This window comes from Micromonospora sp. NBC_00858 (genome assembly GCF_045207365.1).
Classification (GTDB): Bacteria; Actinomycetota; Actinomycetes; order Mycobacteriales; family Micromonosporaceae; genus Micromonospora.
Map to the genome: position 1 here is coordinate 7488558 of NZ_CP108828.1, position 57671 is coordinate 7546228.

Here is a 57671-nt window from a genome sequence, read left to right on the forward strand (position 1 = left end):
CTCGGCCACCCTGCTCACCCAGTTGGAGTACGCCCGGCGGCGCAGCGGCGACTACGGCCGGTGGACCCGGCTCACCGTCTCGACCTGGCCGGAGTTCGGCTGGCGGCTGGCCGGACGGGTACCGCGTACCGCGTTCCGGCCGGTGCCGGCGGTGGACGCCGGGATCCTGCGCATCGAGCGTCGGGCGGAGCCGCTGCTACCCCGGGCGGCCCTGCCGGCGTACCAGCGGCTGGTGGCGGTGGGCTTCGAGGGAGTCGGCGGCTCCCTCGCCGCGAGCCTGCGCCGGCATCACCCGCCGTCCCGGGTGGCGGCGGCGCTGCGGGCCACCCGGATCGCATCGGACACGCCGGTCGGCTACGTCTGGCCCGAACAGTGGCTGGTGCTGTTCCGGCTGCTGCACGCCCGATGACCCCACCGCCCCGGTCAGGTGCGGGTGGTCAGCGCGGCGCTCAACTCGTCCGGCGACTCGAACTGCTCCACCGGCAACGCCTGGAACATCTGCAACATCGCCGTGCTGGCCCCGTTCTCCTGCCCCCAGCGGACCAGATCCTCGCGCGAGACCGGGTAGTCGAGCCCGGCCAGGTACTCCTGCAACTGAACCCCGGTGACGGTCATGTCGGCCGGCTACCCGCTCGCTCTACCCGTACACCGGTCGGCCGGACGGCCGGTGTACGGCGTGTCGCCCGCGGCGCGCCGACGGTTTGTCGCAGCGGCCGCCGGGTAGCCGCTGACATGCTGGTTCAGCGGCTCGGCGCGCCGAGCGACTTCGACCCGTTGCTGGAGCGCGTCCGGGACGCCCGGGTGGTGATGATCGGCGAATCCACCCACGGCAGCTACGACTACTACCGGCTGCGCGAGCAGCTCACCCGCCGGCTGATCGCGGAGTGCGGCTTCTCGTTCGTGGCCGTGGAGGGCGACTGGCCGGACTGCGACCGGGTGCACCGCTCGGTCACCGCCGCGCCGGGCGGGGCGCTCGATCCACAGATCGCGCTCGATCGGTTCGAGCGGTGGCCGACCTGGATGTGGGCGAATGCCGAGGTGGCCCGGTTCTGCCGGTGGCTGCGGGCGTGGAACGTGGAACGGCCGGAGGAGCAACGGGCCGGATTCCACGGGCTCGACGTGTACAGCCTCTGGGAGTCGATGCAGGCCATCTTCGACTACCTGGGGGAGGAGGATCCGACCTCGCTGGAGGCGGCGCAGGACGCGTACCGGTGCTTCGAGCCGTACGGCAAGCGGGTCGAGGAGTACGGCGCGGCCAGCCGGTTCGTCTCCGCCCGCTGCGAGGAGGAGGTGGTCCGGCTGTTGGCCCGGACCCGGGAACATGCCCTCTCCGACGGTCCGGACCGCTTCTCGGCCTGGCAGAACGCGGAGGTGGTGGCCGGCGCGGAGCGCTACTACCGGGCGATGGTGGCCGGTGGGCCGGATTCGTGGAACATCCGCGACACCCACATGCAGGACACCCTGGACCGGCTGCTGGACCGGTACGGCCCGGACGCCCGAGGGATCGTCTGGGCGCACAACACGCACGTCGGGGACGCTCGGGCCACCGACATGGCCGCGGACGGGATGATCAACATTGGTCAGCTGGCCCGGGAGCGGCACGGCGACGACGCGGTGACGCTGATCGGCTTCGGCAGCTATCGCGGGACGGTGATCGCCGCCCCCCGGTGGGGCTCGACGCCCGAGCCGATGGTGGTGCCGCCGGCCCGGGAGGGATCGGTCGAGCGGCGGATGCACGAGTTGATGCCGGATCGGGCGGTCCTGGTCTTCGGCGGGGAGGACCAGCCCGGCTGGGTCACCGACACCGTGGACCACCGGGCGATCGGCGTCGTCTACGACCCGTCCTTCGAGTCCTGGGGCAACTACGTGCCGACCCGGCTCGGCGAACGCTACGACGCCTTCATCTGGTGTGACGAGACCACCGCCCTGCACCCGCTGCCCGTCCCGGCCGCCCCCGGTGAGATGGAGACCTACCCAGCCGGCGTCTGACCAGGCCCGCACCGCGGAGGCGTGGTGTCCGAAATGCCACCACGCCTCCGCGGTCCAGCGGGTCAGACCCGGGTCGGCGTGCGCTCGGTGAGGTGGTTCCGCAGGCCCTCGCCCTCGATGTCGACGTTCGGCAGGACGCGGGACAGCCAGCGGGGCAGCCACCAGGCCCGGTCGCCGAGCAGCGACATCACCGCGGGAACGATGGTCATCCGGACCACGAAGGCGTCGATGGCCACACCCACGGCGAGCGCGAAGCCCATCGACTTGATCACCGGGTCCTCCAGGAAGACGAAGCCTCCGAAGACCGAAATCATGATCAGTGCGGCGGCGGTGACCACCCGGGCACCGTGCCCCATGCCGCTGATGGTGGCCTGCCGGGCGGACTCGCCGTGCACGAAGTCCTCCCGCATCCGGGACACCAGGAACACCTCGTAGTCCATCGCGAGCCCGAACAGGATGCCGATGAGCAGGATCGGCAGGAAGCTGATCAGCGGGGCCGGGGTGTCCAGGCCGACCAGGTCGGCGAGGTGCCCCTGTTGGAAGACCGCCACCGTGATGCCGAACGTGGCGGCGACGGTGAGCAGGAAGCCCAGCGCGGCCTTGATCGGCACCAGCAGCGAGCGGAAGACCAGCATCAGCAGCAGTACGGAGAGCCCGACCACCAGCAGCAGGTAGGTCGGCAGCGCGTCGGAGAGCTTCTCGGAGACGTCGATGCCGACTGCGGTGGCCCCGGTGAGCAGTACGTCCGCGTCGCGGATCCCGCCCACCGAGCCACGGATCTCGTGCACCATCGTCTCGGTGGCCTCGTCGGTCGGGCCGGTCTTCGGCACCACCCCGAGCAGCGCGGTCCGGCCGTCCGGGCTGACCTGCGCCGGCGCCACCGCGAGCACGTTCTCGGTGCGCTGGAGCAGAGCGGTGACCTGCGGCACGGCGGCCGAGGTGGCCTGCGGCGTGTCGCCGGCGACCACCACCGCGAGCCGGCCGGTGAAGCCCGGTCCGAAGCCCTCGGTGGTCAGGTCACTCGACACCCGGGCGGGCGAGCCGACGGCCGCCGTCGAGGGGTCCGGCAGGGCCAGCCGCATGTCCGGTGTGGGCAGCGCGAGCAGCCCCAGGCCGAGCAGGCTGAGCAGGATGACCGGTACCCGGAACCGGGTGACCAGCCGCGCCCAGCGGAAGCCGAACGAGGACCGGTCCTCGTTCGGCGCGTTCCCGACGGACGGCCGGTCGTTGACGTCCGGACCGTCGACCGGTGCGACGTCACCGGCACTCGCGGAGTCGGCGGCGACCGATCGCAGCCGGCGGGGGAGCACCCGGAGGCCGGCGAAGCCGAGCAGCGCGGGCTGGAGGGTGATCGCGACGAGCACCGCGACGGTGACCGTGCCGGCGGCGGCAAAACCCATCACGGTGAGGAACGGGATGTTCACCACGGCCAGCCCGGCCAGGGCGATGACCACGGTGGCGCCCGCGAAGACCACGGCGGAGCCAGCGGTGCCCACGGCCCGGCCGACCGCCTCCTCCGGGGACAGGCCGTCGAGCAGGTTCTGCCGATGCCGGGAGGTGATGAACAGCGAGTAGTCGATGCCGACCGCGAGGCCGAGCATCAGTGCCAGGATCGGCGCGGTGCTGGTCAACTCGATGACGCCGCTCAGCGCGAACAGACCGGCCATGCCGACGCCCACGCCGATCAGGGCGTTGAGCATGGTCATCCCGGCGGCCACCAGTGAGCCGAAGGTGATGATCAGAACGATCGCGGCGACCAGTACGCCGAGCGCCTCGGTGGAGCCGATCTCCGGCTCACCACCCAGCACCTCGCCACCCGGGGCGATCTGCCAACCCTTGGCCTCGGCGGCGGCACCGACCTCCTCGTACGCGGTGCGCTGCTCATCGCTCACCCCGTCGGCGCCGGTCGCGAACTGGACCTGGACCAGTGCGTACCGGCCGTCGGGCGAGACCGCGCCGACCTGGAACGGGTCGACCGCACCGACCACGCCGGGCAGCGTGGAGGCCTGCTGGACCAGCTCCTGCACCACGGCCTGGCCCTCGGGGCTGGCCAGTTGGCCGTCCCCCGGCGCCTTGACCGCGATGGTGCCGGTGGCGCCGCTCGCCGCGGGGAACTGCTCGGCGAGCAGGTCGAGCGCGCGCTGGCTCTCGGTGCCGGGCATGGTGAAGTTGCTCGCCGTCGGGCCGCGCAGGGTCGCTGCGGCAAGGCCGGCGACGACGAGTACGACGAGCCAGAGCGCGACGACGAGCCGTCGCCGGCGCAGCGCGCCCCGGCCGAGCCGGTAGAGCAGGGTGGCCATCAGGATTCCTTGTCCTCGGTCGTGGGTGGTTGGGGCAGGCGTGCGTCGTCGACGGGTTCGAGGGCCTGCCGGACGAGGGAGAGCAGGGCGACGCGCAGTTCGTCGTCGGGAATGTCGACGAACTCGGCGCACGCCTCGGGGATGCCGGCCAGCAGCACCAGCGCCGTGATCCGGGCTACCGGCCGGTCGGAGTGCCCGGCCAACGCGTCTCGCAGCCGTTCGGAGATCTGCTGGATGTGGGCGAAGGCCGGCTGGCAGAGCAGCTCCGAGAACTCACCGCGGAGCAGCGCGATCTCCCCCCGGAACCGGACCGCGAGGTCGACGAAGCCCACGCCGGCGGCCTGCTGGGCGGCCGCGCCGGTCAGCCCGGTGAGCTGGTCGTCGAGGTCCCGCAGGACGGCGATCGCCGGGGACATCAGCTCGGCGAGCAGGGCTTCCTTGTTGGCGAAGTGGTACAGCACGGTGGCCTTGGAACAGCCGACCTCGCGGGCGATGTCCTGGAGCGAGGTGCCCCGGTAGCCGGTCACCGCGAACCGCCGCGCCGCCGCGGCAAGGATCTCGCCGTGCGTGTCGAAAACCGCCTTGGCCATCACTGGTCCACCTCCGCAGACCAGCATGCCTGACCGATCGGTCAGACCCTGACCGATCGGTCAGATTGCCGGGGTGGCGTTCCCCACACCTCCGCCCGGTTTAACCGGCGTGCTCGGTGTCGTACCTGGTCCGGGCCTCGGCGATGGCCCGGCGGTGCCGCTCCGCCCAGCTGGTCAGCGCCACCAGCGACTCGTAGAGCTCCAGCGCCATCGGGGTGGCCGTGTACTCGACCTTGGGTGGGACGGTCGGATAGACCGTCCGGTGCAGCAGGCCGTCCCGTTCCAGGTTGCGCAGGGTCAGCGTGAGCATCCGTCGACTGATCCCCTCGATGTGCCGCTCCAGTTCGGTGAAGCGCACCGGCCCGTTCGAGGCCGCCACCAGGATGCCGATGCTCCACTTGCCGCCGACCCGGTCGAGCACCTCGCGGACGGTGCACGCCCGGGCCTGCCCGGGGGTGAACGGCACGTTCCCGGCCGCGCAGGTCAGCTCGGCCTGGACCAGCGCGGACACATCGCTGTTCCTCTGGGACATAACAGTGCCTCCTTCCGCTCAGGCTCATGGTCACAGACGATGGCGTCGGTAACAAACCGTGCACCAAGGAGGGGTCCCCATGGACCGTGTCGTCCCGTCCCGCTGGCCAGCGCTGCTCGTGCTCTGCGCCGGCAGCCTGATGATCATCCTGGACGGCAGCGTGGTCGCCGTGGCACTGCCCGCCGTGCAACGCGACCTGGGATTCACCGCCGCCGGCCTGGCGTGGGTGGTCAACGCCTACCTGGTCGCGTTCGGCGGGCTGCTGCTGCTCGCCGGCCGCCTCGGCGACCTGCTCGGCCGCCGGCGGGTCTTCCTGGCCGGCGTCGCGCTGTTCACCCTGGCCTCGCTGGCCTGCGCGGTCGCCTCCGGGCCGGCCCTGCTGGTCGCCGCGCGCTTCGGTCAGGGCGTCGGCGGCGCGCTGGCCATGGCGGTCAGTCTCGGCATGATCGTCCGGCTCTACCCCGAGCCGGCCGAGCGGGCCCGCGCGATCGCCGTGTTCAGCTTCACCGGGGCGGCCGGAGCGTCGGTCGGCACGGTGGCCGGTGGAGTGCTCACCGACCTGGCCGGCTGGCGGTCGATCTTCCTGATCAACCTCCCGATCGGGGCGGTGATCCTGCTCGCCGCCGTCCGCCGGCTCCCCGCCGAGCGGGGGATCGGCCTGCGGGCGGGCTTGGACCTGCCCGGCGCGCTGCTCGCCACCGCCGGCCTGATGGCCGCCGTGCTGAGCATCGTGGGGACCGGCGAGCATGGCTGGACGAGCCCACGGACCCTCGGTGCGGCGGCGCTCGCGGCGCTGCTGCTCGGCGGGTTCGCCATGCGCCAACGGGTGGCGGCCACTCCGCTGCTGCCGGCCCGGGTGCTGCGCGTTCCGGGCCTGGTCGCGGCGAACGCCGTGCAGTTCCTCATGGTCTCCGCGTACTTCGGCTTCCAGTTCCTGCTCGCCGTGGAGTTGCAACTGGTGCTCGGGCTGGATGCGGCCGCCACCGGCTGGGCCTTCCTGCCCACCCCGGTGGTGATCGCGGTGGTGTCGCTCGGCCTGGCCGGTCGGCTGATCGCCCGGTGGGGTGCCCGGACCGTGCTGCTCGCCGGGCTCGGTCTGGCGACCGTCGGCTTCCTGCTGCTCGCCCGGCTGCCCGCCGACGGCGGCTATCTCGCCGACGTACTCCCCTCGATGGTGGTCTTCGGGATGGCCGGCGGCCTGACCCTGCCGGCGGTCACCACGCTGGCCATGGCCGGCGCGACCGACGCGGACGCCGGGCTCGCCTCCGGGCTGGCCAACACCACCCAGCAAGTTGGCGGTGCGGTCGGACTGGCCGCGCTGGCCACCCTGGCCGCCACGCGCGCCGACGGCCTGCGGGCCGCCGGCTGGGCCGAGACGGCCGCGCTGGCCGGCGGCTACCGGATGGCGTTCGCCGTCGCCGCCGCCCTGGTGATCGCCGCGCTGCTGGTCGCGTTGACCACGCTGTCCGGAGACCGGCCCGCTGCGCCGCGCGTCGAAACCGATCGGCAGCGAAGCGCCGCGTCCAGTTGACCGACGGCACCGGTGCCGGGAGGGTGAGCGGGTGAGCGAGGCTGAGGAAACCCGGGACGGGGTGGCCCTGACCAACCTGGACCAGCCGCTGTCCGACCGCGACGACGCGACCAAGCGCGACCTGGTCGACTACCTCGACGCGGTCCGGGACCGGATCCTGCCGCAGCTGCGAGACCGGCCGCTGTCGGTGATCCGGGTCCGCCCCGGCCAACCGCCGTTCATGCAGAAGAACCTGCCCCGGTACACCCCGGACTGGGTCCGCCGGGTGCCGGTCTGGGCGGAGGCGTCGCACCGGGAGATCTCGTACGCCCTCTGCGACGACCGGCGCACCCTGCTCTGGTTCGCCAACCAGCGGGCCGTGGAGTTCCACCCGACGCTGGCCACCGCGGCGGACCTGCACCGCCCGACCCACCTGGTGCTCGACCTCGACCCGCCGGAGGGGGACGGGTTCGGCGCAGCGGTCGCCACGGCGCTGCTGGTCCGCCAGGCGCTCGCCGACGTCGGCCTGGCCGGGGCGGTCAAGACCAGCGGCGCCAAGGGCGTGCACGTCTTCGTCCCGGTGGCCGACGAGCCCACGGCGGAGGAGTTGGCCGCAGCCACCCGGGCGCTCGCCGTCCGCGCCGAGCGGCTCGACCCGGCGCTGGCCACCACGGCCTACATCAAGGAGGACCGGGGCGGCCGGGTCTTCGTGGACGCCACCCGGGCCGGCGGGGCGACCGTGGCGGCCACGTACAGCCCGCGGCTGCGCCCTGGGCTGCCGGTCTCCTTCCCGGTCGACTGGGCCGACCTGCCCCAGGTGACCCCGGCCGACTTCACCATCCGGACCGTGCCGTCGCTGGTGGCCGGGGCCGACCCGTGGGTGGCGCTGATGCCGGCGCCGCAGCCGCTCCCCGCCGACCTGGTGGCCGAGGGGCGAGCCATCCCGGTGGCCCGCGTGCAGGCCATGCACGAGGGCAAGCGCCGGGCCCGCGCCCGCCGACAGGCCGGCTGACGGCACGCGCTGGGGTACGGTCCGGGCGCTCGCTCTCGCGGCGCGGCTCCCCCTCCCACTCGGGCCGGGGGAGCCGCGACCCTTCAGCGCCCCTGCAAGCGCTTCACGTTGTCGCCGAACGTCCAGCCCTTTGACCCGTCCCAGTTCGCCGACCAGGTCATCAGGCCCTTGAGGCCGGGTATGGCGTTCCACGACTGCGTGACCAGCGACGTCGACATGTAGCCGCCACCGGCGCCGTTCTGCGCGGGCAGGCCCGGAACCTGCTTGTCGTACGGCACGCGGATGGTGGTGCCCTGGATGGTCAGGCCGTTGTTCAGGCACTGCGTCTGCACCGTGAAGCCCTGCACCGTGCCAGCGGGGTAGGAGTCGCCGGCGCAGCCGTACATGCTGCCGTTGTAGTACTGCATGTTCAGCCACCAGAGCCGGCCGTTGTCCACGTACTTCTTGATGATCGGCAGGTACGAGCCCCAGATCGAGCCGTAGACCACGCTGCCGCCGGTGACGTAGGCCGTCTCCGGTGCCATGGTCAGGCCGAAGTTCGACGGCATCCGGGCCAGGACTCCGTCGATGATCCGGATCAGGTTGGCCTGCGACGTGGAGAGGGTGTTGATGTTCCCGCTACCGGTCAGGCCAGTCTCGATGTCGATGTCGATGCCGTCGAAGTGGTAGGCCGTGAGGATCGGCACGATCGTCGCGATGAACCGGTCGGCGACCGCGCTGGAGCTCAGGTCGATGCCCGCCGCGGCCCCGCCGATCGACATCAGGATCGTTGCGCCGGCCGCTTTGGCCTGGCACATCTCGGCTGGGGTGGCCACCTTGACGCCAGCGTCCATGCCGTTCTCCCAGAGCACCGTGCCGTCTGAGCGGATCACCGGGAAAGCCGCGTTGATCACGTTGTAGCCGTGCTGGCTGAGCCGGCTGTCGGTGATCGGGATCCAGCCGAGGCCGGGGTGTACGCCGTTGGAGGCGCCATCCCAGTTCTCCCAGTAGCCCTGCAGCACCTTGCCGGCGGGCCGCGACTTCACCCCGCAGGTCCCATCGGTCGGCGGCGGCGTGGTCGGTGGCGGCGTGGTGGGCGGCGGCGTGGTCGGTGGCGGCGTGGTGGGCGGCGGTGTGGTCGGGGGCGGTGTGGTGGGCGGCGGCGTGGTCGGTGGCGGGGTGCCTCCCGAGCACGCGCCCAGGTCACGCCACAGCGACGGGGTCGCGGCCGGGTTCCAGCCGGCACCGGGGTGTGCGGTGTGGGTGACCAGAGCCTGGTAGAGCCGGCCGCCGTAGGTGACCTGGGCACCCGCCGGGTAGGTGTTGCCCTCGGCCCAGGCCGGTGCGGTACAGGCGACCAGCAGGGCGGCGTCCGCCGAGGACACGGCGGCCATGCTGCTGGGGACGAAGGCGACGGCGGCCGCGACGATCATCGCCGCCCCGGCTACCACTGCGAAAATCCGACGGCTTCTCATGGCTCACTCCCCAGGCTTCGACGACCCGCGACCTCCACATATTGACGTCCGTGATGTTTAATATCAAGGGTTGTTAACAGATTCGGCTGGCGTCGCCTCGGACGGGGACATCGGCCCCACACGCCCATGATCCGGTAGATGTCTCCGGCCATGGTCGCGTTGCCCCCCGGCCTCGCGGGGGTAGGGCCTGCCCCACCGGCGAACTTCCCGCTCACCGGCTGTCATCTGGACAGACCGCTTCGTAGCGTCGCAGGAAAGTCATCGAAGACGATTCCTGTCCGTTCCGGAGGTGGTCACGTGAATTTCTCCATCGGAGACCCGCCCGTCGAGAATCGAGCGTCGTCCGGGACGCTCTCCCGGATCGTCGACGTCGACGCGTTGCGCGCCGTGGCGCTGCTCCTCATCCTGGTCGTCAACATCGCCTTCTTCGCCTCCGGCTATTCCTTCCAGCTGGTTCCGGATCCCGCGCACGACTCGTGGGGCGACCAGGCGGTCCGGTGGCTGGTCGAGCTGCTCCTCACCATGAAGGCGTACCTGCTCTTCTCCTTTCTGTTCGGCTACAGCTTCACCCTCCAGCTCGATTCCGCCGCGCGGCGCGGCGTCGACTTCGCCCCACGGTTCCGGCGACGGCTGGCCGGGCTCTTCGTGCTCGGCATCCTGCACGCGGTGCTGCTGTTCCAGGGCGACATCCTGACCACGTACGCATTGCTCGGTCTGGTCCTGCTCGGCATGCGGCGAGTCGGCGCCGGGACCGCGCTGCGCGCCGCCGTACTGCTGACCGGCGGGATCGGCTTCGTCCTCGCGCTCGCCGCCACGGGCGGGACCCAGCTGGTCACCGATCCGGCGACGGCACTCGCGGCGGGGCAGCGGTCCACCGAGGCACTACAGGGCGGGATCGGCTCGGTGATCACCGAGCACGTACGCCAGCTGCCGGCGATGTTCGGCACGCTCCTCGTGCAGGGGCCGCTCGCCCTCTCGGCCTTCCTCTTCGGTTACGCGGCCGGGCGGCGCCGGCTACTCACCGACGTCGTCGGGAACCAGCAGCTCCTGCGCCGGGTGCAGCAGCTGGGCTATCCGGTCGGCCTGGCCGGTGCGGTGATCTTCGCATCGGGCGGGGGCACCGCCAACCTGACCGGGCTGACGGCGGGCGTGCTCACCGCGCCGCTGCTCGCGGCCGCGTACGCCGCCACCCTGCTCCAGTTCTTCCAGACCGACCGGGGGCGGCGGGTCGTCGCCGTACTCGCGCCGGCCGGCCGGATGTCCCTGTCGAACTACCTGGGTCAGTCGCTGCTCTGCGTGCTGGTCTTCACCGGCGTCGGGCTGGGCCTCGCCGGTGCCGTCGCACCCCCGGTCGTCGTACTCATCGCGGTCGCGATCTACTGCGTGCAGCTCGCCGCCAGCGCGGCATGGATGGCCCGGTTCCGGTACGGACCGATGGAGTGGCTGTTGCGGGCCTGGACCGAGCAGCGGTGGCCACGGCTGCGGGCCGCGGACCCGGCATGACGGGTCCCGGTGCCGGCGCCGCCCGGCTGGGAGATCGTGCAGTGCCTATGCCAGCTCTTGCAGCCGGTCCAGGCTGGTTTGTTGGGCTGGAGTCAGGTGAAGGCTCTCTGCAGCGAGATTCTCTTCCAAATGGTCCACCCGGGCGGTGCCAGGGATCGGGAGCATCACCGGCGAGCGACTCAGGAGCCAGGCGAGCGCAATCTGGGTGGGGGTGGCGCCGACCTCGGATGCTACGGCGGCGATCCCCGCCTTCGCCCCCGACGTTCCTGCCGCGACCGGCCGCCACGGCAGAAACGCGATGCCTGCCCGCTCACAGGCCATGAGGACGGGCTCATGCTCGCGGTCGAGCACGTTGTACCGGTTCTGCACGCTCGCCACATCAACGATCTGACGCGCCTGGTCCAGCTCGGCGACGGTGACCTCGGACAGCCCGATTCGGCCGATCTTGCCTTCAGCCTTCAGCTCCCGCAACGTACCGAGTTGCTCGGCCAGCGGCGTCTCTGGATCGATCCGGTGCAGCTGGAGCAGCTCGATTCGCTCGACGCGCAGCCGGCGCAGAGCCTGCTCGACTTGCGCGCGCAGGACGGCCGGCCGCCCGTCCAGTTTCCACTCCCCTTGCGGGCCTGATCGCGCAACGCCGACCTTGGTCGTGATGAGCAGCCCGTCCGGATAGGGGTAGAGGGCCTCGGCGAGAAGCTCCTCGTTTGCTCCTCCGCCATACAGGTGGGCGGTATCGATCAGCGTGACGCCCAGCGCGACGGCCCGCCGGATCACCGCCAGAGATGCCTCGCGGGCAGCGCCCGCCTCGGTCGGCAGGCGCATGGCACCGAACCCGAGCCGGCGTACCTCCAGATCTCCTCCGATACGGAACGTTGTCGATGTCATTCTGTCTCCCCTGTTGAGGGGGCAACGCTAACAGCACGCTCTCGCGCTGATGGTCAGCGTTCAGGCGACGCGGATGTCATGCTGCTCGCGATTGGCGAGCACCTCGTCCATGTGCGCCTCGGCCCAATCCTTGACGGCGCGCATCAGGTGGTGGAGCGAGAGACCCAGGTCGGTCAGCTCGTACGTGACGGTGACCGGCACGGTTGCCGTCACGGTGCGGGTGACCAGGCCGTCGCGTTCGAGGGAGCGCAGGGTCTGGGTGAGCATCTTCTGGCTGACGCCGGCCAGCCGGCGGGCCAACTCCGAGTAGCGCATCGCTCGCGGCTCGCCGACACGGTTGCTGCCGGGGGCATGCGGGCCGTCGCTGCCGAGTGCCGCCAGGATCAGCGTCACCCACTTGTCGGAGATCCGGTCGAGTAGCTGGCGGCTGGGGCAGCGTGCGAGGAACGCGTCGTAGTCCGCCTGCGCCTGTGCCCGCCTCTGGGCTGCCGTCCGTGTTGGCATCGACTGCTCCTTCCTACCGGGCGGTGCCCTACGCACTCTGAGGTGCGTACTTCCTAGTGGAGAGTTACCCCTCAATAGTGATGTGGGAAGACCGCCGAACACAAGCCATGAGGAGCGAACCCATGAGCATGTCCACCTACCGCACCGCCGTCGTGCGCACCCCGGGCGCACCCGGCTCGATCGAGATCATTGACGTTCCCGTAACTGAGCCCCGGCCCGGCGAGGTCCGGGTCGAGATCGCCGCTGCGCCGGTCAACCCCGTCGACCTCGGGGTCGCGGGTGGCTTCTTCCACGCCATGGGACTGATCAATCAGGCGGAGCGTACCGGCCTGGGTTGGGACTTCGCCGGCATCGTGGTAGCCGCCGGCCGCGGCGTGGACCTGACCGTAGGTACCCGGGTCGCCGGTCTGGTGGCTGGGTTCGACCGCGACTTCGGCACCTACGCCGAACAGCTCGTCGTGCCGGCCGCCGACCTCGCCGTCGTGCCTGACGGGCTGGACCTGGTCGCGGCGTCGACGGTGCCGCTCAATGGGCTGGCTGCGGCGCAGATCGTCGACCTGCTCGGCGACGCGCCCACCGGCGGTAACCGGCTGCTGGTGACCGGGGCGGCCGGCGCGGTCGGGGGGTACGTCGCCTCGCTCGCGCAGGACCGCGGCTGGCGCGTGACCGGCCTGGCCCGAGCCGAGGACGAGGAGTTCGTCCGCAGCCTCGGCGCCGACTTCACCGCCCGAGCCGAGTCGGGCTGGGACGCGGTCGCCGACGGTGCTGCCCTGCAGGAGCAGGGTCTCGCCCTGGTCCGCGACGGCGGGGCCTTCGTCGGCGTCCGGCCGAACGCCGTGCCGGCCATGGAGCGCGGGGTCACCGTAGCCGCCGTGGTAGCGCACCCCGACGGCCCTCGATTGGGTGACCTGCTCGCCCGCACCGCGTCCGGCGAACTGCCGGCCCGAGTGCACACGGTCATGCCGCTGGACCTGGTCGACGACGCCCACCGGGCCATGGCGAAGGGTGGGGTGCGCGGTCGCTACGTGCTCCAGCCCTGGGCACACGACTAAGGCCCCTGACCGGGGTTTACCCTGTCAGAGGCCTTATGTGCGATTTAACGATGGTGCCCCCGGCAGGATTCGAACCTGCGCCCCCGCCTCCGGAGGGCGGTGCTCTATCCCCTGAGCTACGGGGGCTCAGCGACTGGAGAAGACTAGCAAACCTCCTCCGTGAACGCCGAATCGGTATCCGGTGACCCGATCGTGTCGCCAACCGCCCGATCGCCCTGGTGGTCAGCCGCCCGACCGCCCGGGGCGGTCAGGCGGCGAGGGCCCGTAGCCGTCAGGCGGCGGCGATCACCCGACCGCAGCTGGGCAGCGGGTGCAGCACGATCCGCCGGGGGAGTCGCCGGGGCCACTCGTTGCGTGGCCAGGAGCCGTCCACGATCAGGTGCACGGTGCGCTGCTCCTCCCCACTGAGTCGCAGCACGAAGTCGCGGGGCAGCGGCGGGTCCACCGTCGGCGTAGTGATCATGAAGCGCACCCGACCGCGGGACGAGACGGCGGAGATCACGTCGGCCGCCGGCATGGTGCCGCGCAGCCGGACCCGCCCCAGCCAGTAGACCTCGGCGAGGTGCTCCTGGGCGGCCCGGGTGATCGCCGGGTACTCGCTGCGTACCCAGCGCTCGACCGCGCTGACGCAGAGCCCGCAGGCCCGCTCGCGCGGCTCCCGCGGACCCAACCCCCAGGCCCGCAGGTACGCCCCGACCGCGCCCGCGTCCAGCGGCAGGTCGAACCGGCGCTGGATGAGCGTGGTGAGGCTCTGCCGCGTCCACAGCTCCTCGTCCAGGCCGAACTCGTCGGGGTGGACGCCCCGGAGCGCGTCGATCAGTTCGAGTTCCTGTTCGCGGCTGAGCATTCCCGGCTCGCCCTGCCGCTGTCCGCGACGGGCGGCTGCCACCGCCCCGTCACCGCCGATGGTGTGGCGCCGGCACCAGCTGGTGACCGAACGCCGTGCGTCTCTGAGTGCAACCCCCACGTCCTGCGCAACGAGCCCGAATCGCAACTGGTCACGATATGTGCGGAGAAAACTCTCTAAGCAACGTAATCGGTTGCACCGCTCAAAACCCCCATACAGGACTTCAGGGACAAGAGCGGGTCGTTCCGACCACATGACGCGGGCCCGCGCCCCCGCCGGTCCACGGCGGTGACGCGGGCCCGATGCGCCCGTCCGGTAGGTCAGCCCTTGGCCTGCGCCTGGAGCTGCCGGAGATTGTTCAGCTCGCTCTGCTGGGTGGACTTCATGGTCCGCGCCACCCGCAGCACCTCGGCGTTGTCGGTCTCGCCGAGCACCGCGTCGATCATGTGGATGCCGCCCAGGTGATGATTGATCATCAGGTCCAGGAACTGCCGGTCGACCTCGATGCCCTGGGCGTCGCGCAGGGCGGCCATCTCCTGCGGGGTGGCCATCCCCGGCATCAGCCCGTCCTTGACGGTGGCCCCGTCGGACATCCACGACATCGGCGGCTGCGACCCGGTCGGGCTCAGCTCCCACTGCCGCAGCCAGGTCTGCATGGCGCCGATCTCGCCCTGCTGCCCGCTGGCGATGTCGACTGCCATCTGCCGCACCCCGGGCAGCGTCGCCGACCGGTACGCGGTCAGGCTCATCTCCACCGCCTGGGTGTGGTGCGTGGTCATGTCCCGCGCGAAGCCCGCCTCCACCGAGGTGTCACCCGGTCGGGTGAGCCCCGGGGTGAGCAGGCCGCCGCCGAACCCGAGCAGCAGGCCCACCACGAGCATGGCGGTCAGCGCCAGCACGCCGTAGCGCCGCGCCGGGGCCCGGCCGCCCTGGTCCGGGGCGGCCGGAGCCTCGTCGTGCTCGCTGTCAGTGGTGGCGGGAGCAGTCATCGCCGTCCTTACTGGGTGGGCATCTGGGAGTCGAGGTCACGCGGCGTGGTGCCGGTGGCGGTGACGCCGGTGTTGCACAGCGCGGTCGGGCCCTCGATGGAGGCGTTCACCCGCAGGTCCTTGATGAACTCGTCGATCCGCGCGTCGTCGGCGTTGTCGACCTTGAGCTGGAAGCCCCACGCCTGAAGCGAGATCGGCTTGTCCAGGCCCTCGTACGGGCTCATCATCATCTTCTCGACGCCGCGGACCTTGCCGGCGAGCTTGTCGATCTGGTCCTGCGGCAGGCCCGGCCGGTAGGTGATCCAGACGGCGCCGTGCTCCAGGCTGTGCACCGCGTGCTCGCTGGCGATCGGGGCGTCGTACACGTCACCCATGCAGTTCTGCCAGGTGGCGTTGTGCACCCCGCCCACCGGCGGTGAGTACTTGTAGGTCAGCGGGCCGGACTTGTGTGCCTCGTACTTGAGGCTCTCCGGGTCCGACTTGCGGTAGTTGACGATGCCGTCGATGGCATTCGCCCGCTTGTCCCACGGCTTGGCACCCTGGAACGACGCCCAGGCGCCGTACCCGATGATGCCGGCGGCGAGCACGCCCACGGCGACGAAGAGCGCGATCGGGCCCCACGCGCGGCCCTGGCTCACCTTGACCGGGGTGACCGGCTTGCGGGGGCCCTTGCCACCTGCCCGCGGAGTGCCCGCAGGCTTGCCCGCCGGCTTGCCGGAACCGGCCTTGGCGCCGGACGCCGGCCGGCCTGCGGCCGGCTTCTTGCCGGTGCTGACCACGGTCGGGCGGCGCTCAGGGCCACCGGGGGTGCTGATGCTCATCGTGCCTCGTCAAGTCGGTCGGTCAGGGATGTTGGCGGGCCGGATGACGCGGTGGGTAGCCGCCGAGTGCCCGAGTCTACCCCCGATAACATGGCTGGGTGACTCCTGCAGAACTCGCCTCGGTCGTCCTCACCGCTGCCCGCGCCGTCTTCAGCGAGCGTGGCCTGGACCAGGCCGCGCTGCCGGAGCGTACGGCGGTGGAGCGACCCCGCAACCCCGAGCACGGCGACTACGCCTCCACGCTCGCCCTGCAGTTGAGCAAGAAGGTGGGCGTTCCGCCGCGCGAGCTGGCCGCCGCGCTGGCCGACGAGCTGGGCCGGGCACCTGGGGTCAAGTCGGTGGAAATCGCCGGCCCAGGCTTCCTGAACATCCGGCTGGACGCGGCCGCCGCCGGCCAGCTCGCCCGGGTGATCGTCGAGGCCGGCGCGGAGTACGGCCGCAGCGACCGGCTCGCCGGCGAAAAGATCAACCTGGAGTTCGTGTCGGCCAACCCGACCGGCCCGGTGCACATCGGCGGGGTCCGCTGGGCGGCCGTCGGTGACGCGCTCAGCCGGCTGCTGCGGGCCACCGGCGCCGAGGTGGGCACGGAGTACTACTTCAACGACGCCGGGTCGCAGATCGACCGGTTCGCCCGCTCGCTGCTCGCCGCCGCCAACGGCCAGTCCGCGCCCGAGGACGGCTACGGCGGGGCGTACATCGGGGAGATCGCCGCCGAGGTGCAGGCCCGCCGGCCGGACGTGCTGACCCTGGACGACGCCGCCGCCCAGGAGGTGTTCCGGGTCGAGGGCGTCGCGCTGATGTTCGACGAGATCCGCTCCTCGCTGCGCGACTTCGGGGTGGAGTTCGACACCTACTTCAACGAGAAGGACCTGCACGACCGGGGTGAGCTGGACCTCGCCCTGGCCCGGCTGCGCGAGCAGGGCCAGGTCTACGAGTCCGAGGGCGCCACCTGGTTGCGGACCACCGACTTCGGCGACGACAAGGACCGGGTGCTACGCAAGTCCAACGGCGAGTGGACGTACTTCGCCGCGGACTGCGCCTACTACCTGGACAAGCGGGAGCGCGGCTTCGAGCGGGTCGTGATCATGCTGGGCGCCGACCACCACGGCTACATCGGGCGGATGAAGGCGATGGCCGCCTGCTTCGGCGACGACCCGGAGCGCAACCTGGAGATCCTGATCGGGCAGCTGGTCAACCTGCTGCGCGACGGCGCCCCGGTGCGGATGAGCAAGCGGGCCGGCACCGTGATCACCCTGGAGGACCTGGTCGAGGCGATCGGGGTGGACGCGTCCCGGTACGCGCTGGCCCGCTACTCCAGCGACTCCCCGATCGACATCGACATCGAGCTGTGGACCCGGGCCACCCGTGACAACCCGGTCTACTACGTGCAGTACGTCGCCGCCCGGACGGCGGGCGTGGCCCGCAACGCCGCCGAGGTGGGGCTGCTCCAGGGCGGCGCCGACGACTTCCGCCCCGAGCTGCTCGGGCACGAGAAGGAGAACGAGCTGCTCAAGGCGCTCGCCGAGTTCCCGGCGGTGGTCGCCACCGCCGCCGAGCTGCGCGAGCCGCACCGGGTGGCCCGCTACCTGGAGGAGAGCGTCGCAGCCTCCTTCCACCGGTTCTACGACAACTGCCGGGTGCTGCCGTTGGGCGACGAGGAGGTCACCGACCTGCACCGGGCCCGGCTCTGGCTCAACAACGCCACCCGCACGGTGATCGCCAACGGTCTACACCTGCTCGGCGTCTCCGCACCCGAGAGGATGTGACATGAGGGCTCATGAGGCTGGTGCGCTGCACGCGGACATCAGCAACCAGGGGCCGGCCTGGCTGCGTACCCCACAGGACGTCAACGCCCTCGTGCCGGCGCTGTGGCCACGCACGGTGACGCGCGGCGCCGACGGCGCGGTCGCCGTCGCGGGCCTGAGCGTCCGCGACATCGCGGCCGAGTTCGGCACCCCGGTGTACGTCCTCGACGAGGACGACCTGCGGTCACGCTGCCGGGACTTTCGGGCGGCCTTCCCGACCGAGGACGTCTACTACGCCGGCAAGGCGTTCCTCTGCCGGGCCGTGGTCCGGATGATCGCCGAGGAGGGGTTGCACCTCGACGTCTGCACCGGCGGCGAGCTGGCCACCGCGCTGGCGGCCGGGATGCCGCCGGAGCGGATCGGCTTCCACGGCAACAACAAGTCGGTGGCCGAGCTGAGCCGGGCACTGGACGCCAGGGTGGGGCGGATCATCGTCGACTCGTTCACCGAGATCGACCGGCTGACCGCGCTGGCCCGCGAGCGGGGGGTCCGCCCCCGGGTGCTGGTCCGGGTCACCGTCGGCGTCGAGGCGCACACCCACGAGTTCATCGCCACCGCCCACGAGGACCAGAAGTTCGGCTTCTCGCTGGCCGGCGGGGCGGCCGCGTCGGCCGCCTTCAAGATCCTCGACGAGGACGTACTGGAGTTGCGCGGGCTGCACTCGCACATCGGCTCGCAGATCTTCGACGCCAGCGGCTTCGAGGTCTCCGCCCGCCGGGTGCTCGCCCTCCAGGCGCAGATCCGCGACGCGCGCGGGGTCGAGCTGCCCGAGCTGGACCTGGGCGGCGGCTTCGGCATCGCCTACACCACCCAGGACGACCCGGCCGCTCCGCAGGATCTGGCCAAGCGGCTGCGCAAGATCGTCGACTCGGAGTGCGCGGCGGAGAATCTGGCCGTGCCGCGGCTCTCCATCGAGCCGGGGCGGGCCATTGTCGGGCCGTCCGTGTTCACCCTCTACGAGGTCGGCACGGTCAAGGACCTCGACGGCATCCGCACGTACGTCAGCGTCGACGGCGGGATGAGCGACAACATCCGGACGGCGCTCTATGACGCGTCCTACTCGGCGACGCTGGCCTCCCGTGCCTCCACCGCCGAGCCGATGCTCGCCCGCGTGGTGGGAAAGCACTGTGAGTCCGGGGACATCGTGGTGAAGGATGAATTCCTGCCCGCCGACGTGCAGGCCGGAGATCTTGTCGCGGTGCCCGGCACCGGTGCCTACTGCCGCAGCATGGCCAGCAACTACAACCACGTACCCCGGCCACCGGTGGTCGCGGTGCGCGACGGCCAGGCGCGTCTGATCGTCCGGCGGGAAACCGAAGAGGATCTGCTGGCTTTGGATGTGGGATGACGTCACCTGTGCGCTTGGCACTGCTCGGCTGCGGCACGGTCGGTCAGGAGGTGGTCCGGCTGCTGCACGAGCAGGGGACCGACCTGGCCGCCCGGATCGGCGCTCCGCTGGAGATCGCCGGCATCGCCGTCCGCCGACTCGGCCGTGACCGCGGTGACCTGCCGGTCGACCCCACCCTGTTCACGACCGACGCGCTCGGCCTGATCAAGCGCGACGACGTGGACGTGGTGATCGAGGTGGTCGGCGGCATCGAGCCGGCCCGGACCTGGCTGGTCGAGGCGCTGCGCGCCGGCAAGAGCGTGGTCACCGCCAACAAGGCGCTGCTCGCCGAGGACGGCGTGGCGCTGCACGACGCGGCGGCCGAGGGCGGCGGCGACCTCTACTACGAGGCGTCCGTGGCCGGGGCCATCCCGCTGCTGCGCCCGCTGCGCGAGTCGCTGCACGGCGACCGGATCAACCGGGTCACCGGCATCGTCAACGGCACCACCAACTTCATCCTCTCCGCCATGGACGCCACCGGCGCCGGCTTCGCCGAGGCATTGGAGGAGGCCACCGAACTGGGGTACGCGGAGGCCGACCCGACCGCCGACGTGGAGGGCTTCGACGCGGCGGCCAAGGCGGCGATCCTCGCCTCGCTGGCGTTCCACACCCGGGTCGGTGCCGCCGACGTGCACCGGGAGGGCATCACCGAGGTCACCGCCGCGGACGTGGCCAGCGCCCAGGCGATGGGCTGCACGATCAAGCTGCTCTGCATCGCGGCCCGCGGCGTCGACCCGGCCGGCCGGGACACGGTCAGCGTCCGGGTGCACCCGGCGATGATCCCACGCAGCCACCCGCTGGCCAGCGTCGGCGACGCGTTCAACGCGGTCTTCGTGGAGGCGGACGCGGCCGGGGAGCTGATGTTCTACGGCCGGGGCGCGGGTGGCGCGCCGACGGCCAGCGCCGTCCTCGGCGACGTGGTGGCGGTGGCCCGAAACCGGCTCGCCGGGGTGCGCGCGGCCAGCGAGAGCGCGTACGCCGACCTGGCGGTGCGGCCGATGGGCGAGGCGCTGACCCGCTACCACGTCAGCCTGGACGTGGCCGACCGTCCGGGTGTGCTGGCCGCGGTGGCTGGCGTGTTCGCCCGGCACGACGTGTCGATCGCGACCGTGCGGCAGGGCTCGGCGGGCGGGGTGCCCGGCCGGGACGGCGACGCCGAGTTGGTCATCGTCACCCACGTGGCACCGGACGCCGCGCTCGCCGCCACCGTGGGCGAGCTTCGTGGTCTGGACATCGTCCGGTCGGTGACCAGCGTGCTGCGGGTCGAGGGCGGCGCGTGAGTCGTTGACCCGGTGGTGGGGCAGGCCGTGTGCGGCCCTCGTGTCCCGCCAGGTGGGTAACCCGGGGTGCGCCACCGGTCGCTCCGGCAGGCTGGTCCAGGGTGGCCTGGAAATGCTCAGGTCGGCACGGCGGTAGAGGCGAGGAGAGCGACATGTGGCGGGGTCTGATCGAGGCGTACCGGGATCGGCTGCCGGTCACCGCGGCCACGCCCGTCGTCACGCTGCACGAGGGGAACACCCCACTGCTGCCCGCGCCGGTGCTCTCCGCCCGGCTCGGTTGCGACGTGCACCTCAAGGTGGAGGGCGCCAACCCGACCGGCTCGTTCAAGGACCGCGGGATGACCCTCGCGGTCTCCAAGGCGGTCGAGGCCGGCAACAAGGCCATCATCTGCGCCTCCACCGGCAACACCAGCGCCTCCGCCGCGGCGTACGCGGCCCGGGCCGGGCTGACCTGCGCGGTGCTGGTGCCACAGGGCAAGATCGCGCTGGGCAAGCTGGCCCAGGCGCTGGTGCACGGCGCGAAGCTGCTCCAGGTGAGCGGCAACTTCGACGACTGTCTCGCGACGGCCGCCAAGCTCGCCCAGGACTACCCGGTCGCCTTGGTCAACTCGGTCAACATCGACCGGCTGCACGGGCAGAAGACCGCCGCCTTCGAGATCGTCGAGGCGCTCGGTGACGCGCCCGACATCCACTGCCTGCCGGTCGGCAACGCCGGCAACATCGCCGCCTACTGGATGGGGTACGCGGAGGAGCACGCCGCCGGCGCCACCACCCGGGCCCCGAAGATGTACGGCTTCCAGGCCGCCGGCGCGGCCCCGATCGTGACCGGCCAGGTGGTGCCGGAGCCGTCGACCATCGCCACCGCGATTCGGATCGGCAACCCGGCGAGCTGGACCAAGGCGCTGGACGCCCGCGACGCCTCGGGTGGCCTGATCGCGGCGGTGACGGACCGGGAGATCCTGTCCGCGTACCGGCTGCTCGCCCGCGAGGTGGGGGTCTTCGTCGAGCTGGGCAGCGCGGCCAGCGTGGCCGGCCTGCTCCAGCAGGCCGCGGCGGGTGCGGTGCCGCCGGGCTCGACGGTGGTCTGCACGGTGACCGGCCATGGTCTGAAGGACCCGGAGTGGGCGATCTCCACGGCGCCCGCTCCGCTGACCATCGCGAACGACCCGCTGGCCGCGGCCCGCGCCCTCGACCTGGCCTGAGCGGCCAGCGCCCCCGCATCGCCGCCGGTCTCGGCGGCGGCCGGCTCCGGAAACGTGGCCGGCGTGGGGTCGGCGAGGGTCGGGGTGATCGAGTCCGGCACACTTTCGGGTATCCCCACCCGCATTCTCTTTCAGGAGTGAGCCAGGCCGATGTCGCTGCTCGCCAGATTCAGCCTCGCCAACCGAGGGCTGGTTGCCCTCATCGCGGTGGTGATCACGGCGTTCGGAGCGTTCGCCGTACCGTCGCTGAAGCAGCAACTGCTGCCGTCGCTCGAATTCCCGGCCGCGTTCATCGTGGCCCCCTACCCCGGCGCCGGACCCGAGATCGTCGAGTCGCAGGTGACCGAGCCGATCGAGAACGCCCTCCAGAGCATCCCCGGTCTGGACAAGGTCACCTCCACCTCCCGCGAGGGGTCGGCCACCGTCCAGGTGCAGTACGAGTTCGGCACCGACCTGGACGACATGGTCAACAAGATGCAGACCGCGCTGAGCCGCATCGACGCCCAGCTGCCGGAGGGCGTCGATCCGCAGGTCATCGCGGGCAGCACCGACGACCTGCCGGCGGTGGTGCTGGCTGCGGCCGGCGGGGCGGACCAGCGGGCGCTCGCCGAGAAGCTGCGCGACACGGTGGTGCCGGAGCTGGAGGGGATCGAGGGGGTCCGCACGGTCGATGTGACCGGGACCCGCGACGACGTCGTGGTGGTCACCCCGGACCCGGCCAAGCTCGCCGCGGCGAAGCTCCAGCCCACGGCGATCGGCGCCGCGCTGAAGACCAACGGCGTGACGATCCCGGCCGGCGCGGTGAACGACGGCAGCCTGGCCCTCCCGGTGCAGGTCGGCACGCCGGTCGCCACCCTGGACGACCTGCGCGGCATCGTGGTCGCCCCCGGCGCGCGCCCGGTCCGTCTCGGTGACGTGGCGGCCGTCGAGCAGCAGGTCGCCCCGGCCACCGCGATCACCCGGACCAACGGCCAGGACAGTCTCGGCATCGCGGTCACCGCGGCGCCGGACGGCAACGCCGTGGAGATCTCGCACGAGATCCGGGACAAGCTGGCCGACCTGAAGGACGCCTCCGGCGCCGAGCTGACCGTGGTCTTCGACCAGGCGCCGTTCGTCGAGAAGTCGATCGAGTCGCTGACCACCGAGGGCCTGCTGGGCCTGCTGATGGCGGTCATCGTCATCCTGGTCTTCCTGCTGTCGGTGCGCTCGACCGTGGTCACCGCGGTCTCCATCCCGCTCTCCGTGCTGGTGGCACTGATCGCTCTCTGGATCGGCGACTACTCGCTCAACCTGCTCACCCTCGGCGCGCTGACCATCGCGGTGGGCCGGGTGGTGGACGACTCCATCGTGGTGCTGGAAAACATCAAACGGCACCTCGAGTACGGCGAGGAGAAGCAGCACGCGATCATCACCGGCGTCCGTGAGGTGGCTGGCGCGGTGACCGCGTCCACCCTCACCACGGTCGCGGTGTTCGCGCCGATCGCGCTGGTCGGCGGGTTCGTCGGGCAGCTCTTCGCGCCGTTCGCGATCACCGTGACGGTGGCGCTGCTCGCCTCGCTGCTGGTGTCGCTGACCGTGATCCCGGTGCTGGCGTACTGGTTCCTCAAGCCGCGCGGCGGCACCGTGGACGACGAGGCGGTGCGGCGCGGCGCGGAGGAGAAGGAACTGCGCAGCCCGTTGCAGCGGGCGTACCTGCCGGTGGTCGGGTTCGCCACCCGCAAGCGGTCCACCCGCTGGATCACCGTCGGTCTCGGCCTGCTGGTGCTCTTCGGCACCTTCGGTCTGTCCCAGAAGCTGGAGACCAACTTCCTGGACGACTCCGGCCAGGACACGCTCAGCTTCCAGCAGGAGTTGCCGGCGGGTAGCGGCCTGGCCGCCACCGACGCGGCGGCCAAGCAGGTCGAGACGGTGCTCGGGCGTACCGACGGGGTCGAGACCTACCAGGTGACCGCCGGCGGCGGGGACAACCCGTTCGCGGGCGGCGGCAACAACATCGCGACGTGGTCGGTGGCGCTCGACGGGGACACCGACGCGAAGCAGATGCGCGAGGTGCTGCGCAAGGAGTTCGACACGCTCGGCACCGGACTGGGCGAGGTCACCTTCGGCGGCGGGCAGGACGCCTCGACCAGCCAGCTTGAGGTGGTCGTCCAGGCCAGCGACCCGGAGGTGCTGACCCGGGCCGCTGAGGCGGCCCGGACGGCGATGGCCGGGGTGCCGGACGTCGCGGACGTCACCACCAGCCTTGCCGCGCAGGTGCCGCGGGTCGACGTGACCGTCGACCGGGTCGCCGCCGGTCGGGTCGGGCTCACCGAGGCCGCGGTGGGTCAGTACGTGTCGCAGGCGTTCCGTGGGGCGCCGCTGGGCCAGGTCACGCTCGACGGACAGCAGCAGAACGTGGTGCTGCGGTTGGGCGTACAGCCGCCGGTGTCGGTGGAGCAGCTGAACGCCCTGCCGATCGGTCCGGTCAAGCTGGGCGACGTCGCGAAGGTCACCCGGACCGAGGGGCCGCAGCAGGTCAGCCGGATCGACGGTGAGCGCAGCGTCTCGGTGACCGGCACGGCGACCGGCTCGAACCTGGGCGCGACCAGCCAGGAGCTGCAGAAGCGGCTGGACGGCATCGACGTGCCCGGGGCGACCTTCACCATCGGTGGGGTCAGCGCGGACCAGGCGGACGCGTTCGGCGACCTGGGCCTGGCTGTGCTGGCCGCGATCGCGATCGTGTTCCTGATCATGGTGGCGACGTTCCGCAGCCTCACCCAGGCGCTGATCCTGCTGATCTCCATCCCGTTCGCGGCTACCGGCGCGATCGGCCTGCTGCTGGTGACCGGGACGCCGCTCGGCGTGCCGGCGCTGATCGGCGTGCTGATGCTGGTCGGCATCGTGGTGACCAACGCGATCGTGCTGCTGGATCTGATCAACCAGTACCGGGCCCGGGGCATGGGAGTCGGGGAGGCGGTGGTCGAGGGTGGCCGGCGCCGGCTGCGCCCGATCCTGATGACCGCGGTCGCGACCATCTTCGCGCTGCTGCCGATGGCGCTCGGGTTGACCGGCGAGGGCGGCTTCATCTCCCAGCCGCTGGCGGTCGTGGTGATCGGTGGCCTGCTCAGCTCGACGCTGCTCACCCTGATCCTGGTGCCGACGCTGTACACGATGGTGGAGCGCACCAAGGAGTCGCTGCGGGAGCGGCGCCGCCAGCGGCGCTCCGGCCAGCCGGCGGTGACCGGGTCGACCGGACCGGAGACCGACGAGCCGGCCGGCCCGAACCAGGTCGCGGTGCCCTCCGGTGCGCCGGCAGCGGCGCAGACCGAGGGATCGCAGCCGGCGGCGGGGCGACCCGCCCCGTCGGGTGCGCTGGTGGACGGCACGGACCAGTTCGAGGTGCTGCGGCTGCCGCGCAGCCGTACCTCGCCGCTGCCTCCGTCGGAGCCGACCGAGTAGTCGGACCGGCACGGTGAAACGCCCCCGGCGGGTTCCGACCCGCCGGGGGCGTTCCGGCTTCCGAGGCCGGCCGGCTCCGGGTGGATCCCGGGACCGGTCGTGGCTGGTCGCGCCGAAATAGAGCCCTGTCATCCGGGTAGGGTCCTGCTCCGTGGCGTCCACCCTCTCGGTTCTCACCGGCAACCGGAGCTTCCGTAACCTGTTCCTCGCCGAGCTGGTGGTCTTCGGTGCCGACTGGTTCGTCATGGTGCCGCTGCTGGTGTTGCTGCCCCAGCTGACCGGCAGCGGGGTCTGGGGCGCGCTGGTGCTGGCGGTGGACACCGGCATCGTGGCGCTGCTGCTGCCGTACACCGGCACGGTGGCCGACCGGTTCGACCGGCGGAAGATCATGATCGCCGCGAACGTGGCGGCGCTGGTGGGCGTGCTGCTGCTGCTCGGCGTCCGGGACGGAACGGCCTGGCTGGCGCTGGTGGCGATCGGGGTGGTGGCGGTCGCCAAGGCGTTCTACTCGCCGGCCGCCCAGGCCGCGCTGCCCAACGTGCTGGAGCCGGGCGAGCTGGCGGCCGGTAACGCGGTGGCCGGCTCAGCCTGGGGCACCATGACGGTGGTCGGCGCTTCGCTCGGCGGCGTACTCAGCTCGGCTGCCGGCCCGTACGTCTGCTTCTGGGTTGCGGCGGTGGGCCTGGCGCTGGCCGCGGGTCTCGCCACACGGATCCGCCGGCCCCTGCAGGCGCCCCGGGACGCCGACCGGCCGGCCCAGCGGACCTGGCCGGCGGTCCGCGAGGCACTCGGCTACATCGGGCACCGGCCGCGGGTGCTGGCGCTGGTCACGGTGAAGTCGGCGGTCGGCCTGGGCAACGGGGTGCTGACCGTGTTCCCGCTGCTCGCCGGCGTGTACGGGGTCGGCTCGCTGGGCGCTGGCCTGCTCTTCGCGGTGCGCGGGGCGGGGGCTCTGGTGGGGCCGATCCTGATGCGTCGGGTGCTGACCAACCGGTCCTGGCTGCTGCCTGGGCTGGCGCTGTCCATGTCGCTCTACGGCCTGTCCTACCTGGGCGCGTCGGTGGTCCGCTGGTTCCCCTTGGTGCTGCTGCTTGTCTTCGTGGCGCACTTCGCGGGCGGGAGCAACTGGGTGATGTCGAACTTCGCCCTGCAGGGCGAAGTGCCGGACCGGTTGCGGGGGCGAGTCTTCGCCACCGACATGATGCTCGCGACGCTGGCCATCTCGGTGAGCCAGTTGGCCGTGGCCCTGGTGGTGGACGTGGTGGACGAGCGGGTGGTGCTGGCCGGCTGTGGGCTGGTCACCCTCGTGTACGCGGTCGGCTGGCGGATCGCCACCCGCCGACTCTCGCTCACCACCCCGGCTGCCGAGCCGGTTCCCGACCCGGCCGGCTGAGCGCGCCGGTCCCACGCTGCGGGCGTGGGACCGGAACGTCGGTGCCGACCCCTAGCATGAGCCCGTGCCGACGAACTTCACCGCCGGGCCGGTCCGCGTCCGGGTCCCCGCGACCAGTGCCAACCTGGGCCCGGGCTTCGACGCGCTGGGTCTCGCCCTCGGTCTCTACGACGACGTGGCCGCCGAGGTCACCTCGGATGGGGTCCGGGTGACGGTGACCGGGCAGGGGGCAGGTGAGCTGCCCGACGACGACCGGCACCTGGTGGTGCGGGCGATGCGGGCCGCCTTCGACGTGCTCGGTGCCCAGCCCGAAGGGCTGAGCGTGGAATGCGTCAACCGGATCCCACAGGCGCGTGGGTTGGGCTCCTCGTCCGCCGCGATCGTCGCCGGTGTGTTGCTGGCTCGCGCCCTGGTCACCGATGGGGAGCGCCGGCTGGACGACGCGGCCGTTCTCCGGCTGGCCGCCGAGATCGAGGGCCATCCGGACAATGTCGCGCCGTGTCTGCTCGGGGGCTTCACGCTGGCCTGGTCCGAGTCGACCGGCGCCCGCGCGGTGTCCCTGACGGTCGCTGACGGGGTCCGGCCCACTGTTTTCGTTCCGGCGGAGCGCGGGTTGACCGCGACCGCGAGGGCGGCGTTGCCGGCCACCGTGCCGCACGGCGACGCCGCGTTGACCGCCGGGCGGGCCGCGCTGCTGGTGCACGCGCTGACCGCCGACCCGACGCTGCTGCTGCCGGCCACCGTCGACCGGCTCCACCAGGATTACCGCGCACCCGCGATGCCGGGGACGTCCGCCCTGGTCAGCGAGTTGAGAGCGGCCGGTGTGGCGGCTGTGATCAGTGGTGCGGGGCCGACTGTCCTGGCGCTCAGTGACCCACCGGCCGCCTTCCCGATGGGAACAGATTGGCAGATCTGGCAGTTACCGATAGACGTCAGCGGTGCAAGGGTTGCCCGGGGTAGACTTGGACACGCCGAGCGGGACCCTGTTGCCGCAGGTCGGAAGAGTTGATTACGCTCTAGACCTAGCACAGCCGCGAAGCACGCGATCTCCTGCGGGGCGGCGCACCCCCGAAGCTCTCGGCGGTCAGCCCGTCACCCCTGCCCAAGGCCCACGCCGCACCGCAGTTTCCACAGGTCGCCGCAGACGGCGAGACCTGCTCACCGACCTTTGGTGAGTCGGGATACCGACCGGCTGCTGTGTCACAGACTCCCGCGACGCGTCCTTGCGAGGCGGGTGCACCGAGGCCGCCCGGCCACCTGAGTTCTGACTCCGGGCAGTCCCGGCCTTTATCGAGGGAAGGAATCCATTGAGCGACACCACCGACGTGACGTCGGATGTTTCCAACGTCGCTGGCGATGCCACCACCGCCGCTCCCGCCCGTCGGCGGCGTAGCGGCACCGGTCTGTCGGCGATGCTGCTGCCAGAGCTGCAGAGCCTGGCCGCGTCGCTCGGCATCTCCGGCACGGCTCGCATGCGCAAAGGCGAGCTGATCGCCGCGATCTCCGAGCGGCAGGGCGGCAACGCCGCCGGGACCCCTCGACCGCGGGCTGAGGTCGCGGCTGCGGCCGCTCCGGCTCGTGAGGAGGTGCGGGAGACCGTGGACCGTCCGGCGGCCGAGGGACGCAGCACCGACCAGGCGCTGGCCGAGCCGGCCGCCGAGACCGAGGGCCGGGGTCGCACCCGGCGGAGCCGGACCACCGCGGCGGAGGCGCGTCCCACTGAGGCACGCACCGACGAGGCGGAGGCCGGCGAGCGGACCGACCGGGGTGAGAACCGCCGGGACCGGGCCGAGCGTCCGGAGCGCGCCGAGCGTCCGGAGCGCGCCGAGCGCGCCGAGCGTCCGGAGCGCGCAGAGCGTGCCGAGCGTCCGGAGCGGGCAGAGCGTGCCGACCGGGGCGAGCGCAACGACCGGGTAGAGCGTCCCGAGCGGGGCGAGCGTGCCGAGCGGGGCGAGCGTGCCGAGCGGGGCGAGCGCAACGACCGGGGCGAGCGTGCCGAGCGCAACGAGCGTGGTGACCGTGCCGAGCGAGGCGAGCGTGCCGAGCGCAACGAGCGTGGTGACCGTCCCGAGCGCAACGACCGGGGCGACCGCAACGACCGTGGCCAGCGCGCCGAGCGCGACAACGACGACGATGACGGCGAGGGCGGCGGCCGGCGTGGCCGGCGCAGCCGCTTCCGGGACCGTCGCCGCGGCCGTGGCGAGCGCACCGAGACCGGTGCCGACACCGGTGGGCGCGAGCCGCAGGTCGGCGAGGACGACGTGCTCGTCCCGGTGGCCGGCATCATCGACGTGCTCGACAACTACGCCTTCGTGCGGACGACCGGTTACCTGGCCGGCCCGAACGACGTGTACGTCTCGATGTCCCAGATCAAGAAGTACGGCCTGCGCCGCGGTGACGCGATCACCGGTGCGGTGCGTGCGGCCCGCGAGGGCGGCAACAGTGGCGACCAGCGGCGGGACAAGTACAACCCGCTGATGCGGCTGGACACCATCAACGGCATGGAGCCGGAGGAGGCGCGGCGCCGGCCGGAGTTCTACAAGCTCACGCCGCTGTACCCGCAGGAGCGCCTGCGGTTGGAGACCGAGCCGCACATCCTGACCACCCGGGTCATCGACCTGGTCATGCCGATCGGCAAGGGCCAGCGGGCGCTCATCGTGTCGCCGCCGAAGGCGGGTAAGACGATGGTGCTGCAGGCGATCGCGAACGCGATCACCCGCAACAACCCGGAGTGCCACCTGATGGTGGTGCTGGTGGACGAGCGGCCCGAAGAGGTCACCGACATGCAGCGTTCGGTGAAGGGCGAGGTCATCGCGGCCACGTTCGACCGGCCGCCGCAGGACCACACCACTGTCGCTGAGCTGGCGATCGAGCGGGCGAAGCGCCTGGTCGAGCTGGGGCACGACGTGGTCGTGCTGCTGGACTCGGTGACCCGGCTCGGTCGGTCGTACAACCTGGCGGCGCCGGCCAGCGGCCGGATCATGTCGGGTGGTATCGACTCCACCGCGCTCTACCCGCCGAAGCGCTTCCTCGGCGCGGCCCGCAACATCGAGAACGGCGGGTCGCTGACCATCCTCGCCACCGCGCTGGTGGAGACCGGGTCCATGGCGGACACGGTCATCTTCGAGGAGTTCAAGGGCACCGGTAACGCGGAGCTGAAGCTGGACCGGAAGATCGCCGACAAGCGAACCTTCCCGGCCATCGACATCAACCCGTCCGGTACGCGTAAGGAAGAGGTCCTGCTCGCGCCGGAGGAGCTGGCCATCATCCACAAGCTCCGCAAGGTGCTGCACTCGCTGGACTCGCAGGCGGCGCTGGACCTGCTGCTGGACCGGCTCAAGCAGTCCCGCACCAACATCGAGTTCCTGATGCAGATCGCGAAGTCGACGCCGGGGGAGTAACCATCCCCGGTTGACAACACGACGAAGGGGCACGGCCAACCCGGCCGTGCCCCTTCGTCGTGTCCACCCCGCCCGGTGGCGAGGGGTGGAGTTTTCCTTCGGTTCAGTCGGTACATCTTGAAACTTCTATTCACCATCGGGTTGACTGTCGTCCATGCGTACCCGCAGACGTTCCGCCCGTCGCACCGGCGTCCTGCTGCTGACACCGCTGCTCACCCTGGCCGTTCCGGTGCCGGCGACCGCCGCCCCGCCGGCCCCGACCGCCATCTCCGCCCCGATCGCCGCCCCGACCGCCGCCGCCAGCCTGGAGCCGGCCGGCGGTCTGGAGACCACGAAGGCCACCCGGCCGGTCGCGCCGGGCGTGCAGCTCACCTCCTTCGACCGGTACGACGCCGATGGCTGGCTGCGTGCCGACGCGCTCACCACCGATCTCACCGGCGGCGCCACTGTCGACTACGTCAACTCCGGAGCGGTCAGCCGGGCCGAGCCGCTGCGCACCGCGGTGGACGGCTCGCGCGCGGTCGCCGCGGTCAACGGCGACTTCTTCGACATCAACAACTCCGGGGCCGCCCAGGGCGTCGGCATCCGTGACGGCGAGCTGATCCAGTCAGCGGTCAGCGGTCACCGCAACGCGGTGGCGGTCACCGCCGACGGGCTCGGCCGCGTGATCGAGGTGAACTTCGACGGCACCGCCACCCTGCCCAGCGGGCCGGTGCCGCTGACCCAGTTCAACAACATCGTGCAGGCCAACGGCATCGGCGCGTTCACCGAGCTCTGGGGGACGTACTCCCGGGAGCGGGCGGTCGCTGGCGCGGCCCGGGTCGTCGAGGTCACCGTGGCCGGCGGCCGGGTGGCCGCGGTGGCCGGCGCGGCCGGCAGCGGCCCGATCGTCGCCGGCAGCACCGTGCTGCTCGGCCGCGACGCCGGCGCGGACGCGCTGGCCGGGCTCCGCCCCGGTGACCCTGTGACGGTGGCCTGGCAGCCGAAGTCGTCCGACGGCAGCTCCCTGCACGCGGCGGTCGGCGGCGGCAACGTCCTGGTCCGCGACGGCGTCGTGCAGAGCATCGCCGACCCTGCGCTGGCCCCGCGCACCGCGGTCGGCTTCACCGCCGACGGTCGTAAGATGATCATGTTGACGGTGGATGGCCGGCAGGTCGACAGCCGTGGTGTGACTCAGACCGAGATGGGTCGGATGATGGCCGAGCTGGGCGCCCACCACGCGCTCAACCTGGACGGCGGCGGATCGTCCACGTTGCTGGCCCGAGAGCCGGGCGCGCCCGCCGTGCAGGTGGAGAACAGCCCCTCCGACGGCAGCGAGCGACCCGTGCCCAACGGCCTGGCCATCTACGCGCCGAAGGGCAGCGGCCGGCTCACCGGCTACTGGGTGGAGACCGCCAGCGACCCCACCGCGGCCCCGGGCGTCTCACCGGTGCGCGGTGGCCGGCCGGACCGGGTCTTTCCCGGTCTGACCCGCACCCTCACCGCGGCCGGCTACGACGAGACGTACGGCCCGGCGGCCGGCACGCCGACCTGGCGGGCCACCCCGGCGGCGCGCGGCCGCGTCGACCAGCACGGTGTGTTCCACGCCGGCGCGTCGGGGACCAGCACGGTCACCGCCGCGCGCGGCCGGGCCACCGGCTCACTGGGCCTCACCGTGCTCGGCTCGCTGGAACGGATCGGCCTCACCGTGGAGCGGGTCGGGCTCACCGGCCGGGACGGCAACGCCGTGGTCGGGGTGGTCGGCTACGACGCCGAGGGCAACACCGCGCCGATCGAGCCGGCCGACCTGACCCTCGACTACGACCGGGACCTGCTGCGGGTCACCCCCACCGAGGACGGAAACCTCGCCGTCACCGCGCTGCGGGACACCGGCTCCGGCCTGATCACCGTCCACGTCGGACGGAACAGCACCGTCGTGCCGGTCACCGTCGGGTTGACCGACGTGCCGGTGGCCGATTTCGACGACGCCGCGTCCTGGCGGTTCAGCCAGGCCCGGGCCAGCGGATCGGTCGCGCCGGCGCCCGGCCACACCGGCACCGGCCTGCGGATGACGTACGACTTTAGCCAGTCCACCGGCACCCGGGCCGCGTACGCCGACCCGCCGGCCTGGATCGAGGTGCCTGGCCAGCCGCAGGCGTTCGGCATGTGGATCCACGGCAACGGCACCGGGGAGTGGCCCAGCCTGCACCTGCACGACGCCCAGGACACCCAGCACGTGCTGCGCGGCCCGCTGATCACCTGGACCGGTTGGCGGTACGTGGAGTTCGCGGTCCCTGCCGGCGTGCAGTACCCGGTCCGGGTGCGCCGGTTCTACGTGGCCGAGACCATCGCCACCGCGCAGTACCGCAGCGAGGTGATCATCGACGACCTGGTGGCGAAGGTGCCGCCCTCGGTCGACGTGCCGGTGGAGGCGCCGCGTACCGACCGGGTGGTGATCCGAGACGGCACCGTGGACGGCGCACGCTGGCGGTTCGCCGTGCTCTCCGACGCCCAGTTCGTCGCCGCGAACCCGGACAGCGACCTGGTCGCCCAGGCCCGCCGGACGCTGCGCGAGGTGAAGGCGGCCCGGCCGGACTTCCTGCTGATCAACGGTGACTTCGTCGACACCGCCTACCCGGCCGACTTCACGCTGGCCAAGCGCATCCTCGACGAGGAGTTGGGTGACGCGCTGCCCTGGTACTACGTGCCCGGCAACCACGAGATCATGGGCGCCCCGATCAGCAACTTCCAGGCGGCGTTCGGCGCCACCTCGCGGGTCTTCGACCACGCCGGCACCCGGTTCGTCACGCTGAACTCGTCCACCGGGACGCTGCGGGGCGGTGGCTTCGACCAGGTCCGGATGCTGCGCGAGACGCTGGACGCGGCGGCCACCGACAAGCGTGTCGGCTCGGTCGTCGTGCTGCACCACCACCCGCCGCGCGACCCCAGCCCGGCGCAGGCCAGCCAGCTCGGCGACCGCAAGGAGGCGGCGCTGCTGGAGCAGTGGCTGGCCGACTTCCAGCACCGCACCGGCAAGGGCGCGCTCTTCGTCGGCGGCCACGTCGGCACCTTCCACGCCGAGCGGGTGGACGGGGTGCCGTACGTGATCAACGGCAACGCGGGCAAGACGCCGTCCACCCCGGCGGACCAGGGCGGCTTCACCGGCTGGACGGAGTTCGGCGTGGACCCGGTCACCCCGGCCGAGGCGGACCGGGCCCGGCGCGACCCGCGCGCCGAAGGACCCCGCTGGGTGGACGTGGAGTTCCACGCGCACGTGGACCAGCTCGCGCTGACCGCACCGGCCAGCGTCGCGGTCGGCACCCCGGCACCGGTCACCGCCACGCTGACCCAGCCCGGCGGCCGGACCGTTCCGGTGGCCGCACCGGTCAGTGCGGACTGGTCGGCCTCGCCGGGCGTGCACATCGGCTCGGCGGCCGGGGTACGCCCGTGGCACATCGCCCGCTTCGACCCGGCGAGCGGCACCCTCACGGCGCTGCGCACCGGGTCGGTGGTTCTGGCGGTCACCGTCAACGGCGTCCGCGCCGAAACCGCGATCACCCTCACCGCCCGGGCCGCCGCGCCCGCGGCCTGACCCCGCCGCCGCCCCGCCCCGTCGAGCCGCACGGGGCGGGGCGGCGCCCGGGTCAGAAGTCGCCGTCGGCCACCTGGAAGACGGTGAGACCGAGGGCCCGCCACATCTGCACCACCTGGACGCGGTCGTCGAAGACACCGACCACCCGGTACCGGTCCCGGATCTCCCGGTCGTAGATCTCCCGTTTGACGATCGCGTCCTTGCGCGAGTCGCCGACGGCACGCAGGTGCAGGCCGAGGTAGGGGACCCGGACGTGCCGGGCCAGCCACGCCTCGGTGGCCGCCCGGGCCGAGGCGTCCCGCCCGGAGCAGAAGACCACCCCGTACCCGGCGGCGTGCATCGCCCGGACCGCCGCGATCACCGCCAGGTTCGGCTGGTCCTCGCCAACCCGGGTCATGTCGTACGGGCTTCGGGAGACGGCCAGCGCGACGGTGCCGTCGATGTCCACGAGCACGATCTCCGGCGGCTCGGTCGACGGCGGGTGGACGCTGGCGGGTCGTCCGGTGCGGGCTTGCGGCACCGGCAACGGCAGCGTCCGCCCCGCCAGGTACCGCTCGTGCAGCCGGGAGATCACGTCCGCACCGACCCGGTCGGCCTCCGGGCGGGCGGCGTCCCGGCGCAGGCACTCGGCCAACGGCACGTCGGTGAAGTCGTGCACCTCGAACTCCGCGCCGTACCGGGCGGCCAGCTCGGCCCAGTCCCGCAGCGACCGCGAGCGCAGGTTGGTGTCGTCCACGCAGACGTCCGCCCGGGCCCGCAGCAGCGCCTCGACCTGGGCTCGCTGGACGACGGTCACCTGCGCCTCCGCCCACTGGGTGAAGAGCCGCTCGCCGTGCAGCATCCGGCGCAGGTCGTCGCGGTTGACCCGGACCACGGACGGCTGAAGGGTCCGGGCAAAGGTCGTCTTGCCGGACGCAGGCAGGCCCCGGGTGGCGATCAGGCGGCTCATCGGCTCCTCTTCGGCTCGGCGGGCGTACCCCCGGCGGGGCACTCGACCGCGGCCCGCCGGGCGGGTGAATGCCCGGCCGAGCGGCGGGAATGCGGACGGGGAGGCACGTGTTGACGATGCCGGACGAGGTGTGCGGCCCGATTGCCGGGTCGGCTCAGGCCCATGGCACACTGGTCAATCGGCCACCGGTTCCGGTTCACGCCCGAGCCCGTCGTGCACGGCGCGACGGGCGGTGACGGCGACCCGGCGACCACCAACGAGAGGACCGAGGCAAGATGAAGGCAAACATCCACCCGGAGTACGTGACCACCGAGGTCAGCTGCTCCTGTGGCAACACGTTCACGACCCGCAGCACCGCCAAGGGCGGGGCGATCCACGTCGAGACCTGCAGCGCCTGCCACCCGTTCTACACCGGTAAGCAGCGCGTTCTCGACACCGCCGGCCGGGTCGCGAAGTTCCAGCAGAAGTACGCCAAGGTTCAGGCCAAGAAGGCCAAGTAACTTCTCGTTCGGCGCCCGCGTCCGGTTTTCCACCGGACGCGGGCGCCGTCCGCATTCCGCCCTGTTTCGCCTGGCGCCCCGGCCCTCCGGCCGGCCCGGCCGGCGCCGCAACCCCTGAAGGAGCACCCGCAGCATGAGCAGCGAGCGTCTGGCCGGTCTCCTCGACGAGTACGCGGAGCTGGAGAAGCGGTTGGCCGATCCGGCCATCCACGCCGACCAGGCCACCGCGCGTCGGGTCGGCCGTCGGTACGCCGAGCTGGTGCCGTTGCGCAAGGCTGCCGGCGAGCTGGAGCAGGCGCGTGCCGACCTGGCCGCAGCCCGCGAGCTGGCCGCCGAGGACCCCTCCTTCGCCGCCGAGACCGAGGCGATCGCGGCGTCCCTGCCGGCCCTGGAGGAGCGCCTCGCCGAGCTGCTCATTCCGCGTGACGCGCACGACGCCAAGGACGTGATCGTCGAGATCAAGGCCGGTGAGGGCGGTGAGGAGTCCGCGCTCTTCGCCGGCGACCTGCTGCGGATGTACACCCGGTACGCCGAGCGCCACGGCTGGATCACCGAGGTGATCGACGCACAGGACTCGGACCTCGGCGGGGTCAAGGACGTCTCGCTGTCGATCAAGACCAAGGGCGTCCCGGAGGGCGGCAACGGCGTCTGGTCGCGGCTCAAGTGGGAGGGCGGCGTGCACCGCGTGCAGCGTGTCCCGGTCACCGAGTCGCAGGGCCGGATCCACACTTCCGCCGCCGGGGTGCTGGTGCTGCCGGAGGCCGAGGACGTCGACGTCACCATCGACCAGAACGACCTGCGCATCGACGTGTTCCGCTCGTCCGGCCCGGGTGGCCAGTCGGTCAACACCACCGACTCGGCGGTGCGGATCACCCACCTGCCGACCGGCATCGTCGTCTCCTGCCAGAACGAGAAGTCCCAGCTGCAGAACCGGGAGCAGGCGATGCGGATCATGCGGGCCCGGCTGCTCGCCGCCGCCCAGGAGCAGGCCGACGCCGCCGCCTCGGACGCCCGCAAGGCGCAGGTGCGCACGGTGGACCGCTCGGAGCGGATCCGGACCTACAACTTCCCGCAGAACCGGATCACCGACCACCGGATCGGCTACACCGCGTACAACCTGGACCTGGCGCTCGCCGGGGATCTGGACGGGGTGCTGGACGCCCTGAGCGAAGCCGACCGCGCCGCCCGGTTGGCCGGCGACACCGAGCTGACCCGCCGCTGACGGATCGCCACCGGCGCCCTCCGGCGACGGCCGAACAGCCGGCGGTCAGCTCGCGCGTGGACGGGACTTCGCGCGCAGCATCTCCCGGTCGGCCTGTTCGAAGGCGACGCTGAGCGCGTCGCGCAGCCCGCCGCCGCCGGAGACCTCGGCGAAGCCGATGCTCACCCCGACCGGGGTGCCGGGCACCAGCGACTCCCAGTCCTCCGCGCTGACCGCCGCTTCGATCCTGCGGGCTACCTCGGAGGCCTCGGCCATGCCGGTGTCGGGCAGCACCACCACGAACTCGTCACCACCGTAGCGGGCCACGAAGTCACCCCGGCGCATCACCCGGTTGATCACCCCGGCGATGCGTTGGAGCACCAGGTCGCCCGAGTGGTGCCCGTGCCGGGTGTTGACCGCCTTGAAGCCGTCCAGGTCGCAGACGCCGATCACCACCCGCTCGCCGCGGGTGACCACGGCGGTGATGTACCGCTCCAACCGTCGCCGGTTGGGCAGCCCGGTGAGCGGGTCGGTCAGGGCTTCGCCCTCGAACCGTGCCGCCTCCCGGCGCATCTCCTCGTGGTCGATCCGGGCGGCGATGCCGTCGATGTAGACGTCGCGCAGCCGGTCGTTGCGCTGTGCGGCGAGCCGGAACGCCAGCCGGTCGGCCCGGTGCGCCGCCAGGTGGTCCCCGGCACGGGTCAGCGCGATGCTGCGCAGCCGGGCCGGCTCGGCGGCGCCCAGCGTTTCGGTGGACACCCGGATGGTGTCCAGCCGGGTGACCGCCTCGATCGGCCGTCCGTCGGCCACGGCCAGGCAGACCAGCCCGAGCTGCCGCATGTCGCGGGCCCGGGCGCTGTCCCCGCCGTGGCCGAGCAGCCGGGACGGCTCGGTGTCCGGGGCGGACTCCACCCGGTCGCCGAGCGCGGCCTGTCGGGCCGCCGCGTACCCGTACGCGGCGAGGCTGCTCGGGCGCAGCCGGCCGGCCCGCCCGGTGCGGACGAACCGGGCCAGGTCGGCGGCCACGTCCCGGAGGACCCGCAGGCAGCCGTCGCTGTCGCCGTTGTGGTCCAGTGCCACGGCGTTGCGCAGCCGGATCCCCGGCGCGGCGAACGTCTCCTCCGGGATCCCGGAGGTCAGCCCGAGCTGCCGGGCACGTTCGATCGCACCCAGGGCGTACCCGTGGAAGCTGAGATAGCTGTAGGCCATGGCGAGGTCGTGCCAGCCCCAGGCGGTGTCCCGGTCCGGGTCCTCCACGGCGCCCAGCGCCCGGGCGGCCTTGACCAGGTGGGTGACGCAGCGGTCCAGTGCTCCCTGGTGGTGTGCGGCGAGCGCGGCCAGCGCGTTGAGGTGGCCGTGCAGGTAGGGCTCGGCGAGGTCGCGGACGGCCGCCGAGGCCTCCTCGATGGCCCGGGTGAACTCCGCCGTCCGACCAAGATTGATCAACGCGGAGAGGCGCTGCACCAGGGCGTCCGCTCGCGCCGCCGGGTCCGTGGTGCTGCGGATCACCCGCTCCAGCAGGGCGTACGCCTCCGCGGAGCGACTGGCCTCCTGCAACGCCCGAGCGCGCGTGAGGGCGTCAACCTGGTCATCGACCCGGTCGAGCCAGCCCACTCGCAACCTCCCGTCGTGTGCGCATGGTCGCACCCGTTCATGGCGTCCCCCGCGACGCTTCATGATTATGACGTGACCACTCTGCCGCAACACCCCCCCGAAGGGACAGGCCGGCTCCGTCCGTCCGCCGCGGCGGCCCGGGCGGCCCGGGTGCTCGCCGCCGCCGGGGTGGGTCCGGCCCGCGCGGAGGCCGAGCTGTTGGCGGCGTACGTGCTGGGGGTGCCCCGGGGCCGGCTGGCCCTCGCCGATGACCTGACCGACGACCAGGCGGACCGGCTCGACGAGCTGGTGCGCCGCCGCGCCACCCGGGAGCCGTTGCAGCATCTGACCGGTCTCGCCGGCTTTCGGCACCTGGAGCTGGTGGTCGGCCCGGGCGTCTTCGTGCCCCGGCCGGAGACCGAGCTGCTGGCCGGTTGGGGCGTCGAGCAGGCCCGGGGTCTGCCGGACCCGCTGGTGGTGGACCTGTGCAGCGGCTCCGGCGCGATCGCACTGGCGGTAGCCCAGGAGCTGCCGGGGGCGCGGGTGGTCGCGGTGGAGCGGTCCCCGGCGGCGCTGAGCTGGCTGCGCCGCAACGCGGCGGAGCGGGCCGCGGCGGGGGACCGCCCGATCGAGGTGGTCGAGGCCGACGTCACCGCACCGGACCTGCTGGCCGACCTGGTCGGCCGGGTGGACGTGCTGCTCTGCAACCCGCCGTACGTACCGGCCGACGTGGTCGTGCCTCCGGAGGTGGCCGGGCATGACCCGGCGGAGGCGGTCTTCGGCGGCGCGGATGGTCTCGCGGTGATCCGGCCGGTGATCACCAGGGCGGCGGCGCTGCTGCGTCCCGGCGGCGGGTTCGCGGTCGAGCACGACGACACGCACGGCGCGGCCGTGCCCGGGCTGCTCGCCGCGGACGGCCGGTTCGCCGACGTCACGGAGCATCTGGACCTCACCGGCCGCCCCCGGTACGCGACCGCGTCCCGACGGGCGGACGGCCAGCACGCCACCGCCGGCCCGGCGTGGCAGACTGACTCCTCGTGATGCTCTACGACTGCCGATCGCCCGCCGATCGGGACCGCGGCATCGCTGCGGCCATCGAGGCGGTCAAGAACGGCGAGCTGGTCGTCCTGCCAACGGACACTGTCTACGGCATCGGCGCGGACGCGTTCACCCCGTACGCGGTCAAGGCGCTGCTGGACGCGAAGGGCCGGGGCCGGCAGATGCCGCCGCCGGTCCTGATCGGCTCGCGGCACACCCTGGACGGGTTGGTCTTCTCGCTGCCCAGCGCAGCGCGAGACCTGGTGGAGGCGTTCTGGCCGGGTGCGCTGACGATCGTGGTCGAGCACTCGCCGAGCCTGCAGTGGGACCTCGGCGACAAGTCGGGCACGGTGGCGGTGCGGATGCCGCTGCACCCGGTGGCGCTGGAGGTGCTGCGGGAGACCGGCCCGATGGCGGTCTCCTCGGCCAACAAGACCGGCCAGCCCGCCGCGGTCACCGCCGAGGAGGCCCGCGACCAGCTCGGCTACTCGGTGCGTGCGTACCTGGAGGCCGGGCCCTGCTCGGACCCGGTGCCGAGCACGATCGTGGACCTGACCGGCGAGGTGCCGCAGTTGCTGCGGGCCGGTGCGATCCCGCTGGAGAAGCTGCGCGACGTGGTGCCGGACCTCATTGACGGCCAGGGGGTCTGAGTGCCCCCCTTCACCGTTCTGCACGTCTGCATGGGCAACATCTGCCGCTCGCCGATGGCGGAGCGGTTGCTGGCCCTCGCGGTGCGGGAGCGGTTGGCCCGGCGCGAGCAGGACCCGGCCCGGGCCGAGGAGCTGCTGCACAGCCACAGCGCGGGCACCGGCGGCTGGCACGCCGGCGAGGAGATGAACCCGCCGGCGGCGCGGCAGGTGACCGGCCGGGGTGGGGACGTCGAGGGGTTCGCCGCGCGCAAGCTGCGCTCGGACCACATCGACGCCGCCGACCTGGTCCTGACCGCGACCGCCGATCAGCAGGAGTACGTGGTGGCGCTGCGTCCGGACGCGGCGGCCCGCACGTTCGTGCTGGGTGAGTTCGGTCGGCTGCTGGCCGCGGTGGACGCCGCCGCGTTGCCGCCGGCCGAGGCGACCCCGGAGGCGGTGTACGCCCGGGGCATGGCCCTGGTGGCGGCGGCCCACAGCGCCCGGTTGGGCGCCTCGTCGCTGCCCACCGATGATCTGGACGACCCGTGGGGTCGTGGCGACCAGTGCTTCAGCCGGGTTGCCGACGAGATCGAGGAGACGGTCCACCCGCTGGCCGGCGCGCTGCTGCCCTGAGCGTCGTGCGAATTTCCTCCGGGTTTGGGGAAAACCCGGGGCGAAAGGGGCGTTCCGGGTCATTCTGAACGGGTCCTAGCGTGACCGGCTCCTGCGGGGAGAGCTGATGATCCGGGCCCGACTCGACAAACTGCTGACCGTGTTGATTGCCGGTGTGCTGGCCGGGCTGGTGCTGGCAGCGGCCGCCCTGCCCGCAGCCCTGGTCTTCGGGATCGGCTTCAGCGCCCTCTCCACGCCCTACTCGGAGCTGCCGAACACGCTGCGCACTCCGCCCACCGCCCAGCGCTCCAACCTCTACGCCAACGACGGCACCACCCTGATCACCTCCTTCTACCAGGAGGACCGGGTGGACGTGCCGCTGCACGAGGTCGCCCCGGTGATGCGCCAGGCGATCGTGGCCGCCGAGGACGTCCGGTTCTACCAGCACAGCGGGGTGGACCTGCGAGGCGTGGTGCGCGCGTTCACGGTGAACAAGCGTGACGGCCATACCCGGCAGGGCGCCTCCACGCTGACCATGCAGTACGTCCGCAACGTGCTCCGCAGCGACCCGCGGCTGACCGAGCGGCAGCGCGACGCGGCCACCGAGGTCACCACCGCCCGCAAGGTCCAGGAGATGCGGTACGCGCTGGCGCTGGAGCGGGAGCTGAACAAGGAGGAGATCCTCGCCCGCTACCTCAACATCGCCTACTTCGGCGCCGGGGCGTACGGCATCGCGGCAGCCAGCAAGCGCTACTTCTCGCGGTCCCCGGCCGAGCTGACCCTGGCCCAGGCCGCGATGCTGGCCGGTCTGGTCCGGTCGCCGGACAGCGACGACCCGATCAACGGCGACGCCGACAGTGCGCTGCAGCGACGGGGGTACGTGCTGGACCAACTGGTGGAGTCGAGCCAGGTGTCGGCGGACGCGGCGGCGGCGGCCCGGGCCGAGGCGCTGGAGCTGCGGCCCAGCGAGACCCCGAACGACTGCACCGCGGTGCCCAACGGGCACAACGACTGGGGCTTCTTCTGCGACTGGTTCACCAAATGGTGGAGCAGCCAGTCGGCGTTCGGGTCGAGCGCCGACGAGCGGCAGCGCACGCTGCGCCGGGGCGGATTCTCCATCGTCTCCTCGCTGGACCCGGGGATCCAGCGGGCCACCACCGAGCAGGTGCTGAAAATCTACAAGCCGACCAATGCCCGGGCCATGCCGACCGCCGTGGTGCAGCCCGGCACGGGCCGGGTGCTGGCGATGTCGGTGAATCGCAGCTACGGCGTGGCGGACAACCCGGTCGGGCAGAAGAACCACCCGAACACGGTGAACCAGCTGGTGGCCGGCGGCGGGGCGATCGAGGGGTACCAGGGTGGGTCGACGTTCAAGCTCTTCACCATGCTGGCCGCGCTGGAGTCCGGCCTGCCGCTGTCGACCGACTTCGACGCGCCGAGCCGGCTGGTCACCCGCTACGCGGCGACCGGTGAGGCGAGCTGCGACGGCCGCTGGTGCCCGGAGAACTCCAGCCCCTCGGTGATGGACGGCCGGCGCACCATGTGGACCGCGTTCGGGCGCTCGGTGAACACCTACTTCGCCTGGCTCACCGCGCAGGTGGGCGCCGACCGGGTGGTGGAGATGGCCGAGCGGCTCGGCATCGTGCTGCGCGCCGACTCCGATGCCCGGCTGGCCCGGTACGGGGCGAAGAACTGGGGCCCGTTCACCCTGGGCGTGGCCGCGACCACCCCACTCGACCTGGCCACGGCGTACGCCACGGTGGCGGCCGAGGGGACCTGGTGCGCGCCGCTGCCGGTGGTCTCGATCACCGACTCGGCCGGCCGGCCGGTCGACGCCGCCAAGCCGGACTGCCGGCAGGTGATCGACACCGACGTGGCCCGGGCGGCCACCGACGCGGCTCGCTGCCCGGTCGGCGACCAGTCGATGTACGGACGTTGCGACGGCGCCACCGCGGGCGACTTCCGGGCCAAGCTCGGCCGTCCGGTGGCGGGCAAGACCGGCAGCTCGGATCGGTACGAGGTGGAGACGGTGGTGGCGTTCACCCCGCAGCTCGCGGTCGCCTCGATGGCTGCCAACCCGGACAACCCACGCGACGCCGTCGGTCAGGCGGTGCAGGCCCAGATGGTGGATGCCGTCGGCGAGGTGCTCGCCATCGGCCTGCGCGGCCAGCCGGTGCGGGACTTCGTCCCGCCGAGCGAACGGGCCGCCTTCCAGGTCACCGAACCCCGAACCGGCAACTAACCCAGGTGTTCGGCGTTGCGGGCGATGTTGCGGGCCATTCCGCCGAAGACCACGGCGTGGAACGGGGCCACCGACCCCCAGTAGGTGTGCCCGGCCAACCCACGCGGCAGAAAGACGGCGCGCTGGTGGTAGCGGCTGCGTCCGTCGTCGGTCGGCAGTACCCGCATCTCCAGCCAGGCCCGGCCGGGCAGCCGCATCTCGGCGCGCAGCCGCAGCAACTCGCCCGGGATGATCTCCTCGACCCGCCAGAAGTCCAGCGCCTCGCCGACCTGCAGGCGGTGCGGGTCGCGCCGGCCGCGACGCAGCCCGACCCCGCCGATCAGCCGGTCCAGCCAGCCGCGAATCGACCAGGCGAGCGGAAACGAGTACCAGCCGTGCTCGCCGCCGACGCCCTCGATGACCCGCCAGAGCGCCTCCGGTGGCGCGTTCACCGCCTGTTCCCGGACGTCGGTGTAGGCGGTGCCGCCGGACCAGGCCGGGTCGCTGGGCAGCGGCTCGGCGGGCGCGTCCGGGCCGCTCGCGGTCGACCAACGGGTCTCCACCTGGGCGTCGCGCACCTTGGCCAGCGCCAGCGCGACGGCCTGGTCGAAGCCGATCAGGCCGCCCGGCGGGTCGGGCACGTACCGGGCGATGTCGTGTTCGTGCGTGACCGCCTCTTGGACCAGGCTGTCCACCAGCGGGCGGGCGATGGCGTTCGGCACCGGGGTGATCAGGCCGACCCAGTGCGACGAGAGCGACGGGGTGAGCAGGCGGACCGGCACGATGACCCGCCGGCGCAGCCCGGCCACCGAGGCGTAGCGCTGCATCATGTCGCCGAAGGTGAGCACGTCGGGCCCGCCGATGTCGAAGCCCCGGTTGACCTCCGCTGGCAGCGCGGTGCAGCCGGCCAGGTAGCGCAGCACGTCGCGGACCGCGATCGGCTGGATCCGGTTGCTCACCCAGCGTGGGGTGACCATGGCGGGCAGTCGCTCGGTCAGGTAGCGCAGCATCTCGAACGACGCCGAGCCGGAGCCGATGATCACCGCGGCTCGGAGCACCGCCGTGGGCACTCCGCTGGACAGCAGGATCCGGCCCACCTCGGCCCGGGACCGCAGGTGCGGGGAGGGCACCTCCTCGTGCGACGCCGGCTCCGGGCCGCCCAGGTAGATGATCCGGCGTACGCCGGCCTCGCGGGCCGCCGCCGCGAAGTTGGTCGCCGCCGTGCGGTCGGTCGCCTCGAAGTCGGCCCGGCCCAGCGAGTGCACCAGGAAGTAGGCGACGTCCACGTCGGCGAACACGGCGGGCAGCGTCTCCGGCCGGCTCAGGTCCCCCTCGACGATCTCGGCCGCCGACGCCCAGGGCACGTCACGCAGCCGCACGGCCTTCCGCGCCAGGCAGCGCACGGTGTGTCCGTCGGCGAGCAGCAGCGGCGTCAGCCGCCCGCCGATGTATCCCGTGGCTCCGGTGACCAGGCATCTCACGGTTCCCAGTGTGCGGCCCCCTAGACTCCTTCGCTGTGGACACCGAGACGAGCACCTTCTGGGGGCCGGATTTCGCGCAGCTCAGGGCCACCGACCCGGAGATCGCCGGGGTGGTCCTCGGCGAGTTGGACCGGCTGCGCAGCGGCCTGCAGCTGATCGCGAGCGAGAACCTGACCTCGCCAGCGGTGCTGGCCGCGCTCGGTTCGACGCTGACCAACAAGTACGCCGAGGGCTACCCGGGTCGGCGCTACTACGGTGGCTGCGCCGAGGTCGACCGGGCCGAGGAGATCGGCATCGCCCGGGCGAAGGAGCTCTTCGGCGCCGAGCACGCCAACCTCCAGCCGCACTCCGGGGCTAGCGCCAACCTGGCCGCGTACGCCGCGTTGGTGCAGCCGGGGGACACGGTGCTGGCGATGGACCTGCCGCACGGCGGGCACCTGACGCACGGCAGTCGGGTGAACTTCTCCGGCAAGTGGTTCGCCACGGTCGGGTACACCGTCCGGCGGGACACCGAGCTGATCGACTACGACGAGGTACGGGACCTGGCCCTGACGCACCGGCCCAAGATGATCATTTGCGGCGCCACCGCCTACTCCCGGCTGATCGACTTCGCCCGGTTCCGGGAGATCGCCGACGAGGTCGGTGCGTACCTGATGGTGGACGCGGCGCACTTCATCGGCCTGGTCGCCGGGCGGGCGATCCCGTCCCCGGTGCCGTACGCCGACGTCGTCTGCGCCACCACCCACAAGGTGCTGCGCGGCCCACGCGGGGGCATGATCCTCTGCCGGGAGTCGCTGGCCCAGCGGATCGACAAGGCGGTCTTCCCGTTCACCCAGGGCGGCCCGTTGATGCACGCGGTCGCGGCCAAGGCGGTCGCGCTGCGTGAGGCCGCCCAGCCCGAGTTCCAGACGTACGCCGGTCAGGTGGTCCGCAACGCCCAGGCGCTCGCCGCCGGGCTGGCCGCCGAGGGGATGCGCCCGGTGTCCGGCGGCACCGACACCCACCTCGCCCTGATCGACCTGCGCGAGGTGGGGGTCACCGGCGCCGAGGCCGAGAGTCGCTGCGATGCCGCGTCGATCACCCTGAACAAAAACGCGATCCCGTACGACCCGCAGCCGCCGATGGTCGCCTCCGGCATCCGGGTGGGCACGCCCGCCGTCACCACCCAGGGCATGCGGGAGGGGGAGCTGCGACAGGTCGCCGGCCTGATCGCCCGGGCGGTACGCGCCGATCCCGGCGTCCCGGGCGGCGCGGACGAGCTGGCCCGGATCGGTGCCGAGGTGGCCGAGTTGGTTGCCGCGTTCCCGGCGTACCCCCGTGGCTGAGCCCGGGGTGGTCGAGCCCGACGCCGACCGGCGCTGGCGGCTGCGGCACCTGCCGGTGCTCCTGACCGCGTCAGTGGCGCTGGCCGCGGTCGCCGCGGTGATCGGCGGGGTGACCGGCGGCATGACGGCCGCGTTCGGCGCGGCGGCCGGTGTCGGTGTCACGGTCTTCAGCTACACCCTCACCACCGTGGTGCTGGCCTGGGCGGACCGGATCAACCCACAGCTGATGCTGCCGCTCGGGCTGGGCCTGTACGCGCTGAAGTTCACCCTGCTGGGTGTGGTGATGGTGGCGGTGGCGTCGACGGGCTGGCCCGGGTTGGTCCCGCTCTGCCTCGGCATCGTCGCCGGCGTGGCAGTGTGGACGGCGGTGCACATCTGGTGGTTGACCACCGTGCACGCCCGACGATCGCGTAGCTGACCTGGCAATCGGCCGCTCGTCCCATCCATCGGACGCGCGACAAGCTGTCGGCCATCGGTCATTCTCTCATGGGCGGAAGGGGAGTAGCGTGCCCACAGACGACGGCGCCCCCGAGATGCCCACACAACGACGGTTGTGCGGGGGGTGAGGCACAGCCTCGTCTTCCCGGCTGATATCGTTCGCCCCGTCATGGCTGGTGACCAAACCCCCCGTCCCGCCGGCGAACCGGACGACATTCCGTCCGGCGCCGGTCAGGGTTGGACCGCGCTCAGCTACCTCATCGGAGGCATGCTCGTGTGGGGTTTCATCGGCTGGCTGGTTGACCAGTGGCTCGACACCGGCGGCGTCGCCACCGGGATCGGCGTCGTGCTCGGCATGGCCGGGGGAATCATCCTCGTCGTCCGCCGGCTCGGCACGCCTACTTAGGAAGGGACGCGGTGTTCGGACAGGCGAACGTTCTGGCAGCGGGCCAGGCGGCATTCCCACCCAGTGTGGAGGACTTTTACCTGCCCAGCATCCTGCCCTGGGGTGCGCACGACTCATACTGGTTCACCAAGATCACGGCGATGGTCTGGATCGCGGTCGGCGTCCTGATCATCTTCTTCCTGGCGAGCTACCGGAACCCGCAACTGGTGCCGACCAAGAAGCAGTGGTTCGCCGAGTCGATCTACGGCTTCGTACGGAACAACATCGCGGTCGACATGATCGGGCACGCGGGGGTGCGGTTCGCGCCGTACTTCACGTCGCTGTTCTGCTTCGTGCTGCTGACGAACGCGTTCGCGATCATCCCGTTCTTCCAGATCTCGCCGAACTCGCACATCGCCTTCCCGGCGATCCTCGCGGTGATCAGCTACGTGCTGTTCAACTACATCGGCATCAAGCACCACGGCTTCAAGAAGTACGTGCGGAACTCCCTGATCCCGCCGGCACCCTGGTACATCCTGCCGCTGCTGATCCCGATCGAGTTCTTCTCGACCTTCCTCGTCCGGCCGTTCTCGCTCGCGGTTCGTCTTTTCGCGAACATGTTCGCCGGCCACATGCTCCTGCTGGTCTTCACGCTCGGCGGCTTCGCCATGCTGAGCGCCAACGCCTGGCTGGCTCCGGTCTCGGTGCTCTCCTGGGTGATGACCATCGCGCTCACCTTCCTTGAGTTCCTGGTGATCTGCCTGCAGGCCTACGTCTTCACCGTCCTCACCGCCAGCTACGTGCAGGGCGCGCTCGCCGAAGAGCACTGATCCACCGCACCATCCGTTGTCGTCCCGCGTGAGAGTCACGCGTGATACCCAGGAGGAACCACACCAATGGACGCTAGCGTTCTCGCCGAGGTCACCGGTAGCACCGCTGCCATCGGCTACGGCCTCGCCGCCATCGGCCCGGGCATCGGCGTTGGCCTGGTCTTCGCCGCCTACATCCAGTCGACCGCCCGCCAGCCGGAGTCGTCCCGGATGACCCTGCCGTACGTCTGGATCGGCTTCGCCGTCATCGAGGCGCTCGCGCTGCTGGGCATCGCCTTCGGCTTCATCTGGGCCGGCACTGCTAGCTGATTCCGCCCCTCGACTGGGAGGTAACCATGTATTTCCTCGCCGCTGAGGGTGGTGAGTCGACCCACAACCCGATCATCCCGCTCTGGCAGGAGATCGTGGTCGGTACGGTCGCCTTCGCTGTGCTCTGCTTCGTGCTGATGAAGTTCGTCTTCCCCCGCATGGAGCAGACGTTCCAGGCTCGGGTCGACGCGATCGAGGGTGGCATCAAGCGCGCCGAGGCCGCCCAGGCCGAGGCGAACCAGCTGCTCGAGCAGTACCGTGCCCAGCTCGCCGAAGCCCGGACCGACGCCGCCAAGATCCGCGACGACGCCCGGGCCGACGCCGAGGGGATCCGGCAGGACGTTCTCGCCAAGGCGCGGGAGGAATCCGACCGGATCATCGCGGCCGGCAAGGATCAGCTCGCCGCCGAGCGGGCCACCATCGTGCGTGAGCTGCGCACCGAGGTCGGCACCATCGCGGTGGACCTGGCCAGCAAGATCGTCGGCGAGTCGCTGGCCGACGAGGCGCGGCGCAAGGGCACCGTCGACCGGTTCCTGAGCGGTCTTGAGAGCACGGGGGCCCGCTGATGCAGGCCGCCAGCCGGGAGTCGTACAAGATCGCGGCCGAGAGCCTCGACGCGTACGTCCGCGGCGCGGAGCCGTCGGCGGTGGCCTCCACCGCTGACGCCGTCCTCTCCGTCGCCACCCTGCTGCGGCGTGAGCCGCGGCTGCGCCGGGCGCTGTCCGAGCCGGCCCGTTCCGGCGAGGACCGCGGCGCTCTGCTCGGTGACATGCTGGGCGGCCGGATCGGCGTCGACGCGCTCGACCTGCTCGTGTCGCTGGTCTCCGGCCGTTGGTCGGCACCGTCGGAGTTGCTCGACGGCGCCGAGCGGCTGGGCGTGGAGGCGCTGCTGGCCAGCGCCGACAAGGCCGGCGACCTCGGCGAGGTCGAGGACGAGCTGTTCCGCTTCGGCCAGGTCGTGGCGGGTCAGTCGGCGCTGAGCAACGCGCTGGCCGACCCGGTCGCCCCGGTCGAGCAGCGGGCCTCCCTGGCTCGCGAGCTGCTCGCCGACAAGGCTCGTCCGGTGACCGTCCGCCTCGTCGAGGTGGCGCTGGGCGGGTTCGGCGGACGCTCCTTCATCGGGGCGCTCACCCGGCTGGTCGAGCTCGCCGCCGAGCGACGCGACCGGCAGGTGGCGTACGTGACCGTCGCGGCCCCGTTGAGTGACGAGGACGAGCGGCGGCTGGGTGCGAGCCTCACCGCGATATACGGTCGAGAGGTCTCCGTCAGGCAGACGGTGGACCCCGACGTCCTGGGTGGCATGAGCGTGCGGGTCGGCTCCGACCTGTACGACGGCACCATCCTGCGTCGGCTCAACGAGACCCGCAACGCGCTCGCGAAGCGCTGAGCAGCTCCGCCGCCCAACGTTGGGGCGGCTCCGCCGCGCAGCGCCCGGATTGACAGACGCCATTCGGACCGGTCGGTACTAGGTATCCCGGGCCCCTGAATTTTAAGGAAGCAGAGGATGGCCGAGCTGACCATCTCGACGGAGGAGATCCGCGGCGCCCTGGAGCGCTACGTCTCCTCCTACTCGTCCGACGTCTCCCGCGAGGAGGTCGGCACCGTCGCCGACACCGGCGACGGAATCGCCCACGTCGAGGGCCTGCCCTCGACCATGACCAACGAGCTCCTGGAGTTCGAGGACGGCACGCTCGGCGTGGCGTTGAACCTCGACGTCCGGGAGATCGGTGTCGTCGTTCTCGGTGACTCCGCCAAGCTGGAGGAGGGGCAGCGCGTCAAGCGCACCGAACGGGTCCTCTCCGTCCCGGTCGGCGACGCCTTCCTCGGCCGCGTGGTCAACGCGCTCGCCCAGCCGATCGACGGGCTCGGTGACATCCCCAACGAGGGCTTCCGCGAGCTGGAGCTGCAGGCTCCGAACGTGATGGCCCGGCAGTCCGTTGACGAGCCGCTGCAGACCGGCATCAAGGCCATCGACGCGATGACCCCGATCGGTCGGGGTCAGCGGCAGCTGATCATCGGTGACCGGAAGACCGGCAAGACCACGGTCGCCCTGGACGCCATCCTCAACCAGCGGGACAACTGGCGCACCGGCGACCCGAAGAAGCAGGTTCGCTGCATCTACGTCGCCATCGGCCAGAAGGCCTCCACGATCGCCTCGATCAAGGGCCAGTTGGAGGAGGCGGGCGCGATGGAGTACACCACCATCGTCGCCTCCCCGGCCTCCGACCCGGCCGGCTTCAAGTACCTCGCCCCGTACACCGGCTCGTCCATCGGGCAGCACTGGATGTACGGCGGCAAGCACGTCCTGATCGTCTTCGACGACCTGAGCAAGCAGGCCGAGGCGTACCGGGCCGTGTCGCTGCTGCTGCGTCGCCCGCCGGGCCGTGAGGCGTACCCGGGTGACGTCTTCTACCTGCACTCCCGCCTGCTGGAGCGCTGCGCGAAGCTCTCCGACGAGCTGGGTGGCGGCTCGATGACCGGTCTGCCGATCATCGAGACGAAGGCCAACGACATCTCGGCCTTCATCCCGACCAACGTCATCTCGATCACCGACGGCCAGATCTTCCTGGAGACCGACCTGTTCAACCAGGGCGTCCGTCCGGCGATCAACGTCGGCACCTCGGTCTCCCGGGTCGGTGGCGCCGCGCAGGTGAAGCCGATGAAGAAGGTCGCCGGTTCGCTGCGGCTCAACCTGGCCCAGTACCGCGAGCTGGAGGCGTTCGCCGCCTTCGCCTCCGACCTGGACCGGGCCTCCCGGGCCCAGCTGGACCGCGGTTCGCGGCTGGTCGAGCTGCTCAAGCAGCCGAACTACTCGCCGTACCCGGTGCAGGAGCAGGTCGTCTCGGTCTGGGCCGGCGTCGAGGGCAAGCTGGACGACATCCCGGTGGGTGAGGTCCGGCGCTTCGAGTCGGAGTTCCTCCAGTACCTGCGGCACAAGCACGCGGGTGTGCTGGCCGGGATCGCCGACAACCAGTGGAACGATGAGATCATCGGCTCCCTGGACACCGCGATCAGCGAGTTCAAGCAGGTCTTCCTCGGCAAGGCCGACGAGCGTCGGATCAACGACGCGCCGGCCGCGCCGCTGGAGGGCGAGGAGAACCGCGAGACGGTGACCCGCTTCCGCGACGGCACGACCGACCGCCCGGCCGAGAGCTGATCCCGTGGCGGCCCAGGTACGCGTTCTTCGTCAACGAATCCGCTCGGCGAAGTCGATGAAGAAGATCACCAAGGCGATGGAGCTCGTGGCGACGAGCCGGATCGCCAAGGCCCAGGCCCGGGTGCAGGCGTCCCTGCCGTACGCCCAGGCCATCACCGGGGTGCTCACGGCGCTGGCGTCCAACGCGCGGATCGACCACCCGCTGCTGACCCCGCGCGAGCGGGTGCAGCGGGCGGGCGTCCTGCTGGTCACCAGCGACCGTGGCCTGGCCGGCGGCTACAGCTCCAACGCGATCAGGAAGGCGGAGTCACTGATCGCGCGGCTCCGGGAGGACGGCAAGGAGCCGGTGCTCTACGTCATCGGGCGTAAGGGCGTCGGGTTCTACCGGTTCCGCGGTCGGCCGATGGAGGCGAACTGGACCGGGTTCAGCGAGCAGCCGTCGTTCGAGGACGCCCGTACGGTCGGTGAGACGCTGATCAAGGCGTTCACGGCCGGTGCGGACGACGTCGACGGCAGCGCCGGTGCGGACGGGGTGCTCGGCGTCGACGAGTTGCACATCGTCTACACCGAGTTCCAGTCGCTGATGACGCAGACCCCGGTCACCAAGGTCATCGGGCCGATGCAGGTCGAGGACCGGCCGCGCTCCGAGGGGCTGCTGCCGGCGTACGAGTTCGAGCCGGAGGCGGAGGCGCTGCTCGACGCGCTCCTGCCGAGGTACATCAACACGCGGATCTACGCGGCGTTGATCGAGTCGGCGGCGAGTGAGTCGGCGGCACGGCGGCGGGCGATGAAGAGCGCCACCGACAACGCCGAAGAAATGATCGACAAGTACACGCGTGAGATGAACTCGGCCCGGCAGGCCGGGATCACCCAGGAGATCAGCGAGATCGTCGGCGGCGCCAACGCGCTGGCCGCGTCGGGAAGTGAAGTGTGATGACTGCACCAGTAGAGACCAAGACGGCCACGGGTCGCGTGGTCCGGGTCATCGGCCCGGTCGTCGACGCCGAGTTCCCGCGCGACGCCATGCCGGCCCTGTTCAACGCCCTGAACGTGGACGTGCACCTGTCCGGCGGTGAGAAGACGCTGACCCTGGAGGTCGCCCAGCACCTGGGTGACAACCTGGTCCGCGCCATCTCGATGCAGCCGACGGACGGCCTCGTCCGCGGCGCGGTGGTGCGTGACCGCGGCGAGCCGATCACCGTGCCGGTGGGCGACGCGGTGAAGGGGCACGTGTTCAACGCGATCGGCGAGTGCCTCAACCTCACCGAGGGCGAGACCATCCAGGCCGACGACCGGTGGGGCATCCACCGCAAGGCCCCGGCCTTCGCCGACCTGGAGCCGAAGACCGAGATGCTGGAGACCGGCATCAAGGTCATCGACCTGCTCGCCCCGTACGTCAAGGGCGGCAAGATCGGCCTGTTCGGCGGCGCGGGTGTGGGCAAGACGGTGCTCATCCAGGAGATGATCACCCGAGTGGCCCGTAACTTCGGTGGTACCTCGGTCTTCGCTGGCGTGGGTGAGCGCACCCGTGAGGGCAACGACCTCATCGCCGAGATGACCGAGTCCGGCGTTATCGACAAGACCGCGCTGGTCTACGGCCAGATGGACGAGCCGCCGGGCACCCGGCTGCGGGTGGCGCTCTCCGCGCTGACCATGGCCGAGTACTTCCGTGACGTGAAGAAGCAGGAGGTGCTGCTCTTCATCGACAACATCTTCCGCTTCACCCAGGCGGGTTCGGAGGTCTCCACCCTGCTCGGCCGGATGCCGAGCGCGGTGGGTTACCAGCCGACCCTGGCCGACGAGATGGGCGAGCTCCAGGAGCGGATCACCTCCGTCCGGGGCCAGGCCATCACCTCCATGCAGGCGATCTACGTGCCGGCGGACGACTACACCGACCCCGCCCCGGCCACCACGTTCGCCCACCTGGACGCGACCACCAACCTGGAGCGGTCGATCTCCGACAAGGGCATCTACCCGGCCGTGGACCCGCTGGCGTCCTCGTCCCGGATCCTCGCCCCGGAGTTCGTCGGCGCCGAGCACTTCCAGGTCGCCACCGAGGTCAAGCGGATCCTGCAGCGCTACCGCGACCTGCAGGACATCATCGCCATCCTCGGCATCGAGGAGCTCTCCGAGGAAGACAAGATCACCGTGCAGCGCGCGCGGCGGATCGAGCGCTTCCTGTCGCAGAACACCTACGCTGCGGAGCAGTTCACCGGCGTGCCGGGCTCGACGGTCCCGATCAAGGAGACCATCGAGGCGTTCCGCAAGATCAGCGAGGGGGAGTACGACCACTTCCCCGAGCAGGCGTTCTTCATGTGCGGCGGTCTTGAGGACCTGGAGCGCAAGGCCGAGGAACTGATGAAGGACTGACAGCTCCGACCAGAGCTGACCCAAAAGACTGCCCCGGCAATGCCGGGGCAGTCTTTTGTTCATCTTCAGGCCTTACCATCGCCGCAGTCCGTTTCTCGCGGTCGTCGGTTGCGCGCCACCCGAGATACGGTTCTTCCGCACGTTCACCTGAACGAGCGTTGATCTTTGCAACCTTTCGGCGACGTGCGCCCGTCTCCTTCTCGTGGGCGTAACGAACGGAGATGCTCGTGGGTAAGGCCAGCAAGAGTGGCCGCAAGTCGTCCATCTGGCGGGGTGTGCCGCGCTGGGCCAGGATCTGCACGGTGTTCGGCACCGTGCTGACCATGCTCAGCGGGGCGGTGCTGGTCGGCACCGAGGTGCTGATGGCCCGCTACGAGGGCGCGGTCGGCAAGGCCGACCTCTTCGGCGACCAGGCGGCCGGGGCCCAGGCGAAGAAGTCCGAGATCAAGGGCCCGCTCAACATCCTGCTGGTCGGTATCGACCCACGTAATGCGACGGCGTTGCCACTGGCCGACTCGATCATGGTGCTGCACGTGCCGGCAACGATGGACCGGGCGTACCTCTTCTCGCTGCCTCGCGACCTCTACGTCGACATCCCGCCGTTCCGCAAGTCGGACTTCAACGGCACCACGGACAAGATCAACGCGGCCATGTCGTTCGGCAGCCGGGTGCCCGGCGGGAAACCCGACGCGGCGCGCGGCTTCGAGTTGCTGGCCACCACGGTGCAGACGGTGACCGGCATCAAGCGCTTCGACGGCGGCGCGATCATCAACTTCACCGGCTTCCAGAAGATCGTCGACGCGATGGGCGGCGTCGACATGTACGTCGAGCGCGAAGTGAGGTCCGAGCACAAGCAGCCGGACGGCACGCCGCGGCCCGGCAACACGCGCGGCGAGGGCTACGTCGGCCCGCAGGCGGTCTACAAGAAGGGCAACCACCACCTGAGCGGGTGGCAGGCCCTGGACTACGTCCGGCAGCGCTACCCGAAGAACGGTGTCCCGGACGCCGACTATGGCCGGCAGCGCCACCAGCAACAGTTCGTCAAGGCGATGGTCGGGCAGGCGTTCAGCGCCGACGTGGTGGCCAACCCGCTCAAGCTGGACAAGGTGCTCCGCGCCGCCGGCCAGTCGCTGATCTTCAACGGTCGGGGCAACAGCGTGGTCGACTTCGGGCTCGCCCTGAAGGACATCCGGCCGAACACCATCCAGATGATCAAGCTGCCCGGTGGTCCGGTCTACGACGGGTCGAAATACAAGGGTGAGCAGTTCCAGGCAGGCGTACCGGACTTCTTCACCGCCCTGCACAATGAACAACTGGACCCGTTCCTGCTGGAGCACCCGGAGTTCCAGAACAAGACCAAGTAGCCGTGGCGCAGCTCTCCCCACCCGCCTTGGGTGCGCGTCAGCCACCCGACTAGACTTTCGGCAATCCGTCGCCGCAGCAAGGAGACAGCGTGGCACAGCAGCTTCACGTCGAGCTCGTCGCCGTCGAGGAGAAAGTCTGGTCCGGTGAGGCCGAGATGGTCGTCGCCCGGACGACCGAGGGTGAGCTCGGCGTGCTGCCGGGGCACGCGCCGCTGCTCGGCCAGCTCGCCGAGCCCGGCCAGGTACGCATCAAGCTTGCCGGTGGTGAGCAGGTCTCCTACGAGGTGGCCGGCGGCTTCCTCTCGGTGAGCGCCGACGGTGTCATCGTCCTGGCCGAGAGCGCGACCCCGGTCTCCGCGCAGAGTCACTGAGCCGTACCGGGGATGGAGATCGTCGAGGGATTCGGGATCGGCGTCGCAGTCATCCTCGGCGCGCTCCTCATTCTCTTCGTCCGGCGAGCCCTGGTCACCCGTAGCGGTGGCATCATCCGGCTCAGTGTCCGGGTCTCCACCATGCTCGACGGCCGCGGCTGGTCGCCGGGCTTCGGCCGGTTCGCTGGCGACGAGCTGCGCTGGTACCGGATGTTCAGCTTCGCGCTGCGGCCCAAGCGGGTGCTCTCCCGCAAAGGGCTCGCGGTGGAGCGCCGCCGGTTGCCGGAGGGTCAGGAACGCCTCTCCATGCCGGCCGACTGGGTGATCCTCCGCTGTACCAGTCACCACGCACCGGTGGAGATCGCCATGGCGCGGTCGACAGTGACCGGATTCCTCTCCTGGCTCGAGGCCGCCCCTCCGGGGGCGGTCTCGCCGCCTATGGCCTCCCAAGATTGGCCTGCTGCCTAGTTCCCTCTCGCCGTGGGGGTTTCCGGGGAGCCCGCCCGGCTCCGGGCGGTCAGGCTTGATCCCTCCGCCGGGCGGGCTCCCCGGAAACCCTGCCGAGGCGCTGTGCGTCGTCCAAGCGCCGCTTTTCACCCTGCCGATACCGGTGGCGGCCGGCTATCCGGGTCTCCGTCGGGAATGATCGACACGGTATCGGCGATGTTGGGGTGTCCCGCTGCCCTGGATACCCCGATATCGCCGACCTGGAGTCGATCACCGCCCCGCCGGCGGACCGGCGTGGAAGGCCAGATGGTTCAGCGCGGGGGCGAGCCGGTCATGCCGCTGACCGGAGAGCGCCGGCGTGCGCTCCAGTGCCAGGTAAGTGGCCGAGGCGCCAGGAGCGACCGGCCTGCCAGTCCTGGTGGAGCCGTCCAGCCCAGCTCACCTAGCTACGCGTGGCCGCCGCGAGATCGGGAACCCATACCTCGACGTGGTGCAGCGCGCCGACGTTCAGCGCTTCCCGCCCGGCACCCATAGCACATCTCCAGCCGGATTTGCCGTTCTTGACAGGATAAAGAGCAGATCGGAGAGCCGGTTGAGATACTTTGCCGGGAGCGTGCTGGTCCGCTCCGGATCGTGGCTGACCAGCGCCCACGCTGCCCGTTCGGCACGCCGGGCGATGGTCCGCGCCACGTGTAGCAGCGCCGCGCCCGCGGTGCCGCCGGGGAGGATAAAGGAGTCGAGGTTGCTCAGGCGCGCGTTGTATTCGTCGCACCAGCCCTCAAGGCGCTCGACGTACTCCTCGGTCACCCGCAGCGGCGGATACTTCGGCTCCGGCTCGACCGGGTTGGACAGGTCGGCGCCCACGTCGAAGAGGTCGTTCTGCACCGAGCCCAGCACGGCCCGCAGTTCCTCGTCGAGCTGGCCCAGGGCGAGCGCGACACCGATCGCCGCGTTGCACTCGTCGACGTCGGCGTACGCGGCGATCCGCGGATCGCTCTTCGGCACCTGTTCGTTGTTGCTCAGCCTGGTCATGCCGGCATCGCCGGCCTTGGTGTAGATGCGCGTGAGGTGGACGGCCATGACGCACAGCCTACGGATACCGGACCTGACGATCCCGGCGCGGCCGGACACCGCCGGCTGGCCCGCGGTGGTGGGCCCCGGCGACGCGGGCGATCCGGCGGTCAACGACGTCGATGTCATCCGGGTACGCGGTGACGCCCGGCTGACCGGCACCGTGCACGTCGTCGGTGCCAAGAACTCGGCGTTGAAGCTGATGGCCGCGGCTCTGCTCGCCCCGGGCCGCAGCGTGATCACCAACGTCCCGCGGATCACCGACATCGCGATCATGGGGGAGGTGCTGCGCCGGCTGGGCTGCGAGGTTCGGTTCGACGAGGACGACCCCGTCGACCCGATGGTCGCCCGAGGTGGGGTGGCCCGGTCCCGGTCGGTGACCATCGACGTACCCGAGCAGCCGGGCGCGGACGCGGACTACGACCTGGTCCGCCGGCTGCGCGCGTCGATCTGTGTGCTCGGCCCCCTGCTGGCCCGCCGGGGGTACGTGCGGGTGGCCCACCCGGGCGGCGACGCGATCGGCTCGCGTGGGTTGGACATGCACGTCTCCGGGCTGACCCGGATGGGCGCGGACATCTCCGGTGAGCACGGGTTCGTCATCGCCGCCGCCCCGCACGGGCTGCGCGGCGCGGACATCGTGCTGGACTTCCCCAGCGTGGGCGCGACCGAGAACCTGGTGATGGCGGCGGTGCTGGCCCAGGGCACCACGGTGATCGACAACGCGGCGCGCGAGCCGGAGATCGTCGACATCTGCACCATGCTCAACCAGATGGGCGCGCGGATCTCCGGTGCCGGCACGTCCACCCTGCGGATCACCGGGGTGCCCGGGCTGCGCCCGGTGCGGCACGCCACGGTGGGGGACCGGATTGTCGCCGGCACCTGGGCGTTCGGTGCGGCGATGACCCGCGGCGACGTGACGGTGACCGGGCTCGACCCGGCCTACCTGGAGGTCGCGCTGGACAAGGTGGTGGCGGCCGGCGGCCTGGTCGAGACGCGGGGAGACAGCTTCCGGGTACGGATGGACGACCGGCCCCGGGCGGTGGACGTGGTGACGCTGCCGTACCCCGGCTTCGCCACCGATCTGCTGCCGATGGCGATCGGGCTGGCCGCCGTGAGCGACGGCGCCTCCTTGATCACCGAGAACATCTTCGACGGCCGGTTCATGTTCGCCAACGAGATGGCCCGCCTTGGCGCGGACATCAAGACCGACGGGCACCACGCGGTGGTCCGGGGCCGGGATCGGCTCTCCGGGGCGCCGGTGCGGGCCACCGACATCCGCGCCGGAGCGGGGTTGATCATCGCGGGGCTCTGCGCGGACGGGCTCACCGAGGTCTCCCACGTGCACCACGTCGACCGGGGTTACCCGGACTTCGTGGCCGACCTGCGTGCGCTCGGGGTGGCCGTCGAGCGGGGCACCACGCCGGAGGAGCCGGCGCTGGAGATCTGACGCCGACATGGCCCAGGGGCTGCGGGGTCTCCCGACAGCCCCTTAGCCGTCGTTCAGGCTCGCCGACTAGGGTGCAGGGAGGCACTCAATCGCAGCGAGGGAGAAGTAGATGGCGGGTCGACTCGCGGTCGTCGGGGCCGGGCTGATGGGCTCCGGCATCGCCCAGGTGGCGGCGCAGGCGGGCTGGCAGGTGACGCTGCGCGATCTCGACGAGGCGGCCACCACCCGGGGGCTCGGCGGCATCCGGAAGTCGCTGGAGAAGTTCGCCGAGAAGGGCCGGATCGAGGCGTCCGAGGTCGAGGCGACGCTCGCCCGGATCACCCCGACCACCGACCTGGAGGCGGCGGCGGACGCGGACATCGTGGTCGAGGCGGTCTTCGAGCGGCTGGAGATCAAGCACGAGGTGTTCCGCGCCCTGGACAAGATCTGCAAGGCCGACGCGGTGCTCGCCACCAACACCTCGGCCAT

50 protein-coding genes and 1 tRNA gene (2 of these 51 cut by a window edge) are annotated in these 57671 nt (G+C 71.6%); 36 read left to right on the forward strand and 15 right to left on the reverse strand.

Annotated elements, in window-relative coordinates; all coding sequences use genetic code 11:
- On the forward strand, window positions 1-409 hold the 3' portion of the coding sequence (gene erm / locus OG990_RS34950; protein ID WP_406078423.1) for an ErmE/ErmH/ErmO/ErmR family 23S rRNA (adenine(2058)-N(6))-methyltransferase. Its footprint begins 389 nt before the window's first position; 409 of the gene's 798 nt are visible here — the last part of the coding sequence; its start codon lies beyond the left edge, outside the window; the stop codon is at window positions 407-409.
- A gap of 14 nt (window positions 410-423) precedes the next feature.
- On the opposite strand, the gene OG990_RS34955 is transcribed toward erm, so the two are convergent.
- Window positions 424-615, reverse strand: a complete 192-nt coding sequence (locus tag OG990_RS34955) for a DUF2795 domain-containing protein (protein ID WP_328419910.1) — start codon at window positions 613-615, stop codon at window positions 424-426.
- 117 nt (window positions 616-732) lie between these two features.
- Between OG990_RS34955 and OG990_RS34960 the strand changes: the two genes are divergently transcribed.
- The gene (locus OG990_RS34960; protein ID WP_328419908.1) at window positions 733-1989 is read left to right on the forward strand and encodes an erythromycin esterase family protein; all 1257 of its coding nucleotides are present in this window, start codon (window positions 733-735) and stop codon (window positions 1987-1989) included.
- 62 nt (window positions 1990-2051) lie between these two features.
- Here the strand turns inward: OG990_RS34960 and OG990_RS34965 are convergent, their stop codons facing one another.
- The 3 genes from OG990_RS34965 to OG990_RS34975 form a co-directional block, all read right to left on the reverse strand.
- Window positions 2052-4289 carry an MMPL family transporter gene (locus OG990_RS34965; RefSeq protein WP_406078424.1) on the reverse strand — a complete coding sequence of 746 codons (2238 nt, stop codon included), beginning with the start codon at window positions 4287-4289 and terminating at the stop codon, window positions 2052-2054.
- Complete coding sequence (locus tag OG990_RS34970) at window positions 4289-4879, reverse strand: TetR/AcrR family transcriptional regulator (protein ID WP_406078425.1); 591 nt, start codon at window positions 4877-4879, stop codon at window positions 4289-4291. The genes OG990_RS34965 and OG990_RS34970 overlap by 1 nt, the downstream gene beginning before the upstream one ends.
- Window positions 4880-4979: 100 nt before the next feature.
- Window positions 4980-5411, reverse strand: a complete 432-nt coding sequence (locus tag OG990_RS34975; RefSeq protein ID WP_328419902.1) for a helix-turn-helix domain-containing protein — start codon at window positions 5409-5411, stop codon at window positions 4980-4982.
- A 79-nt stretch (window positions 5412-5490) separates the two neighbouring features.
- On the opposite strand from OG990_RS34975, the gene OG990_RS34980 reads away from it, so the two are divergent.
- Window positions 5491-6942 (forward strand): MFS transporter, encoded by a 1452-nt coding sequence (locus tag OG990_RS34980; RefSeq protein WP_328419900.1) that lies wholly within the window; start codon window positions 5491-5493, stop codon window positions 6940-6942.
- 31 nt (window positions 6943-6973) lie between these two features.
- Window positions 6974-7933 carry a DNA polymerase domain-containing protein gene (locus OG990_RS34985; RefSeq protein ID WP_406078426.1) on the forward strand — a complete coding sequence of 320 codons (960 nt, stop codon included), beginning with the start codon at window positions 6974-6976 and terminating at the stop codon, window positions 7931-7933.
- Between the two features lie 83 nt (window positions 7934-8016).
- On the opposite strand, the gene OG990_RS34990 is transcribed toward OG990_RS34985, so the two are convergent.
- Window positions 8017-9387, reverse strand: coding sequence for a carbohydrate-binding protein (locus OG990_RS34990; RefSeq protein WP_406078428.1), 1371 nt, complete (start codon window positions 9385-9387; stop codon window positions 8017-8019).
- Window positions 9388-9684: 297 nt separating this feature from the next.
- Between OG990_RS34990 and OG990_RS34995 the strand changes: the two genes are divergently transcribed.
- On the forward strand, window positions 9685-10890 hold the full coding sequence (locus tag OG990_RS34995) for a DUF418 domain-containing protein (RefSeq protein WP_406078429.1): 1206 nt from the start codon (window positions 9685-9687) through the stop codon (window positions 10888-10890).
- A 45-nt stretch (window positions 10891-10935) separates the two neighbouring features.
- Here OG990_RS34995 and OG990_RS35000 read toward each other — a convergent pair whose 3' ends face one another.
- Window positions 10936-11775: an aldo/keto reductase gene (locus OG990_RS35000; RefSeq protein WP_386987213.1), complete on the reverse strand. Its 840-nt coding sequence runs from the start codon at window positions 11773-11775 to the stop codon at window positions 10936-10938.
- Window positions 11776-11835: 60 nt separating this feature from the next.
- Window positions 11836-12279 carry a helix-turn-helix domain-containing protein gene (locus OG990_RS35005; RefSeq protein ID WP_328419890.1) on the reverse strand — a complete coding sequence of 148 codons (444 nt, stop codon included), beginning with the start codon at window positions 12277-12279 and terminating at the stop codon, window positions 11836-11838.
- A gap of 122 nt (window positions 12280-12401) precedes the next feature.
- Here OG990_RS35005 and OG990_RS35010 point away from each other — a divergent pair, with 122 nt between their 5' ends.
- A complete protein-coding gene (locus tag OG990_RS35010) occupies window positions 12402-13331 on the forward strand; it encodes an NADP-dependent oxidoreductase (RefSeq protein WP_406078430.1) in 930 nt (309 codons plus the stop codon).
- Between the two features lie 51 nt (window positions 13332-13382).
- On the opposite strand, the gene OG990_RS35015 is transcribed toward OG990_RS35010, so the two are convergent.
- The 4 genes from OG990_RS35015 to OG990_RS35030 all read right to left on the reverse strand — a co-directional run bounded on the left by OG990_RS35015 (window position 13383) and on the right by OG990_RS35030 (window position 15988).
- Window positions 13383-13457, reverse strand: a tRNA-Arg gene (locus tag OG990_RS35015).
- Window positions 13458-13602: 145 nt separating this feature from the next.
- Window positions 13603-14298: a winged helix-turn-helix domain-containing protein gene (locus OG990_RS35020; RefSeq protein WP_406081974.1), complete on the reverse strand. Its 696-nt coding sequence runs from the start codon at window positions 14296-14298 to the stop codon at window positions 13603-13605.
- 200 nt (window positions 14299-14498) lie between these two features.
- Entirely contained in the window at window positions 14499-15167 is a 669-nt protein-coding gene (locus tag OG990_RS35025) for a DUF305 domain-containing protein (RefSeq protein WP_386987207.1), read from the reverse strand.
- A gap of 8 nt (window positions 15168-15175) precedes the next feature.
- Window positions 15176-15988 carry a DUF3105 domain-containing protein gene (locus OG990_RS35030; RefSeq protein ID WP_406078431.1) on the reverse strand — a complete coding sequence of 271 codons (813 nt, stop codon included), beginning with the start codon at window positions 15986-15988 and terminating at the stop codon, window positions 15176-15178.
- A 98-nt stretch (window positions 15989-16086) separates the two neighbouring features.
- Between OG990_RS35030 and argS the strand changes: the two genes are divergently transcribed.
- From argS to OG990_RS35075, 9 genes are all read left to right on the forward strand, one after another.
- Complete coding sequence (argS, locus tag OG990_RS35035; protein WP_328419882.1) at window positions 16087-17754, forward strand: arginine--tRNA ligase; 1668 nt, start codon at window positions 16087-16089, stop codon at window positions 17752-17754.
- A gap of 1 nt (window position 17755) precedes the next feature.
- Complete coding sequence (lysA, locus tag OG990_RS35040; RefSeq protein ID WP_328419880.1) at window positions 17756-19141, forward strand: diaminopimelate decarboxylase; 1386 nt, start codon at window positions 17756-17758, stop codon at window positions 19139-19141.
- An 8-nt stretch (window positions 19142-19149) separates the two neighbouring features.
- The gene (locus OG990_RS35045; RefSeq protein WP_328426065.1) at window positions 19150-20460 is read left to right on the forward strand and encodes a homoserine dehydrogenase; all 1311 of its coding nucleotides are present in this window, start codon (window positions 19150-19152) and stop codon (window positions 20458-20460) included.
- Window positions 20461-20612: 152 nt separating this feature from the next.
- On the forward strand, window positions 20613-21662 hold the full coding sequence (thrC, locus tag OG990_RS35050; RefSeq protein ID WP_328419878.1) for a threonine synthase: 1050 nt from the start codon (window positions 20613-20615) through the stop codon (window positions 21660-21662).
- 150 nt (window positions 21663-21812) lie between these two features.
- Window positions 21813-25100, forward strand: coding sequence for an efflux RND transporter permease subunit (locus OG990_RS35055; RefSeq protein ID WP_406078432.1), 3288 nt, complete (start codon window positions 21813-21815; stop codon window positions 25098-25100).
- Window positions 25101-25251: 151 nt separating this feature from the next.
- Entirely contained in the window at window positions 25252-26493 is a 1242-nt protein-coding gene (locus tag OG990_RS35060; protein ID WP_328419874.1) for an MFS transporter, read from the forward strand.
- Window positions 26494-26557: 64 nt separating this feature from the next.
- Window positions 26558-27502: a homoserine kinase gene (gene thrB / locus OG990_RS35065; protein ID WP_406078433.1), complete on the forward strand. Its 945-nt coding sequence runs from the start codon at window positions 26558-26560 to the stop codon at window positions 27500-27502.
- A 298-nt stretch (window positions 27503-27800) separates the two neighbouring features.
- Window positions 27801-29894, forward strand: coding sequence for a transcription termination factor Rho (gene rho, locus OG990_RS35070; RefSeq protein ID WP_406078434.1), 2094 nt, complete (start codon window positions 27801-27803; stop codon window positions 29892-29894).
- A gap of 154 nt (window positions 29895-30048) precedes the next feature.
- The gene (locus OG990_RS35075) at window positions 30049-33465 is read left to right on the forward strand and encodes a phosphodiester glycosidase family protein (RefSeq protein WP_406078435.1); all 3417 of its coding nucleotides are present in this window, start codon (window positions 30049-30051) and stop codon (window positions 33463-33465) included.
- Between the two features lie 52 nt (window positions 33466-33517).
- Here OG990_RS35075 and OG990_RS35080 read toward each other — a convergent pair whose 3' ends face one another.
- The gene (locus OG990_RS35080; RefSeq protein WP_386987186.1) at window positions 33518-34414 is read right to left on the reverse strand and encodes an AAA family ATPase; all 897 of its coding nucleotides are present in this window, start codon (window positions 34412-34414) and stop codon (window positions 33518-33520) included.
- A 275-nt stretch (window positions 34415-34689) separates the two neighbouring features.
- Here OG990_RS35080 and rpmE point away from each other — a divergent pair, with 275 nt between their 5' ends.
- Entirely contained in the window at window positions 34690-34914 is a 225-nt protein-coding gene (gene rpmE / locus OG990_RS35085) for a 50S ribosomal protein L31 (protein WP_007464546.1), read from the forward strand.
- Between the two features lie 133 nt (window positions 34915-35047).
- A complete protein-coding gene (gene prfA / locus OG990_RS35090) occupies window positions 35048-36136 on the forward strand; it encodes a peptide chain release factor 1 (RefSeq protein ID WP_406078436.1) in 1089 nt (362 codons plus the stop codon).
- 45 nt (window positions 36137-36181) lie between these two features.
- Here the strand turns inward: prfA and OG990_RS35095 are convergent, their stop codons facing one another.
- Entirely contained in the window at window positions 36182-37729 is a 1548-nt protein-coding gene (locus OG990_RS35095; RefSeq protein WP_328419861.1) for a GGDEF domain-containing protein, read from the reverse strand.
- A gap of 72 nt (window positions 37730-37801) precedes the next feature.
- Between OG990_RS35095 and prmC the strand changes: the two genes are divergently transcribed.
- The 4 genes from prmC to OG990_RS35115 all read left to right on the forward strand — a co-directional run bounded on the left by prmC (window position 37802) and on the right by OG990_RS35115 (window position 42229).
- Complete coding sequence (gene prmC / locus OG990_RS35100) at window positions 37802-38749, forward strand: peptide chain release factor N(5)-glutamine methyltransferase (RefSeq protein WP_406078437.1); 948 nt, start codon at window positions 37802-37804, stop codon at window positions 38747-38749.
- Entirely contained in the window at window positions 38749-39396 is a 648-nt protein-coding gene (locus OG990_RS35105; protein ID WP_406081975.1) for an L-threonylcarbamoyladenylate synthase, read from the forward strand. Before prmC ends, OG990_RS35105 begins: the two co-directional genes overlap by 1 nt.
- Window positions 39397-40008, forward strand: a complete 612-nt coding sequence (locus OG990_RS35110; RefSeq protein WP_355608681.1) for a phosphotyrosine protein phosphatase — start codon at window positions 39397-39399, stop codon at window positions 40006-40008.
- 106 nt (window positions 40009-40114) lie between these two features.
- A complete protein-coding gene (locus OG990_RS35115) occupies window positions 40115-42229 on the forward strand; it encodes a transglycosylase domain-containing protein (protein WP_406078438.1) in 2115 nt (704 codons plus the stop codon).
- On the opposite strand, the gene OG990_RS35120 is transcribed toward OG990_RS35115, so the two are convergent.
- Window positions 42226-43689, reverse strand: a complete 1464-nt coding sequence (locus OG990_RS35120; protein ID WP_406078439.1) for an SDR family oxidoreductase — start codon at window positions 43687-43689, stop codon at window positions 42226-42228. The two genes, OG990_RS35115 and OG990_RS35120, sit on opposite strands and share 4 nt — an antisense overlap.
- Before the next feature lie 35 nt (window positions 43690-43724).
- Here OG990_RS35120 and glyA point away from each other — a divergent pair, with 35 nt between their 5' ends.
- The 13 genes from glyA (at window position 43725) to OG990_RS35185 (ending at window position 54706) form a co-directional block, all read left to right on the forward strand.
- Complete coding sequence (gene glyA / locus OG990_RS35125) at window positions 43725-45014, forward strand: serine hydroxymethyltransferase (RefSeq protein WP_328419851.1); 1290 nt, start codon at window positions 43725-43727, stop codon at window positions 45012-45014.
- The gene (locus OG990_RS35130) at window positions 45007-45432 is read left to right on the forward strand and encodes a hypothetical protein (protein WP_355608691.1); all 426 of its coding nucleotides are present in this window, start codon (window positions 45007-45009) and stop codon (window positions 45430-45432) included. Before glyA ends, OG990_RS35130 begins: the two co-directional genes overlap by 8 nt.
- Window positions 45433-45621: 189 nt before the next feature.
- On the forward strand, window positions 45622-45858 hold the full coding sequence (locus tag OG990_RS35135; RefSeq protein ID WP_030488045.1) for an AtpZ/AtpI family protein: 237 nt from the start codon (window positions 45622-45624) through the stop codon (window positions 45856-45858).
- Window positions 45859-45869: 11 nt separating this feature from the next.
- Window positions 45870-46667, forward strand: coding sequence for a F0F1 ATP synthase subunit A (atpB, locus tag OG990_RS35140; protein ID WP_328419846.1), 798 nt, complete (start codon window positions 45870-45872; stop codon window positions 46665-46667).
- A 66-nt stretch (window positions 46668-46733) separates the two neighbouring features.
- A complete protein-coding gene (locus tag OG990_RS35145) occupies window positions 46734-46976 on the forward strand; it encodes a F0F1 ATP synthase subunit C (RefSeq protein ID WP_328419844.1) in 243 nt (80 codons plus the stop codon).
- Window positions 46977-47002: 26 nt separating this feature from the next.
- Window positions 47003-47542, forward strand: a complete 540-nt coding sequence (locus OG990_RS35150; protein ID WP_328419842.1) for a F0F1 ATP synthase subunit B — start codon at window positions 47003-47005, stop codon at window positions 47540-47542.
- Window positions 47542-48363, forward strand: coding sequence for a F0F1 ATP synthase subunit delta (locus tag OG990_RS35155; protein WP_328419840.1), 822 nt, complete (start codon window positions 47542-47544; stop codon window positions 48361-48363). The genes OG990_RS35150 and OG990_RS35155 overlap by 1 nt, the downstream gene beginning before the upstream one ends.
- A gap of 117 nt (window positions 48364-48480) precedes the next feature.
- A complete protein-coding gene (gene atpA, locus OG990_RS35160; RefSeq protein WP_328419838.1) occupies window positions 48481-50133 on the forward strand; it encodes a F0F1 ATP synthase subunit alpha in 1653 nt (550 codons plus the stop codon).
- A 4-nt stretch (window positions 50134-50137) separates the two neighbouring features.
- Window positions 50138-51067, forward strand: a complete 930-nt coding sequence (locus OG990_RS35165) for a F0F1 ATP synthase subunit gamma (protein WP_355608698.1) — start codon at window positions 50138-50140, stop codon at window positions 51065-51067.
- The gene (gene atpD, locus OG990_RS35170; protein ID WP_328419834.1) at window positions 51067-52503 is read left to right on the forward strand and encodes a F0F1 ATP synthase subunit beta; all 1437 of its coding nucleotides are present in this window, start codon (window positions 51067-51069) and stop codon (window positions 52501-52503) included. Before OG990_RS35165 ends, atpD begins: the two co-directional genes overlap by 1 nt.
- A gap of 221 nt (window positions 52504-52724) precedes the next feature.
- Complete coding sequence (locus tag OG990_RS35175) at window positions 52725-53867, forward strand: LCP family protein (RefSeq protein WP_406078440.1); 1143 nt, start codon at window positions 52725-52727, stop codon at window positions 53865-53867.
- A gap of 89 nt (window positions 53868-53956) precedes the next feature.
- Complete coding sequence (locus OG990_RS35180) at window positions 53957-54238, forward strand: F0F1 ATP synthase subunit epsilon (protein WP_386987163.1); 282 nt, start codon at window positions 53957-53959, stop codon at window positions 54236-54238.
- Window positions 54239-54250: 12 nt separating this feature from the next.
- Window positions 54251-54706: a DUF2550 domain-containing protein gene (locus tag OG990_RS35185; RefSeq protein WP_406078441.1), complete on the forward strand. Its 456-nt coding sequence runs from the start codon at window positions 54251-54253 to the stop codon at window positions 54704-54706.
- Between the two features lie 486 nt (window positions 54707-55192).
- Here the strand turns inward: OG990_RS35185 and OG990_RS35190 are convergent, their stop codons facing one another.
- Window positions 55193-55765 (reverse strand): cob(I)yrinic acid a,c-diamide adenosyltransferase, encoded by a 573-nt coding sequence (locus OG990_RS35190; RefSeq protein WP_328419825.1) that lies wholly within the window; start codon window positions 55763-55765, stop codon window positions 55193-55195.
- Between OG990_RS35190 and murA the strand changes: the two genes are divergently transcribed.
- On the forward strand, window positions 55764-57203 hold the full coding sequence (gene murA, locus OG990_RS35195) for a UDP-N-acetylglucosamine 1-carboxyvinyltransferase (RefSeq protein ID WP_328419823.1): 1440 nt from the start codon (window positions 55764-55766) through the stop codon (window positions 57201-57203). The two genes, OG990_RS35190 and murA, sit on opposite strands and share 2 nt — an antisense overlap.
- A 109-nt stretch (window positions 57204-57312) precedes the next feature.
- A protein-coding gene (locus OG990_RS35200; RefSeq protein WP_328419821.1) for a 3-hydroxyacyl-CoA dehydrogenase family protein crosses the window boundary here: on the forward strand, window positions 57313-57671 show its 5' portion. It continues 490 nt past the right edge of the window; 359 of the gene's 849 nt are visible here — the first part of the coding sequence; the start codon lies at window positions 57313-57315; the stop codon falls past the right edge of the window.

Coding starts and splice junctions, on each gene's coding strand:
- OG990_RS35145 (WP_328419844.1), top strand. CDS start 46,734: ATGGACGCTAGCGTTCTCGCCGAGGTCACCGGTAGCACCGCTGCCATC.
- OG990_RS35105 (WP_406081975.1), top strand. CDS start 38,749: ATGCTCTACGACTGCCGATCGCCCGCCGATCGGGACCGCGGCATCGCT.
- lysA (WP_328419880.1), top strand. CDS start 17,756: ATGAGGGCTCATGAGGCTGGTGCGCTGCACGCGGACATCAGCAACCAG.
- OG990_RS35000 (WP_386987213.1), bottom strand. CDS start 11,775: ATGACATCGACAACGTTCCGTATCGGAGGAGATCTGGAGGTACGCCGG.
- OG990_RS35185 (WP_406078441.1), top strand. CDS start 54,251: ATGGAGATCGTCGAGGGATTCGGGATCGGCGTCGCAGTCATCCTCGGC.
- OG990_RS35055 (WP_406078432.1), top strand. CDS start 21,813: ATGTCGCTGCTCGCCAGATTCAGCCTCGCCAACCGAGGGCTGGTTGCC.
- OG990_RS35010 (WP_406078430.1), top strand. CDS start 12,402: ATGAGCATGTCCACCTACCGCACCGCCGTCGTGCGCACCCCGGGCGCA.
- OG990_RS35115 (WP_406078438.1), top strand. CDS start 40,115: ATGATCCGGGCCCGACTCGACAAACTGCTGACCGTGTTGATTGCCGGT.
- OG990_RS34955 (WP_328419910.1), bottom strand. CDS start 615: ATGACCGTCACCGGGGTTCAGTTGCAGGAGTACCTGGCCGGGCTCGAC.
- OG990_RS34980 (WP_328419900.1), top strand. CDS start 5,491: ATGGACCGTGTCGTCCCGTCCCGCTGGCCAGCGCTGCTCGTGCTCTGC.
- OG990_RS35175 (WP_406078440.1), top strand. CDS start 52,725: ATGCTCGTGGGTAAGGCCAGCAAGAGTGGCCGCAAGTCGTCCATCTGG.
- OG990_RS34990 (WP_406078428.1), bottom strand. CDS start 9,387: ATGAGAAGCCGTCGGATTTTCGCAGTGGTAGCCGGGGCGGCGATGATC.
- atpA (WP_328419838.1), top strand. CDS start 48,481: ATGGCCGAGCTGACCATCTCGACGGAGGAGATCCGCGGCGCCCTGGAG.
- OG990_RS35005 (WP_328419890.1), bottom strand. CDS start 12,279: ATGCCAACACGGACGGCAGCCCAGAGGCGGGCACAGGCGCAGGCGGAC.
- OG990_RS34960 (WP_328419908.1), top strand. CDS start 733: ATGCTGGTTCAGCGGCTCGGCGCGCCGAGCGACTTCGACCCGTTGCTG.
- prfA (WP_406078436.1), top strand. CDS start 35,048: ATGAGCAGCGAGCGTCTGGCCGGTCTCCTCGACGAGTACGCGGAGCTG.
- thrC (WP_328419878.1), top strand. CDS start 20,613: ATGTGGCGGGGTCTGATCGAGGCGTACCGGGATCGGCTGCCGGTCACC.
- OG990_RS35150 (WP_328419842.1), top strand. CDS start 47,003: ATGTATTTCCTCGCCGCTGAGGGTGGTGAGTCGACCCACAACCCGATC.
- rpmE (WP_007464546.1), top strand. CDS start 34,690: ATGAAGGCAAACATCCACCCGGAGTACGTGACCACCGAGGTCAGCTGC.
- atpD (WP_328419834.1), top strand. CDS start 51,067: ATGACTGCACCAGTAGAGACCAAGACGGCCACGGGTCGCGTGGTCCGG.
- murA (WP_328419823.1), top strand. CDS start 55,764: ATGACGCACAGCCTACGGATACCGGACCTGACGATCCCGGCGCGGCCG.
- OG990_RS34970 (WP_406078425.1), bottom strand. CDS start 4,879: ATGGCCAAGGCGGTTTTCGACACGCACGGCGAGATCCTTGCCGCGGCG.
- OG990_RS34975 (WP_328419902.1), bottom strand. CDS start 5,411: ATGTCCCAGAGGAACAGCGATGTGTCCGCGCTGGTCCAGGCCGAGCTG.
- OG990_RS35155 (WP_328419840.1), top strand. CDS start 47,542: ATGCAGGCCGCCAGCCGGGAGTCGTACAAGATCGCGGCCGAGAGCCTC.
- OG990_RS35030 (WP_406078431.1), bottom strand. CDS start 15,988: ATGAGCATCAGCACCCCCGGTGGCCCTGAGCGCCGCCCGACCGTGGTC.
- OG990_RS35190 (WP_328419825.1), bottom strand. CDS start 55,765: ATGGCCGTCCACCTCACGCGCATCTACACCAAGGCCGGCGATGCCGGC.
- OG990_RS35025 (WP_386987207.1), bottom strand. CDS start 15,167: ATGACTGCTCCCGCCACCACTGACAGCGAGCACGACGAGGCTCCGGCC.
- OG990_RS35075 (WP_406078435.1), top strand. CDS start 30,049: ATGCGTACCCGCAGACGTTCCGCCCGTCGCACCGGCGTCCTGCTGCTG.
- OG990_RS34965 (WP_406078424.1), bottom strand. CDS start 4,289: ATGGCCACCCTGCTCTACCGGCTCGGCCGGGGCGCGCTGCGCCGGCGA.
- OG990_RS35135 (WP_030488045.1), top strand. CDS start 45,622: ATGGCTGGTGACCAAACCCCCCGTCCCGCCGGCGAACCGGACGACATT.
- OG990_RS35080 (WP_386987186.1), bottom strand. CDS start 34,414: ATGAGCCGCCTGATCGCCACCCGGGGCCTGCCTGCGTCCGGCAAGACG.